The 57,671-nt window shown below is 38.0% G+C and carries 48 protein-coding genes and 1 pseudogene (1 of these 49 running past the window's edge); 25 read left to right on the top strand and 24 right to left on the bottom strand.

Translation table 11 applies throughout. The features are described 5' to 3' along the window. Positions 1–405 carry the 5' end (the start) of an EAL domain-containing protein gene (locus CXF85_RS12935; protein WP_157829101.1) on the bottom strand. Its footprint begins 4,176 nt before the window's first position, so only the first 405 of its 4,581 coding nucleotides appear in the window; its start codon is at positions 403–405; its stop codon lies beyond the left edge, outside the window. 364 nt (positions 406–769) lie between these two features. On the opposite strand from CXF85_RS12935, the gene CXF85_RS12930 reads away from it, so the two are divergent. The 10 genes from CXF85_RS12930 to CXF85_RS12885 all read left to right on the top strand — a co-directional run bounded on the left by CXF85_RS12930 (position 770) and on the right by CXF85_RS12885 (position 13,826). After that, positions 770–2,026: an efflux RND transporter periplasmic adaptor subunit gene (locus CXF85_RS12930; RefSeq protein ID WP_101229075.1), complete on the top strand. Its 1,257-nt coding sequence runs from the start codon at positions 770–772 to the stop codon at positions 2,024–2,026. 102 nt (positions 2,027–2,128) lie between these two features. Beyond that, positions 2,129–2,860 (top strand): ABC transporter ATP-binding protein, encoded by a 732-nt coding sequence (locus tag CXF85_RS12925; protein WP_101229074.1) that lies wholly within the window; start codon positions 2,129–2,131, stop codon positions 2,858–2,860. 17 nt (positions 2,861–2,877) lie between these two features. Next, on the top strand, positions 2,878–5,301 hold the full coding sequence (locus tag CXF85_RS12920) for an FtsX-like permease family protein (protein ID WP_101229073.1): 2,424 nt from the start codon (positions 2,878–2,880) through the stop codon (positions 5,299–5,301). Positions 5,302–5,473: 172 nt separating this feature from the next. Next, the gene (locus tag CXF85_RS12915; RefSeq protein WP_101229072.1) at positions 5,474–6,853 is read left to right on the top strand and encodes a sigma-54-dependent transcriptional regulator; all 1,380 of its coding nucleotides are present in this window, start codon (positions 5,474–5,476) and stop codon (positions 6,851–6,853) included. Further along, on the top strand, positions 6,840–8,249 hold the full coding sequence (locus tag CXF85_RS12910) for a sensor histidine kinase (RefSeq protein ID WP_101229071.1): 1,410 nt from the start codon (positions 6,840–6,842) through the stop codon (positions 8,247–8,249). The genes CXF85_RS12915 and CXF85_RS12910 overlap by 14 nt, the downstream gene beginning before the upstream one ends. Before the next feature lie 319 nt (positions 8,250–8,568). Further along, complete coding sequence (locus CXF85_RS23325; RefSeq protein WP_101229070.1) at positions 8,569–9,780, top strand: collagenase; 1,212 nt, start codon at positions 8,569–8,571, stop codon at positions 9,778–9,780. A gap of 79 nt (positions 9,781–9,859) precedes the next feature. Beyond that, positions 9,860–10,687: a DUF3827 domain-containing protein gene (locus tag CXF85_RS12900; protein WP_101229069.1), complete on the top strand. Its 828-nt coding sequence runs from the start codon at positions 9,860–9,862 to the stop codon at positions 10,685–10,687. A gap of 478 nt (positions 10,688–11,165) precedes the next feature. Continuing rightward, a complete protein-coding gene (locus CXF85_RS12895; RefSeq protein WP_101229068.1) occupies positions 11,166–12,035 on the top strand; it encodes a PD40 domain-containing protein in 870 nt (289 codons plus the stop codon). 364 nt (positions 12,036–12,399) lie between these two features. Further along, the gene (locus tag CXF85_RS12890; RefSeq protein WP_101229067.1) at positions 12,400–13,077 is read left to right on the top strand and encodes a hypothetical protein; all 678 of its coding nucleotides are present in this window, start codon (positions 12,400–12,402) and stop codon (positions 13,075–13,077) included. A 137-nt stretch (positions 13,078–13,214) separates the two neighbouring features. Further along, the gene (locus tag CXF85_RS12885) at positions 13,215–13,826 is read left to right on the top strand and encodes a 3'-5' exonuclease (protein WP_101229066.1); all 612 of its coding nucleotides are present in this window, start codon (positions 13,215–13,217) and stop codon (positions 13,824–13,826) included. A gap of 104 nt (positions 13,827–13,930) precedes the next feature. Here CXF85_RS12885 and CXF85_RS23320 read toward each other — a convergent pair whose 3' ends face one another. After that, on the bottom strand, positions 13,931–16,303 hold the full coding sequence (locus tag CXF85_RS23320; RefSeq protein WP_101229065.1) for a S8 family serine peptidase: 2,373 nt from the start codon (positions 16,301–16,303) through the stop codon (positions 13,931–13,933). Between the two features lie 438 nt (positions 16,304–16,741). Between CXF85_RS23320 and CXF85_RS12875 the strand changes: the two genes are divergently transcribed. Beyond that, positions 16,742–17,092, top strand: coding sequence for a S41 family peptidase (locus CXF85_RS12875; protein ID WP_101229064.1), 351 nt, complete (start codon positions 16,742–16,744; stop codon positions 17,090–17,092). A gap of 173 nt (positions 17,093–17,265) precedes the next feature. Here CXF85_RS12875 and CXF85_RS12870 read toward each other — a convergent pair whose 3' ends face one another. Further along, positions 17,266–17,811: a TrmH family RNA methyltransferase gene (locus CXF85_RS12870; protein ID WP_101229063.1), complete on the bottom strand. Its 546-nt coding sequence runs from the start codon at positions 17,809–17,811 to the stop codon at positions 17,266–17,268. A 190-nt stretch (positions 17,812–18,001) separates the two neighbouring features. Further along, positions 18,002–18,913, bottom strand: coding sequence for a LysR family transcriptional regulator (locus CXF85_RS12865; RefSeq protein ID WP_101229062.1), 912 nt, complete (start codon positions 18,911–18,913; stop codon positions 18,002–18,004). A gap of 182 nt (positions 18,914–19,095) precedes the next feature. On the opposite strand from CXF85_RS12865, the gene CXF85_RS12860 reads away from it, so the two are divergent. The 3 genes from CXF85_RS12860 to CXF85_RS12850 all read left to right on the top strand — a co-directional run bounded on the left by CXF85_RS12860 (position 19,096) and on the right by CXF85_RS12850 (position 22,247). Beyond that, entirely contained in the window at positions 19,096–19,782 is a 687-nt protein-coding gene (locus CXF85_RS12860; RefSeq protein WP_101229061.1) for a type 1 glutamine amidotransferase domain-containing protein, read from the top strand. 96 nt (positions 19,783–19,878) lie between these two features. Beyond that, the gene (locus CXF85_RS12855; protein WP_101229060.1) at positions 19,879–21,060 is read left to right on the top strand and encodes an iron-containing alcohol dehydrogenase; all 1,182 of its coding nucleotides are present in this window, start codon (positions 19,879–19,881) and stop codon (positions 21,058–21,060) included. Between the two features lie 152 nt (positions 21,061–21,212). Further along, positions 21,213–22,247: an NADP-dependent oxidoreductase gene (locus CXF85_RS12850; RefSeq protein WP_101229059.1), complete on the top strand. Its 1,035-nt coding sequence runs from the start codon at positions 21,213–21,215 to the stop codon at positions 22,245–22,247. Between the two features lie 112 nt (positions 22,248–22,359). Here the strand turns inward: CXF85_RS12850 and CXF85_RS12845 are convergent, their stop codons facing one another. Further along, positions 22,360–23,796: an aminotransferase-like domain-containing protein gene (locus CXF85_RS12845; protein ID WP_101229058.1), complete on the bottom strand. Its 1,437-nt coding sequence runs from the start codon at positions 23,794–23,796 to the stop codon at positions 22,360–22,362. 198 nt (positions 23,797–23,994) lie between these two features. Here CXF85_RS12845 and CXF85_RS12840 point away from each other — a divergent pair, with 198 nt between their 5' ends. Further along, complete coding sequence (locus tag CXF85_RS12840) at positions 23,995–24,912, top strand: EamA family transporter (protein ID WP_101229057.1); 918 nt, start codon at positions 23,995–23,997, stop codon at positions 24,910–24,912. A gap of 86 nt (positions 24,913–24,998) precedes the next feature. Beyond that, the gene (locus CXF85_RS12835) at positions 24,999–26,102 is read left to right on the top strand and encodes a metalloprotease (RefSeq protein WP_101229056.1); all 1,104 of its coding nucleotides are present in this window, start codon (positions 24,999–25,001) and stop codon (positions 26,100–26,102) included. Between the two features lie 212 nt (positions 26,103–26,314). Here the strand turns inward: CXF85_RS12835 and CXF85_RS12830 are convergent, their stop codons facing one another. The 8 genes from CXF85_RS12830 to CXF85_RS12795 form a co-directional block, all read right to left on the bottom strand. Beyond that, positions 26,315–27,121: a substrate-binding periplasmic protein gene (locus CXF85_RS12830; protein ID WP_101229055.1), complete on the bottom strand. Its 807-nt coding sequence runs from the start codon at positions 27,119–27,121 to the stop codon at positions 26,315–26,317. A 342-nt stretch (positions 27,122–27,463) separates the two neighbouring features. Then, complete coding sequence (locus CXF85_RS12825) at positions 27,464–27,952, bottom strand: LysR substrate-binding domain-containing protein (RefSeq protein WP_269801179.1); 489 nt, start codon at positions 27,950–27,952, stop codon at positions 27,464–27,466. A 71-nt stretch (positions 27,953–28,023) separates the two neighbouring features. Beyond that, a complete protein-coding gene (locus tag CXF85_RS12820) occupies positions 28,024–28,488 on the bottom strand; it encodes a DoxX family protein (protein WP_101229054.1) in 465 nt (154 codons plus the stop codon). Positions 28,489–28,605: 117 nt separating this feature from the next. After that, positions 28,606–29,448, bottom strand: coding sequence for an HvfC/BufC N-terminal domain-containing protein (locus tag CXF85_RS12815; RefSeq protein WP_101229053.1), 843 nt, complete (start codon positions 29,446–29,448; stop codon positions 28,606–28,608). Then, positions 29,441–30,406 (bottom strand): DUF692 domain-containing protein, encoded by a 966-nt coding sequence (locus CXF85_RS12810; RefSeq protein WP_101229052.1) that lies wholly within the window; start codon positions 30,404–30,406, stop codon positions 29,441–29,443. The genes CXF85_RS12815 and CXF85_RS12810 overlap by 8 nt, the downstream gene beginning before the upstream one ends. Positions 30,407–30,464: 58 nt before the next feature. After that, complete coding sequence (locus CXF85_RS12805) at positions 30,465–30,749, bottom strand: BufA1 family periplasmic bufferin-type metallophore (protein ID WP_101229051.1); 285 nt, start codon at positions 30,747–30,749, stop codon at positions 30,465–30,467. 24 nt (positions 30,750–30,773) lie between these two features. Then, entirely contained in the window at positions 30,774–31,103 is a 330-nt protein-coding gene (locus CXF85_RS12800) for a thioredoxin family protein (RefSeq protein WP_157829100.1), read from the bottom strand. 37 nt (positions 31,104–31,140) lie between these two features. After that, a complete protein-coding gene (locus tag CXF85_RS12795) occupies positions 31,141–31,620 on the bottom strand; it encodes a YHS domain-containing (seleno)protein (protein ID WP_101229049.1) in 480 nt (159 codons plus the stop codon). A 185-nt stretch (positions 31,621–31,805) separates the two neighbouring features. Here CXF85_RS12795 and CXF85_RS12790 point away from each other — a divergent pair, with 185 nt between their 5' ends. Continuing rightward, on the top strand, positions 31,806–32,633 hold the full coding sequence (locus tag CXF85_RS12790) for an AraC family transcriptional regulator (protein WP_101229048.1): 828 nt from the start codon (positions 31,806–31,808) through the stop codon (positions 32,631–32,633). Positions 32,634–32,767: 134 nt separating this feature from the next. On the opposite strand, the gene CXF85_RS12785 is transcribed toward CXF85_RS12790, so the two are convergent. Together CXF85_RS12785 and CXF85_RS12780 are read right to left on the bottom strand one after the other, a co-directional pair. Continuing rightward, positions 32,768–33,775: an FAD-binding oxidoreductase gene (locus CXF85_RS12785; RefSeq protein ID WP_101229047.1), complete on the bottom strand. Its 1,008-nt coding sequence runs from the start codon at positions 33,773–33,775 to the stop codon at positions 32,768–32,770. 51 nt (positions 33,776–33,826) lie between these two features. After that, entirely contained in the window at positions 33,827–34,195 is a 369-nt protein-coding gene (locus tag CXF85_RS12780; protein ID WP_101229046.1) for a group I truncated hemoglobin, read from the bottom strand. 375 nt (positions 34,196–34,570) lie between these two features. Here CXF85_RS12780 and CXF85_RS23130 point away from each other — a divergent pair. Next, a pseudogene (locus CXF85_RS23130) lies at positions 34,571–34,697 on the top strand (carboxymuconolactone decarboxylase family protein); the annotation flags it as partial. A gap of 99 nt (positions 34,698–34,796) precedes the next feature. Here CXF85_RS23130 and CXF85_RS12770 read toward each other — a convergent pair. Together CXF85_RS12770 and CXF85_RS12765 are read right to left on the bottom strand one after the other, a co-directional pair. Then, the gene (locus CXF85_RS12770; RefSeq protein WP_101229045.1) at positions 34,797–35,441 is read right to left on the bottom strand and encodes a cupin domain-containing protein; all 645 of its coding nucleotides are present in this window, start codon (positions 35,439–35,441) and stop codon (positions 34,797–34,799) included. A gap of 205 nt (positions 35,442–35,646) precedes the next feature. Further along, entirely contained in the window at positions 35,647–36,330 is a 684-nt protein-coding gene (locus CXF85_RS12765; RefSeq protein WP_101229044.1) for a hypothetical protein, read from the bottom strand. A 335-nt stretch (positions 36,331–36,665) separates the two neighbouring features. On the opposite strand from CXF85_RS12765, the gene CXF85_RS12760 reads away from it, so the two are divergent. Together CXF85_RS12760 and CXF85_RS12755 are read left to right on the top strand one after the other, a co-directional pair. After that, positions 36,666–37,010, top strand: coding sequence for a winged helix-turn-helix transcriptional regulator (locus CXF85_RS12760; protein ID WP_101229043.1), 345 nt, complete (start codon positions 36,666–36,668; stop codon positions 37,008–37,010). A gap of 199 nt (positions 37,011–37,209) precedes the next feature. Beyond that, complete coding sequence (locus tag CXF85_RS12755) at positions 37,210–37,977, top strand: SDR family NAD(P)-dependent oxidoreductase (protein ID WP_101229042.1); 768 nt, start codon at positions 37,210–37,212, stop codon at positions 37,975–37,977. A 31-nt stretch (positions 37,978–38,008) separates the two neighbouring features. On the opposite strand, the gene CXF85_RS12750 is transcribed toward CXF85_RS12755, so the two are convergent. The 5 genes from CXF85_RS12750 to CXF85_RS12730 form a co-directional block, all read right to left on the bottom strand. Continuing rightward, positions 38,009–38,926 carry a sensor domain-containing diguanylate cyclase gene (locus CXF85_RS12750; RefSeq protein WP_101229041.1) on the bottom strand — a complete coding sequence of 306 codons (918 nt, stop codon included), beginning with the start codon at positions 38,924–38,926 and terminating at the stop codon, positions 38,009–38,011. A gap of 19 nt (positions 38,927–38,945) precedes the next feature. Continuing rightward, positions 38,946–40,076: a helix-turn-helix domain-containing protein gene (locus CXF85_RS12745; protein WP_101229040.1), complete on the bottom strand. Its 1,131-nt coding sequence runs from the start codon at positions 40,074–40,076 to the stop codon at positions 38,946–38,948. A 328-nt stretch (positions 40,077–40,404) separates the two neighbouring features. Beyond that, positions 40,405–40,704, bottom strand: coding sequence for a glutaredoxin family protein (locus CXF85_RS12740; protein ID WP_101229039.1), 300 nt, complete (start codon positions 40,702–40,704; stop codon positions 40,405–40,407). Positions 40,705–40,985: 281 nt separating this feature from the next. Then, the gene (locus CXF85_RS12735; protein ID WP_101229038.1) at positions 40,986–41,924 is read right to left on the bottom strand and encodes an alpha/beta fold hydrolase; all 939 of its coding nucleotides are present in this window, start codon (positions 41,922–41,924) and stop codon (positions 40,986–40,988) included. A gap of 32 nt (positions 41,925–41,956) precedes the next feature. Further along, on the bottom strand, positions 41,957–42,211 hold the full coding sequence (locus tag CXF85_RS12730; protein WP_101229037.1) for a glutaredoxin family protein: 255 nt from the start codon (positions 42,209–42,211) through the stop codon (positions 41,957–41,959). A gap of 210 nt (positions 42,212–42,421) precedes the next feature. On the opposite strand from CXF85_RS12730, the gene CXF85_RS12725 reads away from it, so the two are divergent. Further along, positions 42,422–43,312: a LysR family transcriptional regulator gene (locus tag CXF85_RS12725; protein WP_101229036.1), complete on the top strand. Its 891-nt coding sequence runs from the start codon at positions 42,422–42,424 to the stop codon at positions 43,310–43,312. Positions 43,313–43,409: 97 nt separating this feature from the next. On the opposite strand, the gene CXF85_RS12720 is transcribed toward CXF85_RS12725, so the two are convergent. Beyond that, positions 43,410–44,441, bottom strand: a complete 1,032-nt coding sequence (locus CXF85_RS12720) for a lipid A deacylase LpxR family protein (RefSeq protein WP_232771184.1) — start codon at positions 44,439–44,441, stop codon at positions 43,410–43,412. 365 nt (positions 44,442–44,806) lie between these two features. On the opposite strand from CXF85_RS12720, the gene CXF85_RS12715 reads away from it, so the two are divergent. From CXF85_RS12715 to CXF85_RS12705, 3 genes are all read left to right on the top strand, one after another. Then, positions 44,807–45,424: an HdeD family acid-resistance protein gene (locus tag CXF85_RS12715; protein ID WP_101229034.1), complete on the top strand. Its 618-nt coding sequence runs from the start codon at positions 44,807–44,809 to the stop codon at positions 45,422–45,424. 366 nt (positions 45,425–45,790) lie between these two features. Beyond that, complete coding sequence (locus CXF85_RS12710; protein ID WP_101229033.1) at positions 45,791–46,843, top strand: hypothetical protein; 1,053 nt, start codon at positions 45,791–45,793, stop codon at positions 46,841–46,843. 80 nt (positions 46,844–46,923) lie between these two features. Continuing rightward, complete coding sequence (locus tag CXF85_RS12705) at positions 46,924–47,985, top strand: hypothetical protein (RefSeq protein ID WP_101229032.1); 1,062 nt, start codon at positions 46,924–46,926, stop codon at positions 47,983–47,985. Between the two features lie 181 nt (positions 47,986–48,166). On the opposite strand, the gene CXF85_RS12700 is transcribed toward CXF85_RS12705, so the two are convergent. Continuing rightward, entirely contained in the window at positions 48,167–50,503 is a 2,337-nt protein-coding gene (locus CXF85_RS12700; protein WP_101229031.1) for an aminotransferase class V-fold PLP-dependent enzyme, read from the bottom strand. A gap of 983 nt (positions 50,504–51,486) precedes the next feature. Here CXF85_RS12700 and CXF85_RS12695 point away from each other — a divergent pair. Next, on the top strand, positions 51,487–57,671 hold a 6,185-nt coding region (locus CXF85_RS12695), incomplete at its 3' end, for a beta strand repeat-containing protein (protein ID WP_157829099.1).

Here is a 57,671-nt window from a genome sequence, read left to right as displayed (position 1 = left end):
ATCAGGCTCTAATTTGCTATTACTTAATTTTAAATCAAATTGATTAGTCTTTTTATCAAAGGTATAGAGCCCTTTACCGAAAAGCTGAATCCAAATTAGTCCATCATTGGATTGGTAGACCTTTCCTGCATCGTATTGTGAAAAGTCTTTGTCAGGTCCTGCTATTTTAATGAAGCTATAGCCGTCATATATTTCCAGACCAGATTCTGTTGATATCCAAATAAAGCCATCATCATCCTGACTAATGTTATTAATCGATACCTGCGATAACCCGTCTTTAACCGTAATTTGATCGAGTACTATGTTGTTAAATTTTGCGTAAGTAAATAGAGGGATTAATAAAATAAGGGCAACAAAAAACTTGGTTAAAGGGCGATGACTTTTTGTAAGCTGTACAGATTTCAAATTAATACCACGACTTATTAAATCAGGTGAATGTAACAACCCAGTAATACTCTCAAAAGCAAGTAATATTGATTATAGTACATTTAATTCTTGTGTAACTGATGGTTATTTGTGCATGACATTACACTGTGTTTTTAGCACTTCGTTTGTTATTTTAAATACACAGCTTTTCAATCGTACTATTGCTTGTATCACAATTGCGACTCTCGGCAATAAACACTGTGTCGTAATTGATACACTCCCTCATATAGTTAAAAGTTAGTCGTTTATAAAGTGCTATATAATCAACGGTTTATTTTTTAATTCTACTTTGGCACAAGACTTGTAATAACTAATCATCGCATTAACGAAAATAAGATGACTCATGGATATACAAAGACAAGCTGTGCAAAAACCACTTTGGAAAAAACACTGGTATGTTTTACCTGCTGTTATTCTACTTATGGGTACTTATTCATTAAGAAATGTTTTAGGTAATGCCTCTTACTTTATTGAAAGAAACGCTGTTGTTACAGCCAAAGTTGAGCAGGGTGATTTTCGAGTGAATGTACGGGCAACGGGTGTATTAAAACCGCTAAATATTCGTTGGGTATCATCACAAGTCTCAGGTAGGGCAGAACAAGTTTTCGTTAAAGCTGGCGCGAGAGTAAATAAAGGTGATGTGCTTGTACACTTATCTAATCCTGAATTACATCGTAATTTAGAAAAGGCACGTTGGGAGCTCGAAGCTAAAAAAGCTGAAAGTCATGTCGCCTTTGTAATGCTAGAGTCTCAGATGGTTGATTTAGAAAATTCAGTTCTGTCCGCAGATTATAGCTATCAATCAGCGAAACTAAAATTGGATGCTGAGACCGCATTATTAGCGCAAGGTAATGCGACAGTTTCTGCACTTGAGTATCAAAGAAGCCAATTGACGGTAAAGCAACAAATGCAATATTGGCGCGCTCAACAACAAAAAACTGAAAAAATGAAAGCGAATATGACAGCAACAAAAATTGCTCAGCAAGCCCGTATTGGCTTAGTTGAAAATAATTATCAACGTGTGCAAGAGCAAGTTGCTGCGCTGCAGGTGAGGTCATCAATATCAGGTGTTGTTCAACAAGTATCACTACAGCTGGGTGAACGTGCTCAAGTGGGCGATAGCGTGGCTTTAGTGGCCGATCAAAACACTTTGTTTGCCGAATTACAGGTACAAGAAGTGCGAGTAAGGGATATTTCCTTAGGCCAATTAGTCACTATTGATACGCGTACCAGTGAAATTATTGGTGAAGTGATACGCATCGACCCAGCAGTAAAAGCAGGCATGGTGTTAGTTGATATAAAATTAACCAGTGACTTGCCCGCTGAAGCTCGCCCTGAATTGACGGTTGATGGATTAATTGCCATTAGTAATATTGAAAATACTTTGTATGTAAAACGTCCAGTATATGCCCCAAGACATACAAAAACAGCTCTGTTTAAATTGAGCCAAGATCAGCAATTTGCTAGTAAGCATTTAGTGGCTTTAGGTCAAAGTTCAGTTAATAAAATTCAAATTATAGATGGCTTGGTGGCTGGCGATGAAATTATCATTTCAGACACTTCAAGCTGGCAAGAGCATCAAGAAATAAAGATTAATTAACATTATTTATTAAATAGTTACACAACAAATTGTTACTGCTACCCACATTCAATAAATTAAAGTCAGCAAAAATTTACTTGCTGATACGATAAGGAAATAATTATGACAGCACTCATCACCTTAAAAGATATTAGTAAAACATTCTTAACTGAAGATATAGAAACACGCGCGTTAAACAGTATTAACCTAGTTATTAATAAAGGAGAATACCTTTCTTTAAGTGGTCAGTCAGGTTGTGGTAAATCAACCTTGTTATCCTTATTAGGGTTATTAGATGCGCCGAGTGTTGGTCATTATCATTTAGCCGATAGCAATGTTTCTGCGTTAACAAGGGATCAACGAGCAAAAATACGTAGTGAACAAATAGGATTTGTCTTTCAATCGTTTAACTTAATTTCAGACCTTACCGTATTTGAAAATGTTATGTTGCCGTTGACCTATCAAACAGGTAAATCGAAAAAATTCATTGAAGATAAAGTGAATGAAGTCTTAGCAAAAGTAGAAATGGGGCATAGAAAAAATCATTACCCGTCACAGTTATCGGGAGGACAACAACAGCGAGTTGCGGTTGCTAGAGCCTTAGTTAATGATCCCGCCATTATTCTTGCCGATGAACCGACCGGTAACTTAGATTCAAAAAATGCCGAAGCGGTTTTACAGTTATTTGATCAACTTCATCATGACGGCGCAACTATCTGCATGGTAACCCATGATCCTTCCTCTGCGAAAAGAGCCAGTCGTTGCTTAGAAATGTTTGATGGACAATTGATTAAAGACAATATTAATCATGAACGTAAAACGACCTTTAAACCGGTTGAATTGGCTGCAGGATAGACCTTAGGAGAAGTACCATGTCGATGTTAATAGATATTAAATACGCTTTTCGTTTGTTATTTAAAGCGCCTAAATTTACCGCGATGACCTTAGGTGTATTAATTGGTGGGCTATCGATTAGTTTATTCACCTTTTCGTTTTTATATACCATGGTTTACAAACCATTACCGATACCTGAAGCAGAGACTGCAAAAGCGATTAACGTTGAATTTGATGGAAACTATAATTTAATCACAGGTTACGAATATATTAATGTTAAAGATAATGTAACAAGTTTTATTGAATTTGGTGTTTATGATAATCGTAATATTCGTTTGTCTGTTGACCAGTCGGGTAAAGATATTTCAGGTAGCTTTGTACAAAGTGGTTTTTTTGAATTTAGCCGTACCAAGCCCATTTTAGGTAGAACGATTCAAGCACAAGATACCAAAGTAGGTGCAATTCCTGTGGCACTAATTAGCTATAAAACCTGGCAATCAGAGCTTAATGGCGATGAAAATGTTTTATCAAAAACCATGATATTAAATGGTGTTATCACTGATGTTATCGGAGTTATGCCACAAGGGTATTTATTCCCTAATACCTCGCAACTTTGGTTGCCACTTTCTGACGATGTCTTTAACGCAACGGCACAGCAAAGTGAATACTATAATGCCTATGGCCGAGTTAAAGCTGATATATCAATTGAGCAAGCTGAGTTGGAATTGGGGCAAGCCATTAACCAAGTTTATCAACAGAATATTGAATTATATAAAATGCCCGCGTTTGAAAAAGGCGCGAAGATTATGTCATTTCAAGCAGCGCAAACCGGTGGACAAGGCAGTATCGTTTTTGTTTTTTTAAATGGTATTTCATGGCTAATTTTATTACTTGCTTGTATCAATGTAGGAAATTTATTACTGGCACGTACGATTGAACGTCAAAAAGAAACCGCTATTCGTGCTGCTTTGGGGGCAACAACTTCTCGCTTAGTTAGCCAGTTAATGTGGGAAGGCGTTATTATTTCAACGGTTGGTGGCATCTTATCATTATTACTAGTAGGTGCCGCTTTAGATTATACCGAAATTGCTTTTCACTCATGGCTTCCAACGGGTGGTTCATTTTGGTGGCATTGGGGCATGGATCTACGGACGTTGTTAATGGGTATCGCATTTACTCTTATAACTATTCTATTATCAGCATTTTTACCTGCATGGCGCTCAGCTAGACAAGATATTAATACCACTTTAAGAGACGGTACTCGTGGTGCGCAAAGTAAAAAAGCAGGAAAAATATCGAGAATATTAGTCACCAGTCAAGTGTTTTTGGTCGCAACATTAATGTTAATTGGTTCTGTTTCTGCTTACATCTCACATAAGTTTATTAACCTAGAATTGGGCGATGATTATAGCGAAGTGATGACAGTAAGAATGTCTATTCCTGAAAATAAATACCCTGAGCCAGCACAACAAATAGCATTATTTCAATCATTAACAGAACGCATTAAACAACATCCACAGGTTGTTAACGTTGTTTCACTTAATTGGTTAGGCGCATCAGCGGTGACTTTAGAAGGAGTAGATTATGCTTCCCAAGAAAGCAAACCTAAAATTGATGCCATTACTCTTATTGGTGATACCGCAACGGTGGGTGTTAACTTAGTGGCAGGTCGACAATTTACTCATCTCGATAAGGTCGGGCGCCGTAAAACAGTGCTTATAAGCCAATCTATGGCTAAGCGTTATTGGCCTGGTGAGTCTGCTTTAGAAAAGAGTTTTCAAATAGACGTTGATGATAAAAGCGAAAAAGTGTTTGTAGTTGGTGTTATTACCGATCGTATGAATCCCTCTACACTTTTTAGCCGATTAGACAGCGCGGATGAAATTTATTTATCTGGGCTACAATTTTTCAACAGTTTTCAACTCGTTTATTATCGTATTTTACCGGCAACACAAAACCCAGAAGAAATTTTCTATCAAGCAATGTTTGATACTGACCGCTCTATTGAAATGACTAACCCTGTTCAGTTAGCCAGTAAAAACAGAAATATGATGCGGGAGTCAATGGGCTTAATGTCAAATGTAACCTTTGGTACTGGCTTTTTCGCCTTATTATTAGCCATGGTTGGTATTTATGGCTTAACGGCAAATTCAGTGGCTCAGCGTACGCATGAAGTAGGCATTAGGCGTGCTGTTGGTGCTAGTGATAAAAATATCACCCAAATGTTTTTAAAGCAGGGGGCTCGTCAGTTGGTTATTGGTTTAGGCTTGGCGGTAGTGCTTTTTGCATTAATCTCGTTTGGCTTTCATAAATTTACTGAAGAAATCTTTCCGGTATATCTCTACTTCGGCATTGCTATTACTGTGGTTACTGGATTATCAATTATTGTGATGCTGGCAATATTTGCACCAACCAAACGTGCCGTTAAAATGGAGCCGAGTATAGCGTTACGCTACGAATAAACGAATACAGGCTGAGGTAACAGATAGGTAACGTATTATCTATCTGTTACCTTTTACTCATACCTTATTAAGATAATGACGCTGCTAACTATCTAATTCTTGCTCATTTCTTTACTATTATTGAACGTGTAGGAATAACCTCGATAACTTAACTACTTATGAATAGGCGCTTGTGAATAAAAAAATCCTTATTGCCGATGATGATATTAATATCATTGCCAGTTTAAAATTTGTGTTAGCCGATGAAGGCTTTGATATTTTAGCGGTCACTACGCCACAGGCGGCTTTAGATAATTTAAAAACTCAAAGTGTTGATTTAATTCTACTTGATATGAATTTTCAGCAAGATACAACTTCAGGTGCTGAAGGTGTTCAACTCGTTGAAGCAATCACTGCACTTGAACTTAATATTCCTATTATCGTGATGACTGGCTGGGCGACTATTGATATCGCGGTTGAAGCTATGCAAGCGGGCGCTAAAGACTTTATTCAAAAGCCTTGGAAAAATGAACGCATGCTCAGCGCAATTGACAATCAATTAGCCTTAGCAAAATCAGATAAAAAAGCCCAACGACTTAGTCAGCAAAATCAGCTGCTCACTTCGCAAGCTCACCCAGGTAGTCGTTCAGGCATCATTGCTCAATCACAATCAATGCAAACACTCTTATCAACCCTTGATGATTTAGCAAAAAGCGATATGAGCATTTTATTAACCGGTGATAATGGTACCGGTAAAAGCATGCTTGCTGCGTATGTGCATAGTGTTTCTACCCGAAAAAGTCATTCATTTGTACCTGTTAATATGGGGGCAATACCTGAATCATTGTTTGAAAGCGAAATGTTTGGTCATGTAAAAGGCGCGTTTACTGACGCGAAAGAAAGTCGTATCGGACGCTTTGAAATGGCAGAGCAAGGCACCTTGTTTTTAGATGAACTTGCCAATATTCCTTTTGCTCAACAAGCTAAATTATTGCATGTGCTGGAGGCGCAACAATTTGAGGCGGTGGGTAGTAGTAAATCATTACATGCAGATGTACGTATTATTTCGGCAACGAACAGCGATTTATTGGCAGATATTAAAAACAATAGCTTTAGGCAAGATCTGTATTACCGCTTAAATACTATTGAGTTAAGAGTGCCATCGTTAAGTGAACGCGTTGAAGATATTCCCGCGCTAGCTGAACACTTTCTACAATCTTTCAGTGTTAAATATCACCGGGCTTGTCCTAAACTCTCTGAGCAAGCCATCATGGCAATGCAACAATATAACTGGCCAGGTAATATTCGTGAACTGAGCCATATGATGGAACGGGTGCTTTTTACCTGTAAAAAAGACAGTATTGATACCGCTGAGTTGATGTTAACAGGCGATAATAACGTAGATAATACTGAGTCTTTGGAAGATCCCACCTTAAGCCTCGATGAAATAGAAAGAAAGGCGTTAATAAAACGACTGAAATTTCATCGTGGTAATGCCACCGAAACAGCTAAGTCTTTAGGTTTAAGCCGAAGCGGTTATTATCGACGTTTGAGTAAATATGAACTGGATTAAAGAGCTTTGGCAATTACTCTGGGGTAAGTCAAAAATTAAACACGGCGATAACCAACATAAATTATTACTGTTGGTGTGTATACCGTGTTTTCTCATCACAGCCATCTCGCTTTTCTTAACAGCAATGTCAGGCTATTTAATTGCCTTTATCCTTATTGTTTTATTACTCCTGTGTAGTTTTGTTATGGTGGCGAGCAGACAAAATTCACAGTATCAAATCCGTACTCTATCTAACTTAATCGAGTCGATGATTGATGGTGATTACACGTTAAGAGGGCGATTACAAACCAATCAAGCGTTTCAAGAGCTACTCAATTCAGTCAATGTTTTAGCGGGTACTTTGTCGAAACATAAAATAGAAGCCAAAGAATCACGTTTGTTATTAGAGCGCATCATGGAGCAAATGGATGCCATGGTATTAGCAACGGATGAGCAAGGTTATATCGTTATGGCAAACGCCTCGGCGAATAAACTTGTTTTGGGAGACGTCGATAATGTGAGCAATGTTCAAATAGACAAGATTCAATTAGCGTCTTTACCTATTGGCAATGACATTATCAACGGCAATGCCGGCATTATCGAGTTTAAAGAAGGGCCTATTTCCGGAGAACACTTTTTATCTAAAGAGTCCTTTTTAAGTGATGGCAAAAGGCATCAACTTTATACGCTAACAAATGCGGAACGTTTATTGATGGAGAAAGAGCGTAAAGCGTGGCAAAGCCTGCTGCGCGTATTAAGCCATGAAATGAATAATTCACTAACGCCTATTGTTGCTATCAGTCAATCAATGCAGAAAAAATTAAAAAGGGCTGATAGTGAAATGGTTAAAGCGTCGTTACTTGAGGGCGTTAACATTATTAATGAACGGGCCGATTCTTTAAGCCAGTTTATTGCCAGTTACAGTCAACTATCTCAGCTACCCCAACCCAATAAATCAGCATTTAAATTAGCGTTAATGGTTGAAAAATTGGCAATACTTTATCCTTTGTGCAAAATACATTGTCGACTAGACCCCGAGTTGTTAATTGAAGCGGATAAAAGTCAGCTTGAACAAGTTCTGATAAATTTATTTAAAAACTCGGTTGAGGCAATGGCTAATGTTGAAGAAAAAATCATTGAGATTGATAGTATGCAAGAAGGTAATTGGCAACATATTACCATTCGGGATTTCGGTACGGGCATTGCGAATTTAAGTAATGTCTTTGTGCCATTTTACACCACAAAACCTCAAGGCAGTGGTATTGGATTAGCCCTGTGTCGACAAATTTTATTTAATCATAACGGCTCGATTAAAATAGATAATTACCAAGAGAATCATCCAAATACACATCAGGGTGTTCTTCAGGTTAAGCAAGGTGTTGAGGTGGTTTTATCGCTACCCTATGTTGCTCAATAATGTTGCTAAGAGCATCACCCTACAGAGAGTAATTTAATTTTATTCCCACAAATTGAAAATAAAAGACCAGCACTAAGCTGGTTTTTTTGTCTCTGATATTCTTGTGTTTTATTATTGAATGTTGACATTATTTTACCCTGTTATTTAACAATGTCTCGTTAACATTAGTAGGTATTATTTAACAATTAAACACGATGAGTCGGGTATATTGCATACATTATCCGTTTTGTGGTGTATAAAATGAACAGGCAAGGATATGCAAACAACTAAAAATAAACACATAACAAGGATGTGATAATAAAAATAAATCGGAGAAAACATGACTACTAAACTAAAAAATCTCTTACCATCATTATTAGCAACGTCTATCATATTAATCGCTAATTCGGCGACTGCAGGAAAGCTCTCTGAAGACAGTTTGTTACCCTTAACACATACTTGTAGTGGTACATTAAAGTTTCGTGCTCAAGATATGACTACAAATCAGTTTACTGATTCTTGTGATCAGGTTGGCGTTGAAGAAGGCTATTTTCATTCTAGATTAGAGACTAATGAACTCCCTATTTCTAATGACTTGAATGAAGACTTATTGATGATCATCTTTGACGATTATACCCAATATAATCGCTATGCTGGCCGACTTTACGGCATTAATACCAATAATGGTGGCATGTATATCGAAGGTAATGCGACTGATGCAAATAACCAAGCTGCTTTTTATGCCCACGAAGCCGATTGGTTACGTCCAGAGTTCCAAATCTGGAATTTAAAGCATGAATATGTCCATTATTTAGATGGTCGTTTTAATTTAAAAGGCAACTTTTCTGATTATCCAACCACAACTGTTTGGTGGTCTGAAGGTTTAGGCGAATATATCTCATTAGAAAACTCAAACGATGACGCTATCGCATTGATTAATGCTAATGGTGGCAATCGTAGTTTAAGTGACGTTTTTAATACCAGTTATAGTAATACCTCGGACGAAATATACCGTTGGGGATATTTAGGCGTGCGTTTCATGTTTGAAAATTACATGGATGATATTCGTAGCATCAGAGCGTCAACAAGAAGTGGTGACTGGACTAATTATCAAGCTACCTTAAATGCAGCCGCTGCAACATATGAGCAAGAATGGCAAAATTGGTTAATAGATTTAGCTGGCGGCACCACAACTGAGCCACCAATTGATCCACCAACAGAGCCGCCAACGGAACCACCTACAGAGCCAACAACTGATGTTTTATTAGAACAATCTGTTAACGGTGATAGAAGAAGTTGGACTTACTTTGAAGTGTCGCCACAATCAGCAGGCTCTTTAGTTGTGAGTATGTCTGGCGGGACTGGTGATGCTGATTTATTTGTTCGAGTGGGAAGTAATCCAACTAAAGGTTCATTCGATTGTCGTCCAAATCAATCAGGCAATGATGAAACTTGCCAACTTGATGTAACTGGATCAGATACCATTTATATCGGTGTATATGGCTATAGAGCTTATGCGGATATTAATCTGAGCGCGAAAGCCTCTTATTAGTTAACTCGGAATATAATTGATTAACCATTATTCATCTTGTATTGGATAATGGTTATTTTCACACGTTAAGGAGGCTTAAATGATTTATCGTTTATCGCTGTTCGTTATTTTTATGATTAGCCCAACCTTGGTTAGCGCTAACTCTCTAGAACAGATTAAAAAATATAATCAAGAATACAGCAGGCAACTTAAGCAATATTTAAATACTGAAAGTGCAGATAATACCTTGATTGAAAATGTTGAACATCAATATTTACATGGCCAGGGTATTGTTTTTTCGATTGAAAGTAATCTATCACAACTAACAAAACAGTTACCTGGACAGGATGATAAAGCATTAAGTAATGAGCTAGATGCGCAAGTGGAAAGTAAGCCGAAAAGTAACAGCCATCTTGAACTGAATGAATTACGCATGCAGGCGAAAAATTCTGCTCATTATGAGTTTTCATTAAGTAAAAAGATAAAGTCACTGAAAAATAAGAGTAAACAGGCGAGCTCAGAAGATCAGCAAGATAATATTGATAAAATATTGCGCGAGACTCAAGATGAAATGAAGCAGGTTGTTGAGCAAAGAAAAACCCTGGCAGTGCTAATGAACAATAAAAACATGGAAGCTGCCATGCATACTGAAAATTCAGTATCTACGCCTGACATATCAAACGCTGCCAGCGATGTTAATCAGTTAAAGCAGTTATTACTTAAGAGTGTGACGCTGTTATGTGAAAATAATAATTTTGTTGAAGCATTAACGAGCAGAGAAAATATTAACATTGTATTAAAAGGTAATAATGAGGCGAATCAATTTGAGCTGATTACTGTTATTTCTCGAGATACATTAGCACAGTGTTATCAACAACAAATAGACGTGAATGAGCTTATTAAAAGCAGTACTCAATATCAGTATTAATAGTGATCTTTTCAGATATCTCTATGGCCAATAAGTACTGATTTTATTTATGACTTAAAAAGATAAGACAAGATAAAGTGTGGATATTCACATCTTATGAGAATTCTTGAATCGTATTTTATGGGCCGTAGCTAGATTGATAAAAAGAATTAAAGTTCTTGCATCAAAGTAGTGAGAAAATTATAAAAAATTTCACAAATCGCAAGAAAATAATGGCAACTAAATGCGCGTTGCTGGCCTTAGCTTTTAAATTTTTTCCATATGTTTTCTAATTAATTACTCGAGTCATGTTACTGAGGCGTCTCCATAAAAAGCGTTATATGCATCTAATAAGTTGATTATTGTCGTCAGAAAAAAATCAGCTGAAATTCATAAAGACGTCAGGTATTTTAGAATCGACTTGTTTAAACTGATGTTTTGTTCAATCACATTTAAGCGAAGTTAAATAATTCGTTGATTTCAAAATAAGGTATAAATTATGAAGCGTGTTAGCACTGCAATTGTTCTACTGTTTTCTGTTCTAGTGATGAGCAACACTAGTTATAGCCATGATGATATTTCCATCCCTGATGGTCCCTATCTCGGTCAAACGCCACCCGGCTCAACACCTGAGATTTTTGCGCCCGGTATTGTTAATACAGAGGGATTTATTGAAATTGAGGGCATGTTCGGGGCGGATATGAATACCTTTTATTTCGTCAGGCGTGATGAAAAAGAAGTTTATTCCTTGAATGTCATTGAATATAAAAATAATCAATGGCAGAAGTCTATTGTCGTGACGGCTGTGAGCGAACCATCCATCTCACCCGATGGTAACACCATCTATTTAAAAAATGCTTATGTAGAACGCACAAGCGATGGTTGGTCAGAGGTAAAAGGCCTCGGCGAGCTCTTCGAAAATATAGACATTATGAGGCTATCGGCGTCTTCAAACGGCACGTATTACTTTGATACCTATAGTCAAAAGATGGATATTCCTTTGCGTTATTCCCGCTTGGTAGACGGCAAACATGAAGAGCCTAAATCATTGGGTCCTCAGTTTGGCATCGGCAGATACAATGCCCACCCTTATATTGCGCCGGATGAAAGCTTTATTATCTTTGATAGCGTCAGAGAAGATGGACAGGGCAGATCTGACATTTATATCAGTTATCGCGCGGCTGATGGCTCATGGGGCCCTGCCATTAATATGGGCGACAAGATAAATACCGCTCATTCTGAAAAAAATCCAAGTTTGTCACCCGATGGACAATTTCTATTCTTTGATAAGCGGACAAAACGCGGAAACGAAGAGGTAAATATCTACTGGGTGGATGCACAAATTATTGAAACGCTCCGCCCCAAATAGCAAACCATATAACAAGCTACTTCTGCGGAGCAATACTCGTTACGCTCCCATTGCCCGCGGAGTAGAGCATTATCGATACAAAATCTAATCCGAAACCTAACTTTGATCATACGAGAGGTTTATTTCCAATATTAGGAACAATCACAAAACGTAACTAATATGTTAAATTTTCTCATGACGTGATTCGTTTCTCATTATTTGTGAATATCCACAAAAGTTCGAAGTAATTTAATAGAAAAATAAATTAAATATCTTACATAGATACCATTTTTTTGCTTGATAAAAACAACTATAATATCAAAATCGAATTTGATTTTTTGGTTGCTGATAATATCTTCAACCTAAATGTAGTGAGGATTTTTCTATGAAAAAAGTGTTATTTGGACTTTTGTTTTTATTAAGTCAAGTGAGTTTTGCTGAGGATGAAGTTAAACCATTACCGCCATTAGACCCTAGCTATATGGGCGTTCATGGTATGGTTTTAGTCACTCAGGGCTCTAGTATTTATGCGTCTCATTTGCCGCTTTATAAAAAACCTCATAATGTACAACTACTCTATAAATTAGATAATAATAATTTAGCGGTATTACAAACGATCAGAGACAGCCAACTCATTACTATTAAGCCTAAGCCATTTAATTTACAACGTTTAATGCGTGGAGAGAAAATGGTTATTCAGGCCGATTTATATGCAGGGCATTTTGAGCGTGATGGTATGCTAGTTTATGAAAACATTTCATTGTCTTTTGATAAGAAACTGTATGTTAGGACTTTTGATGACATCAAGCCTTCAAGTAGAAAGCAAGAGTATGATGTTGTTTCATTAAGAAAAAATTATAAAATCTATATTCATAGAATTCAGCAGGCACCTAGCTTTGATCACATACTGGGGGTTGATTTAGAAGCCAGTTGTTTAGGGCGCTTTACTACATCATCGCCAGTACCAAAAGAAACTGAACTTCAATATAAGTTTCTAAACTGTGGCACGATGAAACCTTTATATTTTGAAACTGAAGATTTTCAGGGTGTAAAATCTCATTAAATAACTTGGCCGCACGGAACAGAATGTTAAAGTGAATATTATCATTCTGTTATTCTGTTGAGTTTCCTATCGTTAATAACGGCCATTAATTGTTAACTAATCTATCACTGATCTAAAACTAAGCTGTCACTACTTTTATGAACGCAAATTCTCTAATAATTCTCGATTTTGAAACAACAGGTCTTTCACCTAATAATGGCGATAGAGCTATTGAAATAGGTGCGGTAAAACTTGAAAATGGTGTGGTCACTGAACGCTTTCAAGAGCTGATGTATCCTGGACGACCGGTAAGTCATTTTATTGCCGATTACACAGGCATCACCAATGAAATGTTAAATAAAGCAGCGCCATGTGATGAAGTTATGGAACGTTTTGCTGATTTTATTCAAGGGCAAAACCTTGTCGCTCATAATGCCTCGTTTGATAAACGTTTTTTAGACAGTGAGTTAAAGCGTATCTCGTCAGATTACGATGGTCAGTTCGCTTGTTCGTTATTGCTATCTCGTCGATTATATCAAAGTGCACCGAATCATAAGTTAGGCACATTGATTAATTATAAAGGCATTGCCTCAAACGGCAGTTTCCATAGAGCGTTATACGATTCTGAAATGACGGCAAAACTTTGGTTAGCCATGTTAGATGATATTCAACACGAAGCGGGTATTGATGAAGTACCATTTTCATTAATCCAGAAGTTAACTAAAGCGACTAAAGCGAATGTTGGTAAGCTGTTAGCCAGTTGCAAATAGTCTACTAATATTTAATGCTGTTTTAGCGACATCAATATAAATAAAACCCGATACAAGTTGCCTTGTATCGGGTTTTTAGTTTTACCGTTTAGGCAATAATTTTATTATGGATTATAAGTTACGTCTAAGCTAATACCGCTTGCTGCAGAGTAACCGTAAACACCTATATGCCATGTATCAGCGACTGGATTGGTAAATGCACAAGCTTCAGTGTTTCCACTTTTGTAAGGACGACAATCATAAGTTGAAGAGGTCGGTTGAGTACCACGTCTAATATACATATCCGCATCACCCGTACCACCGCTCATAGCAAAATCTAATGTAGCCATGCCAGCAGGAACATCAATTGTATAGTATGTCCAAGCTCTTCGAGCAACACTAATATCTGTTACTGAAGCACTACCACCAGTAGCGCCGCCACCCGTAGTCGGCTCAATGAAACTAGCTGTTAAGTTAACACCAGTAAATGCTGAGTAAGCAATCAATTTCACATGGTAAGTACCTGCTTGAGCGCTAGCTATTGGACAGCTTTCAGTGTTACCGCCTTTATATGGACGACAATCATAGCTACTCGTAGTTGGTGCTGAACCAAATTTAACATAAAGATCAGCATCACCCGTACCACCAGCCATAGCAAAGTTTAACTCAGTGGCACCAGCAGGAACTTCCATAGTAAAGCTAAGCTCTGTGCTTGATCCAAGGTTAGTTTTAGCTACACCATTAGTAAGGGTATTGCCTGTTGGTGGTGGAGGAGGAGTTGTACCGCCGCCACAACTCGCTGCTAACGCATCAGACGCTGCTTTTGCTTGTACTAAGCCAAAACCTGTTTTGTCATCACGACCTGCTGCACCTAAATCAACCGCAGTGTTTTTTAATGCACTACGTACATCATCGGCAGTACAGTTCGGGTTGTTGCTCCATACTAATGCAGCAACACCAGTTACATGAGGCGTAGCCATAGAAGTACCATTGTAATAGGCATAATCTTGTGAGCCATTAACGGTTAAACTAGCGTTAGTGCCTAATTGAGTCATTAGTTGTTGACCTAATGCACGGCTAACAGAAACGGTTGGTACCGTTACGTCAGTATTTGCATCAACTAGGAAAGGATTTTGTAAGCCAGGACGAGTACTGTCACTATAAACGATAACAGCAGAGGCGCCGGCATTAGCACACGCTTTAGCTGGGTTTATCTCAGGGTAATTACTACCTTTTTGGTTGTCATTACGCTCAGCTAAACAAATGTTACCATTCACGTTTGAACAGCTGTAGCTGCTACCTGAAATGGTACAGCTTGATAATACGCCATTGGCAGCACCATCAACATTGCTAACAACGAAGTTACCAGCACTTTGAATGTAATGCGTTTGAGGAACGACACTGTCATTACCATAAGTTGTTGAACCGACAGTAATGAAACCTAAACGACCATCACCAGCAACCGTAGATAAAATAGCTTCACCAGGTGCAGATACTTCAACTTGACTGGTATATTGAGAGAATTCAGCATGTTGGTTATTGCTGTCTAAAGCGCCAACAGCCATTACCACGTCGTAAGAAGCTGGATATGACAGAGTCGCGTCACCATCATTACCAGAAGCGGCGATTAATAATACGCCAGTATCAGCAGCAGCTTGTAATGCATTTTTTTCAGTAACACTTGAACCTGCACCACCTAAACTCATATTAACAACTTTAGCGCCGTTGCTTACACACGTATCAACTGCGTCAGATAAGTCACCAGAGTAACCCCAACCTGCTTCGTTAAATACTTTTACAATATGAAGGTTAACGTTAGTGCTTGGTAAAATACCGACAACACCTTCGCTGTTATTTACGCCAGCAATAGTACCAGCTACGTGTGTTCCGTGAGAACCACCGTTTTGATACCAGTTACCTGTACCAGAGTTATTCGTACCCGACGCATTATTTGCATTTAAATCAGGGTTAGATTGTTCGTAACCTGAGTCAATAATACACACTGTCATGTTCGATGCATCAGTGTCTGTTAATTGATCGGATTGGGTCTTTGAGATGCCCCAAGGTTGGTTTTGCGCCATTAAAAAACGTTGGTAATCTGGTTCAATCGATACAACAGAAGGGTGTCTGCGTAGTTTTTCAATGAATTTTTCAACATCTTTTACTGCATGCATTTCATCAAGAGCGATTACGTGGCTATTATTTTTTAATATTTTAACGTGCTTTAAATTTAAACCAATTTTTTTAGCTAGACCAGGAGGAACCGTCTTACCTTGCTTCTTATCTTTAAAGGTAATAATTAATCTGTCGGTGTAATCAGTACGTGCAAGTTTTTGCTCTGCTCGCCACTGTGCAAAACTAAGCGTTGAAGATTGCGCCGTAGCCATTTTATTTGCTTTATTAAGTTGCGCCTGAGGTGCTGCATTACTTGCGGCACTAGTCACGGCTAAAACGGATAAGGCTATAGTACTCAGTACAAGCTTGTTATTATTTTTCATCTGATATTGACTCCATCATTTGTGTTTAACGTTTATTACAGCAGCCCTATGACTACTGTTTTACGTATTATTTTTATGAGGTAGTTTAAGACTTAAGCAAAAACCAACGTTTATCAGATTGAATCTTTATCGGTAATGTAACTAGTAAATTACCGACAGGTTTTAACAAAAAACCGACGTTTTTTTATTAGGAACTACTGAAAACAGTAGGCTACCGGTATTGTTGTCGTTTTTATGTGAAAAAATGTCATAATTTTATGAAGGACGTTTATTACTATCTCATCGATTATCTCAAAGGCCACCAAATCATAAGTTAGGTGCATTGATTAACTATAAAATGCATGGCCTTAAACGGCAGCAAAGCTTTGGACCGCGAGGTGGTCATTTTCACCACAATGGTCTTTCCCAAGACAAAACTACCGTGAATGGCTTTATAGAATTGCAGAGCCCCAAGCGCAGCAATATCACTATACCAAGCCTGTCATCGTGTTAACTAATGCTGGCTCAGCAAGTGCTTCTGATGGTTTTGCTAATGCCTTTAAATTATTGCCACAAACAACATTAATGGGCGAGGCCACCGCTGGCATGAGTGGCTCTAATCGTCCTGTTACGCTAGGTTACTCTAAATTAACGCTGAACTTATCATCAATGATTTCTTTTAGGCCTAACGGTCAATTGTTTGAAGGAAATGGTGTTGAGGTTGATATAGAGCAGGTACCGACAGTGAATGATTATATTTATCATGAAGATTCGGTATTAAAAAGTGCACATAATATTTTAACTAAATAGTTACCCATAAAGTAAAAGCATAGATTTATTTGTTGATTGATTATGTAGTGGCCTAATTCTTAAGCCACTACAGTTCTGTTCGCCCGAGCAATATAAACATTTATTACGGAAATACTTGAGATCACTACCGCAGGTAACTTTCTTAAGTAATTTATTGGGGCATTTCTTTGGTATTACGGTAGCTGTTTTCTAATTTGATTAGCACATTCGGCTAAAACAATGGCACCAGCGGTGGAAACATTCAACGAGTTACCCATACCAAACATTGGAATGTGTATTTGTTGATGACTTAATTTTAATGCTTCTTCACTGACACCTTTACGTTCATTACCCAATACTAATACTGATTTAGCAGGGTAAGTTATTGAAGCGTAATCAACCGACTCTTGGCATAGCTCAACACTGTAAAGCTGAAAGCCATCATCTAATAAGCTTTGTAATGTGGTGGTAGTACTATCGCTATATTCAACACACACCCATTTAGCTTCATTTCGTGAGGCTTTTTTCATTTTTTTATCTGAAATGGTTAATGCGCCACAAACGATGACTTTTTCGATAGCAAAAGCATCAGCTAAGCGAATAAATGCACCAATATTGTAGCTATTAGTGACATTATCTAATACCACGATTAAAGGCAGCTTTGGCTTATCTAAATATTCATTTCTCGTGGGTTTGTTTTCTCTAAGCTCTTCTTTACTCATTTGTATTTTTGAATGCATGATTTTACTCTAATTACTTACTACTGTTTTTATTTGATGATATTTCAGTAGGGAGCTGATTTATTAGCTTCCTTACGACCGACATTCTCTGTGCTGATAGCGGCTTGGAGATAAGCCGAGGATTGTGCGACTTTATCCAATGAAGATCAAATGAATGTTTAAGAGATCAGCTAAAATTGTCTAAAGTTAGCTAGGGCGTTTTTATACTTATTTGGCTGGTAAAGTACTCTTTCAAAAAGTTAAGCAATAACCTAAGCTTTTTAGAATTGGCAGTGCCCGGCGGGAAAACACCATACACATTTATATCGTTAAAGGTATAGTCATCAAGCACTGTTTCTAACGTACCCGCTTGTATTTTTGGCCAAGCATCATAAGTAGGGATACGGGCTAAGCCATGACCAGCTTCAACAAATGCGGTACGAGCCGCGGCATTATTAGTACTAATGCTTCCTTGGGTAGCAATACTAAATGATCGGCTGCCTTTCTTTAAGGTTAATACCCCTGAAGTCAATTTGTAGATAACCCATTGATGCTCAGCTAAATCAGCAGGTTTAGTGGGGTGTCCATATTGAAGAAAGTAGTCAGGCGCACCACAAAGACATGTTGTAAGTGTGGCTAATTTACTCGCTTGCAAACCTGAGTCAGGTAATGGCGCTCCGCGAATGGCCAAATCGATTCCTTCTTTCATAATATTAACCACTTCATCAGTTAACATGACATCCAGTTCAATTTTAGGATAGATCTTTTTAAACTCATTAAGGGCAGGCACAACCGTTTGCAAACCAACATTTACCGGACAGGTAATTTTAAGTAATCCTACAGGCTCACTTTTATAATTTTCAATTTGTTGATTAGCAGCACTGGCTTGCTCGGCAATAACACGACAGCGTTCATAGTAGGCTTGGCCTGCTTCAGTGAGGTTAATAGAGCGGGTAGAGCGGTTAAGCAATTTCACATCGAGTTGTGCTTCAAGCTTTTTCAGGTGATAACTAACTACCGCTCGAGAGAGTCCTAAATGTTTTGCTGCCGCGCTTAAACTGCCTTGTTCGATAACTTGCGCAAAAACGACCATACTCTTTAGTCGTTCAAATGAAACATTCATAACACTACCTAGCCATCTGTAATATATGTGTGAGAATACATTGTATCAATTATTGATACAATGTTGTCAGTTTTATCTGCATTGTTCACCTAAGGGCTTAGGCATATACTAGCGCTATAGAAAATGATAATGAAAACGAACATACACTTACTCCCAACAGTTAAATAAATGGATGAATGATAATGACTAAAAAAATATTGATGGTACTGACTTCACATGACGAACTTGGCAACACTGGCAAAAAAACAGGCTTTTGGGTTGAAGAGTTTGCAGCCCCTTATTACGCATTTATTGATGCAGGTGTTGAAGTAACTTTGGCAACACCAAAAGGCGGACAAGCGCCAATTGACCCTACAAGCACATTAGCTGATTTCCAAACTGCGGCCACTGACCGTTATGACGCTGATGCTACCGCACAAGCTAAAATCGCTAGTACAGTACTGTTATCTTCAGTTAATGAAAGTGATTTTGATGGCGTTTTCTATCCGGGTGGTCATGGTCCATTATGGGATCTTACGGATAATACCGACTCAATCGCTTTGATTGAAAGCTTTCTTAATGCAGGTAAAGCCGTTGCCACTGTTTGTCATGCTAGTGCCGCTTTATTAAATGTAAAACAAGCCTCTGGCGACTTTGCTGTTAAAGGTAAAGCAGTAACTGGTTTTACTAACAGCGAAGAAGATGCAGTGCAATTAACAGAAATAGTGCCATTTTTAGTTGAAGATGAATTAATTAAACGTGGTGGCGAATATCAAAAAGCTGAAGATTGGCATGCCTTTGCAATACAAGACGGTCTTATTATTACTGGTCAAAACCCAGCAAGTTCAGCATTAGCGGCTGAAAAATTATTGGCTCATCTTTCAGCTTAGTTTCGAGAGCTGTTAATCAGAATAGTAAACTAGTGTAGCTAACTCGCTTACCTACACTAGCCGCCTCATTTGTTATAGAAAAGTACAGGATTCAATATGTTAAATTTTAACTTTCAAAACCCTACCAAGATTAATTTTGGTGAGGGACAAATTAAAGTCATCTCAAAAGAAATCCCTTTAGACGCAAGAGTATTATTGGTTTATGGCGGCGGTTCAATTAAAGGTAACGGCGTTTATAAACAAGTGATTGATGCCCTTAGTGAACATACTCTGTTTGAATTTTCAGGTATCGAGCCAAATCCAACTTACGATACCTTGATGAAAGCTCAAGAGATTATCAAAGCAGAAAACATTGATTACTTGCTTGCCGTTGGTGGTGGATCTGTTGTTGATGGCGCTAAATTTATTGCCGCAGCCGCACTTTACGAAGGTAATAGTGAAGATAGTGATGTAGTAAGTGACCCTTGGGATATTCTCGCTAAACAGCAAGCAGTAACAAAAGCATTACCGATTGGCGCGGTATTAACCTTGCCAGCGACAGGATCTGAAAGTAATGGTAACTCTGTCGTGACACGCGATGGTAATAAACTACCTTTCGCTAGTCCTTTAGTTCGTCCATTATTTGCCGTGTTAGACCCGACTGTGACCTTGTCATTATCGGATCGTCAAATCAGTAATGGTGTCGTTGATGCCTTTATTCATACCATCGAGCAATATTTAACTTACAGCGTTAATGGCAAAGTGCAAGACCGTTTCAGTGAAGGTTTATTACAAACGTTGATTGAAGAAGGACCTAAAGCGTTAGCCCCCGACACTAAAGAAAACCTAGAAGTTAGAGCTAATATCATGTGGTCAGCAACCATGGCGTTAAATGGTCTTATCGGTGCAGGCGTGCCACAAGATTGGTCAACGCATATGATAGGCCATGAACTAACGGGCGCTTTTGGTATTGATCACGCACGTACCTTATCTATTGTATTACCTGCGGTAATGAAAGTTCGTAAAGAGCAAAAACGTGAAAAGTTATTACAATACGCGACACGCGTTTGGCAGATAACTGAAGGTGATGATAATACGCGTATTGACCAAGCGATCCGTTTAACTGAAGAGTTCTTCGAAACAATGCAAGTACCAACACGTTTATCCCACGTGGATCTAGCTAGCAAAGATATCGACTTACTGATTGAACGATTAGAGCAACATGGTATGACGGCATTGGGCGAACATGACGATATTACTTTAGACATAAGCCGTGAGATCTTAACTCAAGCATTGTAATGATTAATCATAATTAAGACCGGCATAAGTGGCGTGTGCATTATTTTCGAATGCATTATTTTAAAAGGTTCACACGCAGACTTTTTAATATCTCTTAATACTATCGTTTTGCACTACCTTTTTACATTAGCTCTTTCTTAATAGGAATGAACATGACTCAAACAACTGATATAAACCGCCAAATGGTTTTGGCTTCAAGACCTTTTGGCGCGCCAACGGCTGAAAACTTTAACCTGGTTAATAGCGAAAAACCAACACCTAAAGCCGGTGAAGTATTACTTCGCACTGTTTTTCTTTCACTTGACCCTTATATGCGCGGGCGGATGAATGATGCTAAATCTTATGCTGACCCTGTTGGATTAAACGAAGTCATGGTTGGTGGTAGTGTTTGTCGAGTAGAAGAGTCAAACCATAGCGATTATAACAAAGGTGATTGGGTTGTTGCTTTTGGTGGCTGGCAAGATTACAGCGTTATCAATGGCAGTGAATTATTGAAACTTGATAACAATATGGCTAATCCATCACATGCGTTAGGTGTATTAGGTATGCCAGGATTAACAGCATACATGGGCTTGCTTGATATTGGTCAGCCAAAAGCGGGCGAAACGGTAGTGGTTGCTGCGGCAACTGGCGCTGTCGGTAGCTTAGTTGGCCAAATCGCGAAATTAAAAGGCTGTAAAGTGATAGGCATTGCCGGTGGCGATACCAAATGTGACTATGCGGTTGAAACCTTAGGTTTTGATTATTGTTTAGATCATAAAAGTGAAAATTTAGCCGAGCAATTAGCGGCGGTTTGTCCATCAGGCATCGATGTTTATTTTGAAAATGTTGGTGGTAAAGTGTTTGACGCTGTTATGCCATTATTAAATAGCTGTGCGCGTGTGCCGCTATGCGGACTAATTTCTCAGTACAATGCTACTGAATTACCAAGCGGTCCTGACAGACTATCGTTATTAATGGGTACATTATTGGTTAAGCGCATTAAAATGCAGGGCTTTATTGTCTTTGATGATTATGGTCATCGTTATAACGAATTTAGCGAGCAAATGGTGCAGTGGTTAATGGCTGGCGAGATAAAGTATAAAGAGCATCTTGTTGAAGGACTTGAAAATACGGTAAGTGCTTTTATCGGCTTATTGAAAGGCGAAAACTTCGGTAAGTTAGTTGTGCGTGTTGGACCAGACTAACTTATATAAATAGCTTTCAACGTATTAATAGCAGCCATCATATTGATGACTGCTATTAACTGTTACGTGTCTATTAGCTCTGTTATTTTCGGACTAAAATAAAGGCCTATTTTTAGCTGGCTACTTTTATTAACTCCATCAACTTGTTAAGTTGTTTATCTACTTCGTCTTGATTGTCATTATTCTTATCATTAGCTTCCGTGATGGTAAAACCGGTATTTAACCTAAAGTAGTCTTGGTACAAGTCACGGGTACTAAATTGCTCACCAATACGTATATCAATATTTTCTTTATTTGCTTGCTCAAGTAGTTTACGGCCATTTAAATTTGGCACCTGGATCCACAGAACAAAACCACCTGAAGGTGAGCTGATTTTACTGGTAACAGGTAAGTTTTTTGTTAAGTAACGTTGATAACTTAAAGTATGTTGCTGTATTGCGATACGCAATTTTTTTAGGTGTTTAGCATAATCACCATTACTAATAAAATCAGCGAGGGCGAGTTGCACCGGCGAAGATACGCCTTGATTACAGTACTTACGCTTTTGTAAATATTGCGAAGCAAAGCGACCTGGCCAGCACCAACCTAATCGATAACCCGCGGCGATTGTTTTTGAAACAGAGCCACACCATAAAATATAACCCTGTGTATCCCAATGTTTTGCCGGTAATGGCATCACTTTACTGTGTGCTAATTCAATATAAACATCATCTTCTATGATCGGAATTTTATACGTTTCAGCAAGTTTAACTAAGTGCTGCTTTTGTAATGCGGTCATAGAAATGCCTTGGGGATTCATATGAGAAGTGCAAAACAAGCCAGCTTTAATCTGATTACTCTTCATATGTTGTTCAAGCTGAACAAGATCAATGCCTTGCTCTGTTGACGGAATTTCGACAACTTTACGGCCAAGTGCCGCCAACATGTCTAATAAACCATTAAAGCAAGGTGAGCTTATGGCGATAGCATCACCAATGTCAGTGCATATTTCTATCGCGGTTCGAATGGCATCCATACAACCATTAGTGATTAACAATTCATCGCTGGGGATATGAAAGTCATAACTTTTAAAGTGAGTACTGAGTGTATCCCTCAGTATTTTTTCTCCCTGCACATCAGGATAAAAACTAATATTGTTGCCTTGTCGTTTAAGTGCCCGACGAAAACTGTGCTGTAATTTATCGAGTGGGATAAAGTCTGCAGAGATACGTGCAACTCCTAGAGGACCTACAATCGCGTTATTAACCGAATTATTCTGTTGAGCGAAAGTATCTGCAGAAGGTAACTTTGGCGCTGTCATGATGCTTTCAAAAGCAATAAGCTCGGGTTTCTCATTAGCTGTTCGTTGCCCGCAAACGAAATAGCCCGATTGTGGTTTAGCAAGTATCCAGCCTAAGGATTCAAGATGTTGGTAACAGTTAAGTGCCGTAGTCATACTAATTAAGTGCTGTTGCCTAAATTTTCTTAATGAGGGCATACGGCTATGTTGCAACAGTTTTCCACTGCTGATGTCTGCGATATACATTTGAGCGAGGTCAATATATCTCATACTTTGTTTCACCTTCTAAATTTGAACTAAAGCTACCGTTGTTACTTCAGTTTGCCACTTTATTACGTTGTGACAATTATAGAAATATAAATTGTACTCTTTTTTATTTCTATAATTGTATCTGTTCTCTTTCTGACTTTCATTAATAATAGTTGCTATTGAACCAACGTTTATAAAAACGAATTATAAGGACGAATAATGAACAATAGAGATCTACTACTGGGTATTTTTGTGATGATAATTTGGGGACTGAATTTTTCAGTGATCAAACTTGGCGTCAGCGAAATTGATCCTCTGTTACTCACAGCATTACGTTTCACTTTAGCTGTCATTCCTGCTGTATTTTTTGTTAAACGACCACAGGTGAAGTGGCGGTATTTAATGGGGTATGGATTGATTTTCGCCATTGGTGTTTGGGGCATGGGTAGTTGGTCAATTCAGGCAGGGCTTTCTGCTGGTATGGCTTCGGTATTGTTGCAGATGAATGTTGTCATTAGTTTGTTAGTGGGGTATTTTTTACTTAAAGAAAGCGTTGCTGCCATGAAAGTGGTTGGCAGTATTATTGCCATTCTGGGTTTGGTTTTAAGTGTATCGGTAACCGATGGCTCAGTGACAACGTTAGGCTTAATACTTATTTTGATAGCCTCTTTGTCTTGGAGTATTACCAGTATTATTGTCAAAAAAGCAGGCACCCAAGAAATTTTTGCGTTTAGTATTTGGGGTATGTTGTTTGCGCCGTTACCTCTATTTACGCTGGTTTTTTTACAAAGTGATCCTGAGCAATTAATAACATTGAATTCACTCTTTAATCGCTCTGTTATTTTCTCTGTGTTATTTCAAGCCTATCCAGTTACCTTATTTGGTTACTGGGTCTGGAATCGCTTATTGGTGAAATATCCATTAAGTACCGTTGCTCCGTTAACCTTATTGGTACCTATTTTTGGTTTATTGGGTAGTGCTATTTTTTACCAAGAGCAAATAGGTTGGGTGAAAGCGATAGCCTGTATATTGGTAATTGCTGGGCTAATGATTGGTTTGATCAAAACAGCACAGCTGAAAGCGTACTTACAGCAATATAAGGCAGCGACAAAAAGATTAATAACCAAGTTAAGTTAATTTTTATCGATAAACCTTGCTGCATTAGTAAATATAGCGATAATCGGGCAAGGTTTATTATTGTTGAATTAGGTTAAGTTAATTAAGTGCAATTATTAGAAATAGAATGTTTAGGCAAAACGCTACGGTTAGAAGGTTCAATGGCTGGATGGCAGCAACTCTTTTGGGATGATCAATGTGTCTCGCAAATTAGTGCTAATGCTAATGCAGATGGTGAATCATTTTTACATCAATTTACCCTAAGAACTGAGGGTGAAGGACAAACTGAGCAGGTCGAGTTACACGTCGAGCTGAGTGGTTCATTGCAATGGCAGCCTTTTGATTTGCAATTTAAACTGTTAGTTAATAATGAGCTATTGCATGAAAATAGCCTTAATGAAAAAGATATCGAACAACGTCAAGTCATGCCAGGTGAAAAGCAGCCGATGAAGTTTAGCTTCGTTGGTATGGCAGGACTTGGCTTAAAATTATTGAAAAGCGCCAAGGTGATTAAAGTATTATTTGCTGCCGGTAGTTTGGCGGCTTATAGCTGGTTATTTTCAATTGAATTTGCCATCGCACTTATCCTTTGTTTAGTTTTTCATGAATATGGTCATATCAAGGCGATGAAATACTTTGGTTTGAAAACTAAAGGTATCTATCTCATCCCCTTTGTTGGTGGTTTAGCCCTTAGCGATGACAAAATTAATACTCGCTGGCAAGATATTGTAATTTCCATCATGGGGCCATTTTTTGGCTTGATATTATCTCTCGCTTGTTTAGTGGGATATTGGCTTACCGATATAGAAATACTGGCGGGACTCGCGGTATTTAATGCGCTACTCAATTTATTTAATATGTTACCGGTATTACCTTTAGATGGTGGCCATGTACTTAAAAGTATCGCCTTTTCAATCAACTCTAAAGTGGGTCTAGTCGCTTGTGTATTAGGCGCTGTATTAGGTGTCTATATTAGTTATCACTTTGGTTTAGCGCTATTAGGATTTTTACTGGCTATCGGTAGCATTGAGATATTCTTTGAATACAAACGTCGACATTTAAGTGATTTATTACCGCTTAATCGATATGCGCAAATCGTATCAGCCTTGTGGTATGTACTTACTGTAGGTGGCTTAAGTGCAATTATTTGGTTTGTTGGCCAAACGGGCAATGGTGCGTTGTCACTGCCACTTAAAATATTGGCTAGTTAGTCTAGTAGTCATCGTTTGCATAGAATATAAGCTTTGTTGATAAGCATTAATTAAAACCAGCTATAAAGCTGGTTTTTTGTGCCTACAAAAGAATGAGAAATATGGTCTGGAAAGTGCGCATTGCTGACTTTAGAGATAGGTTTTTTGCGATATATTTTCTAATATATCGATACTGTTGCATAGTTTGTATGCTGCTAAACATAACTGTGTACTCACGGTGATATGTCTTTATATTTATTTTTCATCTCAACTTTCTCTAATTGACTTCTACAGATATCCCTTAATTCTTTATTTTTAAACATCAGTCCATTTGGGCTTTTACCAAAAAGCGCGAATGATGAAACATCTAGTCTGCTGTCAATCTCATTTGCCTTTATTAATTTTGTTTTGTGATAACGGAACATCTGATAATCAAGTTGGATAAAATCGACTCGCTTTCTAAATAACATCCTCACCTGATTATTTTGACGGCTAGTTTCAGTATATCTTGGATTTCCTTTAGCCATATCGGCGTACTCGCCACCAAGGTGATTAATCGCACCTTGCCATGCAAGCAAACTATATTGCTCTAAATTTTTGATTTCTTTTACTGAAAAGTTGTTTTCAGATAGGGAAAAAGCGAAATTTTCATAAGCATATAGATTGCCAGTGAAAAATCCAACCAACTGTTCGTTGGCAATGACCTTAGTATTGATATTTATAACTGCATCAACATCATTTTTTTTATATGCAACAAGCCGTCGGGCATATGGGTAGGCGATAAATTCTAGCTCATAATTGGTAGAGTTCAAGCAGTCTCTAACCAAATCAATTAAAATACCTGACTGCCCATTGCCAAGTATCCAAGGAGGCAAGTCGTCGCCAATGGCTATTTTAATTTTTACTTCTTGAGAAAAAGAAGAAAAAGCTATCATCAATGTTAAAAGGAAAAGTAACAACATATTAAGGGGGGATTTTCTTAGCATATTAGGAGTAAATAAATTAGGCATCTTAATTTTATTAGCTCCATTAATAATCATATAAGTCCTACTTGCAGTGGTGATGTCTTGTTAATAATAGCTTGTTAGAAGGGCATTACAAGGTATTCACTGCTTGATACTAGAATTGATTGGTTTAACTTTGGAGAACACCATATTTATATTTTAAATATCAATCCAGACAAACCGCTTGAGTCTTTTCTTCCAAGTAATCACTTATATTTTTCCCCGTTATGTTGGCAATATTAGATAATCAGGATCTCTTTTTGAGGTGTTATCGATACAAAATCTAATCCAAATTACAATCTAACATTTTTTGCTAATGTCTTCTTTGTGGTAAAAGGGAATGTTAAACTTATTTCTGAATGAGGTATAACCCCTTTTTTAATAAAAATTGTCACTTAATTCAGTGGCAATAAAATCAAATACCCGACGAACTCTAAGGCTGGTCCGCAACTCTTGATGACACACCAACCAAACAGGCAGCGTCATTACTGGACCCAAATGTTCATACGCACGAACTAAGGTAGGCTCTATATCGCCCATCTGTTCAGGATAGAAAATAACACCTTGCCCTTCTTTACATAGTGCGAGCTGTAATAATTGGAATGATGTAATCAGTGAAAAGTTTTGTTTTGATAATTGCCAACCTTGTTTATTCAGCACATCAGTTAGTGAACTACTGTCAAAACCAATGATTTGTATATCTTTAAGTTCCGAGAAGTTGGTTATTATCGGTAGCTGATCTAAGTATTCCTGCGTACCGTAAAGCCAAATAACTTCTTCACCTATTTTTTTAGCGATTAAATCATTTTGCGTTGGGTGAAAACTTCGAATGGCAATATCAGCTTCGCGCCGCTTGAGATAAAAAATCGTTAGATCAATAGCTCTTTTATCTCACAGGGGAATCTGGCGTTATTATCGCTACTTAAACAAAATTTTTTCTAACTTATTTTATCTTTCAATAATGCTATTTTAAATACGTTATCTAATGATAATTTCCCTGCGCTAAATAGCACTATCTGTAATAAGAGTAAGCCCCATATAACGTGTGAGTAAAGTGCCGCTGGCGCAATCTCTGATAAACTAATTACTGCAACAATATTAACAACGGTTAAGCCCAAGGCACTAAAGCGACTGGCTATGCCTAGTACCAATAGCACAGGTAATATTAACTCTCCGGCAGTACCTAAATAAGCAGCCAGTTCAAAGGGAATAAACGGCACGCTGTATTCTTCTTCAAATAAAAATAAAGTGGAATCCCAGTCTCTTAGTTTGGTGAGTCCAGCTGCAAAAAATACCCAAGCTACGTAAAGCCTTGCGCCAAGTAATGCAATGGGCTGTAAATAATTAAGCAGTTGGCTAGTTTGGCTGTAAGGTTGAATAAATCGTTGAGTAATTGTTGTCATGATAGTTTTCCTTGGCTAGTAAATTTGTTGTGTTGTTTGCTGGTTAAATTATTGTGGTTAGTGCTTTCTTCTTCGAGTGAGAGTTTTGTTCTTCGAGCTAGTGCTTTACTCAGGAGGTTAAACTTTCAAGCGACTAATAAGGTTTTGTTCAAGCGCTTGACCAATCCACTGGGCGAAGTCAAAGTCATTTTCAAGCTTGTTATTTTTGCTCATTATGTCTAACGCCTTACCTATGCTTACCCCCTGGTTTATCAGTGTTAGCCAATGATATTCACTTATCGATAATTCGCGTATTTCAGCGTTAAAGTGAGGTCGATATATCAGTACTTGCTGTGAAAAATCACTTTGTGCTAACTTTTCTACCGCGGTATTAAGGTATTGCTGTCTGTTATTCTCGGTAGCGTCTGATTCATCAGCTGGTTGATTTGACGACCAAAATTCGATCACTGGATAACGAGAGTCCATACAAGATTGACTCGGCGATAGTTCTATATAAAGTTCATCTATATCGTGTGTAGCCAATAGTTGTAGACTTGTTTGTTCAATAACCGTGTCTTTGGCGCGCATACTTTGTTGCCTAAACCAGTCTATTTGCGCAATATCAGCAACAAAAGAGTAGTCAGATAATTGTGCTACACCAGAGAGTATTGTCGGATAACTCTCCCCCCAAAGTGCCCAATCACCGTGTTTAGGCGGTGAGGTGATTAATAATTCACGACAAGCATAATTAAATAAATCTTTACCGATTAACGTTAAAACAGTCGGGAAATTTATCGCCAGTGCTTGTTGAGCGGTCGCTAATAAATTATTGCGATATATTGCTATGCCACGAGGGTCGAAATCACCAATCACGGCATCATCTGCAGGTGGAAATATGGTTGCTATCAGCGCTTGCTGTTGTTGTGCGACTTGCTCAAAATCACTTTGCAGCGAGTTGTCTTTTGAGTCGTTGTTATTCATGGGCAAGTTCACGCTTAATCTCAGTGTTAAATGTATTGTTAAGTGCCCCGTTAAGTTCTCTCGCTTTTGTTGAATTACTGTCGCCAAAAACTTGCTCGGCAATAACTCTCGCTTTGTCTGCTTCTGCGATTAATTTTTGCCAGCTAGGCAAGTTATTATCCCATTCAACTAAGGTGGGGACTTTACCGAAACGCTCTAATGCGTTGCGATATAGGTGCCATCCTTGGCTTGAGACGGCTTGGCTATGGTCATCAATAACCAATGCACCTTCATTAACGGGAGTAAAACCAGCCAGATGAATTTCGCCGACCATAGTCGTTGGAATATCGGCTAACCATTGTTGAGCATACGCTAAGGGATTTTCAGCATTAATGTTGTTTGCAGTAACTATAATATTGTTTAAATCGACTAATAATTTACAGCCAGTTAACTCTGACAGCGTTACTAAAAATTCAGTCTCAGACATATATGCTTGAGGAAACTGAATGTAAGCGGATAAGTTTTCCACTAACAATGAGCGACCTAAATATTGCTGAACACGGTCAATGTTATGCGCTAGCACCCTAAGGGTTTGCACGTTGTAGGCTAAAGGCAATAAATCACCCGCATGCACTTGTTGGCCCTTTAATTGACTCCAACTAAAGCAAGCATGGTCTGACATTAATATTGGTTTGCAAGTACTCGCTAACTGTTTTAACTTTTGCAAATAGTGGCTTGGCACTCCTTGTGCGGAGCCCAAGCCGATAGCCGTTGAATGTAAACTAATAGCATATTTTTCACTGGCTTGAGCTAATACACTTTGTGTAGCGCCGCCTTGTGCAAAAAAATTCTCTGAGTGTACTTCAACAAAATCAATATTTGATGGCGTTGTTAATGCATCAGCAAAGTGTTGATGTCTTAATCCAACGCCAATAAGTACGGCTGACTTTGAATTTTTATCTCGTCTTGGTGATGACATCTGTTCAACTCCAGTAATATTGATTTCCACAACGGCTAATAACTAATCACAAGTGTTATTAGTTTGATTTTTTATTTTCAAATCGTTTCTTGGCTGCTGCTTTTAATAAGCCGCCAATGTCTTCGCAAGTACCTTTAGCAACAAGTTTCCATTCACCGGCATCATTATCCAATGTTGATTGGCCTGCACATGAATGCGTTCCTGCTAAGTTGCCACAATCATTTTGGCCAGCTAAAGCTACGCCATAACATTTCTCTTTACTCGCCGCTTGAGCTGGCGCAGTAACGACGGTCGAAAGGGCTACAGCAAGCGCTGCACTAGCAAGTAGTTGTTTATTATTCATAATGAAACCTCAATATAGTTGTATTTAAAAACTCGGTTGATTAAGTTGTTCATCTAACCAGCGGTTAATGCTCTTAGTATTTACGCCGCCTATTAATCGAGATTTATGCCCCGATTGGTTTAATAACACCAGTGTTGGTACGCCTGTCACTTCCAGTTGCTTCGCTAATTGTATTTGCTCATCAACATCAATTTTTACCACTTTTAGATGCTCTGAATAATGGTCCGATATCGCATCCATAAGTGGCGCCATAGTTTTACAGGGCGCACACCATGAGGTACTGAAATAAAACAGTACCCATGTTTTTTCATGTTCGCACCAGTTAAGACTTTGTAGGTTGAGATCTTCTTTCACCGAGGCTGTCTTAACTGAGGTAAACTTTTTAAGTACATTACTCAGCATTTAACTGCGCAACGGATACACCTTGAATACCAGACCAAACTCTATCGGCGGTAGTGATGTAACCAGGAATGTCAGTAGACCATTTCTTCTGTACCGCTTTATTTAGGTTTAAATAAAGTTTACCGTCGACGATTTTCCATGCCGTAGGATCAGTATCTAATTTTTTATTTAACGCGACACCCATAGCGCAATATCCGCCAAATTGAGGGGCAAATTTCTCTGGGTTTTTCTTGAAGTCATTACGGTTTTCTTCACTGCTAAATTGATAAATAGCGCTTTTATAAGTAGCGGTGTATTTTTGATTACCTTTGGTTGCTTTACTGTCAGTAAAGTATGAAACGGCATCATAACCATGAATAGCTAAATCATTCGCATTGGTACTTACATCAATGTCGGCAGCAAAACTTACACTGCTGATAGCTAAAGTTGCGGCGATGGCGACAGATTTAATTAGGGTTGTTATATTCATTAAAAGATCCTTTGATGTTTATGTGGTAAAAAGAGTGCAACGTTTTGTTGTACGTAAATTATTGTGTAGACTGAGAGGGCGTAATATTCACTGCTCTTCGTCATGGGGTTACTTTAACAACTATGAAAAAGGCGCATGCCGCTATGAGTCTTTAACTTGAAACCAATCGTCTAACAGAGTTATTTATGGATCAATTAAGCCAGATTTTAGAAAACCTTTCTTTTAATGCCGATGTCTTTTTCAGCGGTAATTTATGTGGCATACAAAGCCTAGGTGGTGCTGACAGTAAAAAAGGTCATTTGCATTTATTAAAGTCAGGGGTGCTAACGATTGTTTGTGAAGAAGGGCATAAAGTGACCCTAGATAAACCATCGGTTATTTTTATGCCGGGTCCCACTAAACATCAAGTGATTGCCAGTGAATCAGATGAAGCTGAATTAGTGTGTGTCGATGTTGATTTTCATTCGGGCAGTGGCTCTGCATTGGTCAATGCGTTACCAAAGTTTATTTGTTTGAACATTGAAGATCATGATCCCGTAGGAAAAACGGCACACTGGTTGTTTGAAGAGGCGTTTAACGAACAAGCGGGTCAACAAATGATCGTGAATAAGCTAGGTGACATTTTCTTGATACAAATACTGCGACATGTCATTAAAGAGGGCATCGTTATTCAGGGCATGTTAGCTGGCATGGCGCATCCGCAATTATCAACATTAATGTCAGCGTTGCACCAGCGACCAGAAGAGCCGTGGACGATTGAAGTGATGGCTGAAACTGCGTTAATGTCACGGGCAAAGTTTGCTGCTTTATTTAAAGACACTATTGGTCAAGCGCCTAGCGATTACTTAACCGATTTACGTATTGCTATCGCACAGGGTTTGTTGAAAAAAGATAAACCGGTTAGCTTAGTCGCTAATGCGGTAGGTTATGAACATGGCTCAGCATTGGCTAGAGTATTTAGGAAAAAGACAGGGTTATCACCAAAAGAATGGTTAATGAAATTTAGGAAGTAGTCATAACATTTACTATCGTTATTTATATGCTGACTAACGCTTGAATAATAATGCCGATTTAATCAATATTGCTGATGAGAGAAATCGTCAGTAAAAAGAAAAACCTGAGTATTGGTGTTATAAAATATTAACATTCACCTGTCATTTTTTCTTAAATCTTTGTATTCAAAAGCATCAATATAGATATTCTTAGATGCAATACCGGCTAAAAAAGCTTTTTTCCGTGTTTTATTAACCATGTCTGGATTACCGCATAAATAGAGTGTTGTTTCTGATGTCGGTTGAATTTCTTTTATCGCAATTTCGTTACAACGACCAAACTCAATTTTTATGGGTGAATCATTTTCCGTTAGGTTTGATATCGAATCCTCGTCACGGGAAATACTAGGACGATAGGTGAAATTTGAATGTTCTTTATCTAACTTAGACAATATATCGTGTAAATACAGACCGGAAAAATTCCTCGCGCCATGGTAGAACAAGATTGAACCTTGGTGGCCAGATTTTATTGCATCTCTTACAATACCAATAAGTGGCGCTGCACCTGTTCCTGTGCCGATTAATATCATGGGGTTGTTCTTATTTTCTGACGTATAAAAACATTCGCCAATTGGACCCTGAAAATCAATCTTATCACCAATAGTAAATTCTTTGAAAAGCCAATTGCTCATCACACCGTTGGCTTGTTTATAAACATGAAGTTCAATAAATTGTTGTTTACTTGGAATACTTGCGATTGAATAACTTCTGACGATACCTTGAGCGTTTTTGAGGTTAATAAACTGACCGGCATGATAATAGAGCGGGCTAACAGGTTCGATAATTAATTGACAAATATTATCGGAAAATAATTTTTTATCAACGAGCCTTGCGTGACTAAAAATAAGTTCTTGATCGATCAGTTCGACTGCTTGAATAGTTTCAGCTTTCTGCTGGCAGGCTAGGAAAAATGCTTGTTCAATAGCCGTTGATTTTAATCCTTTTTGTGCTTCTTTATCTATCTCGCCTTGTGTTGACTTAAGCATGCAAGATTGGCAATTTCCAGTCTTGCATGAGTAATCAACTGGAACGTCATATCGAAGTAGACATTCCAATACACTTTCGTTACTCGTCGGTTGATAGTTTTTATTATTAAAAATCAAAACATATTATCTTTTAATTGATAGTTAATTAAGTAATGTTGTACCTTGAAATTACAGGCCTAATACATCATCATGAGTGCTACCTGCAATAACCATCACTTCACCTATTAATTCTTCAGGCACGCCTAATTCTGCTAACGTTGCTTGAAGGTGACCCGCCACGGCACCAAAGTGAGCCTCATTTAGACCTTTTTCAACTAATGGCGCATGCGCTTTTCTCATATCAGTGCCGCTATATTCATTCGGACCACCAAAAGCCATGGTTAAAAAACTCTTTTGCTTGGCAATTTGATCGTCCATATCGGTTTCTTCAAAAAATTGGGAAATTGAATCATCAGTCAATACTTTACGATAAAAAATATCGACAGCTGCATTGACTGCCCCTTCACCACCAACTCTTTCAAATAATGAATCACTCATTTAACTTTCCTTTATGGTTTTGAATTAATTAATTAATTTATATTTGTGTGTTTATTGTAGTAAAGATATTTAAATGATCCAATTGAGGTTAGAAGTTAATTAAATTAACGATAACGGAGCATCATACAATTATTGGTCGTAATGTAATGTAGATAATGGCGGATATAAAAGTGCTGAACAGTTACACGATATTCTAAATCGTGTATTAAAAGCGAGTAGGTATACTCATTCATAACTCATTAAAATAATTACACACTAATTGATGGAAGCGAGTTAAGTGAATTGGTTTTTCTCTTTGGTAGGCATGCACGGCATATAAAGGCTATATTGGGCCAGTAAGTTTTGGCATGATATGTACCAATTCACCTGATTTTATTAGCGGGTTATGAAAACCGCCAATTGTTAGCAAATAGCATTAGGGATTTCTCAAAAAGTGATGAGTAACTACATTAATCATTTAGCTGATACGCCAGTTGATAAAGCGTTTGAAGCGTTCATTTGATCAAAATAATTAATCTTAGGTGAGCATTGAAATATCTTACTGTTTGGACCTTTATAGAGATAATTATTTGCGTAAAGGTCCGCATAGTAAACTAGGTTTTTAGAGGTGTCCTACCTTAACCAATATGATTGTTTCCTGCTCTACATAGGGGAAGTGTTCGCTTAAATGGGGACTACGAAGCCAAGAACCCTCAGGGTAGCGACCATGCTCATCAATGAACTCGCCACTGATAACAAATATTTCTTCGCCGCCGAAGTGTTTGTGGGGTTGAAACCGTTCTCCTTTAGGCCATTTAACTAGCGCCGTGGATTCACCCTGGTAGCTGTGCAATGGCATAACCATTAAGTTACCCATGCCCGGTGACCAATTTCTACTTTTGGTATCAATGACAACATGTTCATTATCACCCGCTTTAAATTGATGAAGTTTTACTAACAATATGCAGCCGTCTTTACTAAAAGGCGCATGACGAAACCCTTCAGGATTTCTAAAGTAACTACCTGCATGATAATCACCGGTATGATCAGAAAAGGTGCCTGATAATACCAGGATCTCCTCGCCTAGCGGATGATCATGTTCACTAAAGCTAGCACCGGGTTCGAATTTTACTAAGCTTGTTGCATGGCCTCTCTCTGCGTCTTCTCTGGCTAAAGGTTTACGCCATACACCCGATTTTGGACTAGCTACCCAAGGTTGTTCATGGGTATTAATGAAGACTTGTTCATTGAAGTTCATATTGAGCATTGATTTTCCTTTAATACCATTTGGTAAAACACTTGAATTCTTGTTAAGAAGATTTCATAACAGTAACTATCTTTGGCGGTATAATATCGCTTATTAACTACGACACCAAGTAGGCACAAATTGGTTTGGTAAGTACTTAAAGGTACATCTTCATGAATAATAAGGGATTAATTTTCATATAGTTATTGACCTGAAGTTCGTTAAGCTACTTTATCAACTTAGGAACGGTAATACCTTTTCGTTCAGGAACCATCAAAAGTAGGGCATGTTTTTTTAATTTCAATACTAATGCCGTTGCTTTAATTTTTTTCCTTCGACCATTGTCATTATATATATCGAGTTCTAGAATACAGCTATCTTGTTGCCAACTAGTTGCTAAGCAGGCGGAGGCGTTCGCATTATCCTTAGCACTACCTTCTTTATTATCCATGACATAAAGTTGTGAAAATTTATTTAAAACTTGGTGATTTAGCTCTTCAAGGTGATAGTGAATTTCACTTTCATAAATAAATTCACTATATAAATTGTTCTTTAAAAAGCTTTCAACATTTGAAGCTTTACTGGACGACTGGGAAACTATTTCACCATCGAATGTTGAAACAGCTACTTCTAAGGCGTGTTGAAAATTACTTGTTAATTCAAACAAACTTAACGAGTAATTTTTATTAAATGTTGTGAAAGCAGCGAGTCCATCTATGTAACCTTGAAAAATAAGAAGTTGGTAATCAATATCACCCATAGATAAACGTTCAATCTTATCGTTTAATATAACATTAGCTTCAGATAATTCCCGTGCTTTCCTGACGTTTTTTAAATGGTAGTAAAATGCAATTAAGGTCAATAACAGTACAGCAATACCAAACCATAAATTAAATAATACTATGCCCATACCGTCGCCATTCTTCCTAGTGGGTTATTGTGATTGTTATAGCTAAAAAGTTACACTATCTGAAAATAGCTTAGTGGGCAATGTAATCATTCATTGGATTTAAATATAATTATCATATGAGAGTTATCATATTAACTTGTTGAATTAACTTCGTAATAATTGATGGGGCCTCATTAGTCGCATTGATTTTCTTTTAATACCATTAGGTAAAACACTTGAATTATTGTTAAGAAGACTTCATAACAGTAACTATCTTTGGCGGAATAATATCGCTTATTAAATACTACACCAAGTACGCACAAAATGGTTTGGTAAGCACTTTAAGGTACATCTTTATGAATAATAAGGACATTAAATTTTCAAGAAAATCAGCTCCTGAAAAGTCTGCTCGCATGGTTGAAACGATTGTCGGTTGCAAATGGTCACTCACCGTTTATAGCTTACTAAATAATGATATTAATCGACCCGGCGAAATGGTGAGAAGTGTTGAAGGATTAACCACCAAAGTATTAAATACCTGCTTAAAGCGCAATATAGAGTTTGGTATTCTTGAACGGGAAACGTTTAATGAAGTTCCGCCTCGTGTTGAGTATAAGGTAACAAGGTTTGGCGATAAATTTATTAACATATTGACCGAATTAGAAAAACTTCAAGCAGACATCGATGACAGTACTTTATAACCTTAACGGTAAAACTATAAACTTATAGGTTTACCTTTGATGATACATTTAATTTAAAATAACTTTTCTTTATTATTCAGTAAACTATACCAATAAGTACTTAGCTTACTAAATAGTACCTACTTTTCTTAGTCATTATATCTCCTTATCATTTACTGGTATTTATTTAACTTTATAAATGATTAATAGGAGAAAAATGATGAATTTTATTTATCAAGGAAAAGCACTTGTTATTGGTGGCTCAAGTGGTATGGGTTTAGCAACGGCGACATTATTAGTTAAGAATAATGTCGAAGTTATTATTGTTGGTCGTAATGCCGAAAAGCTAGAGCTAGCATTAACGCAGCTAAATGAGATAGGAAAAGCGTCGGCTATTCAGGCTGATCTTTATCAAAGCGCCGATTTAAAAAAATTACTATCGTATATTAATCAAGAGGATGTTCGGTTAAGTTATTTGGTCAATGCCGCGGGATATTTTAGCCCTAAGGCTTTTTTAGCGCATGATGTTGATGACTATAATACCTATATGGATTTGAACAAAGCAACATTCTTTATTGCTCAAGCTGCTGCGGAAAATATGAAAGGGCAGGGCGGTGGTAGCATTGTTAATATTGGTTCAATGTGGGCTAAACAAGCAATTAAAGCGACACCCTCTTCGGCTTATTCTATGGCAAAGGCTGGCTTACATGCCTTAACTCAACACATGGCAATGGAACTAGCCGAACATAACATTCGTGTTAATGCCGTATCACCAGCCGTTGTGAAAACGCCTATTTATCATTCTTTTATTGAACCAACAGAGTTAGATGAAGCACTGGCTGGCTTTAATGCATTCCATCCTATTGGACGAATAGGAACCGTTGAAGATATCGCAAATACCATCGGTTTTTTATTATCGTCAGATACATCTTGGGTAACAGGGGCTATTTGGGATATTGATGGTGGTGTGATGGCGGGGCGAAATTAAATCGATAAGATATTCATTAGGTGGTTGTTATTTATTGTTTTTTTTGCTCATACATCATTTTATCTGCGAAACCAATTAAATCATCTAATGTTTCACCGTGTGTTTTCCAAACCGCGAGGCCATAAGAGATTGAGCTAGGTGTTTTTTGGCCTACGTTATATTCAGTGACACCCATTGCCAGTCGTTGCGACAATTTTGTTACATGATTTACAGAGAATATATTAGTGAGTACTATGATAAATTCATCTCCACCCCATCGCGCCAAAATATCTTCTGTTCTCAATCCTTTTAAAAGACCTTGCGCGGTATTTTGTATTATAAGGTCACCATATTGATGACCTTTAAGATCGTTGAGTACTTTTAATTTATCTATATCGACAATCATCACAGCGTAAAGAAATTGGTGATTGATACTTTGATGGGTAACTCGGTTGAATGCTTCGTAAAAGCCGAAACGATTCAATGTATGGGTGAGTTGATCTAATTGAGCCTGCTCTTTATACAGCGCTATATTTTCAATTTCATGATCTTTGTCCTCAAAAAACATAATCACGCCATGACTTTTATTATTACAATAAATATTGGCGAAAGAAGTTTTACACGTTTTGTGCTGGCTTATTTTAGTTCGAATGACTATTTCTTTGATGTAGTGACTTTCTTTATTCGTCATGACATCTGATAAAATTATTTCCAGCTCATCAGACATTAATTCATTAATTATATTTAATGTATGTTCGAGGCTTTCAAGCCCAAATGAATTAAGGATAAACCATTGAGAAAAAACCATATTGACATGAAGTAATTTACAGTCCACATCAAATATTGCCACAGGGATAGGCATGACATCTAAAATACTTCTAGACAAGGATATTGGCTTATTAACGCGATGACTTAAATTAAACAAGGGAGTACCAACATTGATAATAAAGTTAACATCATGATCCTTCACCCTTCACCAAGTTATTTTCTTATTGATAATCCGACGGCGAAACACCAGTCCACTTCTTAAACGCCCTAGAAAAACTCGATGGGGAGTTAAAGCCTAATTTATAAGTAATTTGCGTTAATGTTAATTTGTCTTCTCTTAACAACGTTTGTGCATGTTTAATTTTGTTGGTTTTTAATAAAGTACTGAAGTCGGTATTAAAGCGCTTTAATTGGCGTTGTAATGTTTTTACGCTGACATACATTTTGTCAGCTACAAAAACGATATTTAGGTTGTTCGAAGCAATATTTTCTACAATTAAACGCTCAATATCAGAAAATACTTTAAACTCTGATTTTGAGAATTTGTTATCTATAAAGGGTTCTAAACTAATGGAGTGAGTTGAGAATACATTTGTTGTAGCTAATGCTTTGTTGTTAAAAACAATAGTATATTCAGCTCTGTCATTATAAATAACAGGACAATCAAATACATTTTCGAAACATTTCCTTTTACTTTTTAAGTCTATAATTACATTTGAAATAATATTCGAATTAAAAGGAAACATTTGATTTATCATTTTATGCACTAAACAAATGCCAATTTCTAATGTTGTTCTATGTAAGTTATATAATTCCATTCGCGATGAAATAACTAATGAAGTGTGGTCTGCCTTAACTGTGGTTACTACTTTAATCAGTTCGTGCATTTGTTGACTAGCAAAGATAATTTTTTCTAGTAAATCATTAACAGATTTAGCATCAGCTATTATCACACCGGTATAACGTAAAAAGTGAAGTTGAAAAACCTCATAGATTGAAATAGGTAAGGCATCTAAGCCGTTATACATGTCAATGCTATCGTAAAGCTTTAGTACTATCTCTCGATGAGTAAAATTTAATTCATGTAAAGTAGAGACTTCAAGGCCTACCGACGCTAATAGATTATCTGCGGGTAAATCTTGTTGTTTCAAAGCAATATAAATAAGTCTAATCCAACTGCCATCTACGCGTTGTTTAGTCGCATAACTATATTTTTCAGGGTGAGTGATTTCAGAACTTAGATTCTTAGCCGATTCCATAGACTTCCAATGTAGGTTTATCTCATATAATTCACAATTAGTATTCGATAAACTAATAACTGCGGTAGCGCTTTCAATCTCTACCTTAATCATAGACTTTTCTGGAGTGTTAACATTAACCAGCGACGACTTTTTCTAACCAATTAAGGTCATACTCACTTAATCTACGTACGATCTTATACAAATTAAACGCTAGGGTATTTTTATTGAACTGTTTTTCTGATTAAGAACACTACTCAAAGAGCATTTTTAAATGGTCTAAATATTCAATAACGGCGTAGGTTGCAATCCTAATAGTCTGCTATTACTCAATACATATTTAAGCTAAAGAGCACAAACCCGTTCAGTTTTCACATCTTGTGTTAAGTACGTATTCCAACGATACCAATAATGGCAACGTCGGCATTGATTCTTATATTAGTTATGCGGTCAATGCTAAATTAAATAGCTCATTTTGTTGTTTTGCTAAAAAGTTAATAATGTCATCAGATTCATATAACCACTGAGTATCACCTTTGGCTTGTTCAATACGTAAACAAGGTACTTGTGTTTTATGACCACCGTGTTGTAAATCAATTCGATGCTGATGGTTTGTTTGAATGTTTTTCAGTTCTATTTCCAAACCAAGTTTATCAATAGCCCGTCGTGTTTTTGCGCAAAAAGGACAACTGTCATAATGATAAAGTGCCAGGTTTTTAGGTTGTGTTAGTGATAAAGTCATGCGTTTTTCCTTAATATTATTTTTCAATAAAAGTACGTTTAATCAGAGTTAAGAAAATATAAATTTCAGTCAATCTTATGATCTTATGATCTAATGAATGAAGTTATAATGTAAGTAATAACAAGGTAATAAAGGCAACTAGACGTCTATAAAGTGAAACCATACGTCTAATCACCTTTATTTATCCGCTTTACTTATTAGGTAAGTAATAAAAAAACGCTGCAAATAAAATGGGGTTCTGCAGCGCAAAGGAAAGTGATCTGCTTATCAGTTGTAAGGTCCTAGTTATTCTTTTTCATAAACTTAAGGATGTGATTAGCAATAACATCACCGTCTTCTTCTAAGGCAAAGTGGCCTGTGTCTAAGATATTAAAGTCCACGTTTTTCAAATCACGTTTGTATGGATGTGCTCCTTCTTCAGGGAAGATATAGTCGCCTTTACCCCACATTAACAATGTTGCTGGCTGATGCTTTCTAAAATAGGCCTGCCATTGTGGGTAAAGTGCTGGATTAGTACCATAAGAGTAAAATAGTTCTAACTGAATCTCTTTGTTACCTGGACGGTCTAGTTTAGCTTGGTCAACAATCCAGTTATCAGGGCTAATCGCTGCTTTATTTCGAGTACCATTAGTATATTGCCATTCGGTTGCACCAATAGTTAACAGATTATCTTTAAGCACTTTGGCATTTGCTGGCGTTTTATCTTTCCAATAGGCTTTAATCGGGTCCCAAAAGTCACGTAAACCTTCATCATATGCATTACCGTTTTGTATGATCAGTCCTTGAACTCGCTCTGGGTGTGCTGCTGCAATTCTAAAACCGATAGGTGCGCCGTAATCCATAACATACATGGTGTATTCTTCAGCACCCACTTTTGCTAGAAAGGCATCAGTAATCTTGGCTAAGTTATCAAAACTGTATTCAAATTCACTAAGGGCTGGCATAGAGCTGTTACCAAATCCAGGATAATCCGGGGCAATAACATGATACTCTTCTGCTAATTTAGGAATTAAGTCACGATACATGTGTGACGACGTTGGGAAACCATGTAGTAATACAATTGTTTTTTTGTGTTCGCTACCTGCTTCACGATAAAAAATATCTTGGTTTTGTACTTTAATGGTTTTATGTAAAGTTTGTGCTGCTTCTACGTGATTAATTGAGCTAAAACCTAGTAGTAATACGCCAGCGGTTGCTATTAATGTAGTTAACTTATTCATGGTGCTTTCCTATTTTATGTAAGTTGTAAGTGCTATTTTTGTAAATTTGTGGCTAATAAGCCGAACTGTTCTTTTTCTAGTAACTCAGTAAATCCACCCACTGAAATGTCTTCTATAAATATCTGTGGGTATGTCCTGCCTGTTGTTCTTGTTTGTAACTGTTTTATGTATTTTGGGTTTTCATAAACATCGTATTCAACATAATCCAATCCTTTGTTGGTCAATAACCGTTTAGCGTGGGTACAGTAACCACAGCCTGGTCGGGTATATATTTCTATCTTTGCCATTTACCTCTCCGCTTGAGTTTTTCTATAACCTGTTTTGTTGTTGATGAAGCTATTATGTATCTCAACACTGTATTGATAAATAGGGTTGATGTTGAATGATTATCAACGTAGTGTTGACAATTATTTTGGACTTAATCAGTTATTGGACAGCAGTAAGACAGTAGTAAGGCTGTTATTAGACTGTTGTTAGATATGTAAAGGGCGAGATTTATGGATACGTTAGATGGATTAAAAACGGTTGTGGCAGTGGTTGAAACAAACTCATTTACTGCGGCAAGTGACAGGCTTGGTATATCAAAAGCATTAGTCAGTAAGTACGTGGGAGAGGTAGAGAAGCAGCTAGGTATCAGGCTCTTTAACCGAACTACACGTCAGTTAGCATTAACTGAATCGGGTCGACGATATTATGAGCAAGCTATTACCCTGTTAGAGCAATTTTCTGCCATGGTAGATAACGTTACTGGCGAGCAAACAACACCACGCGGTTTATTAAGAGTTAGTGCACCGGTAACCTTTGGTGAAATGAAATTAGCGCCACTATTGCCCAAGCTTATCGCTTTATATCCAGAGTTAACGGTTGAATTAATTCTTACCAATGGCGCGATTGACATGTTGGAAGAGGGCATTGATGTACGTTTACGTATTGGCGGTGTTGATGATTCCAATATGATAGCAAGGCACTTAACTAATTTTCCTTTAGTCTTGTCAGCATCACCGGCATATATTGATAAATATGGGTTACCTAAAACACCTGAACAGCTTGAAAAACACCAGTGTATTATTGATAGTAACTTTAGAATTGGTAAACAATGGCCGTTTATTTCTCCCAAAGGGCAAGCAGAAACTATTAATGTGCACTCTGCGCTGGCGGTAAATAGCCCACAGGCGGTAAGAGAAATAGCCATTGCTGATGGTGGTATTGCGATGACACCGAATTTTATTGTAGAAGATGCATTGTCCGACGGCAGGCTGTTAAGCGTATTACCAGAATATACTACGTTAGAGTTTGGTCTGTTTGCTATTTACCCACACCGTAAATATGTGGCTAAAAAAGTACGCTGTTTCATCGACTTTGTACTAGAGGAGTTCTCTAAAAAATAGCTATGCAATAATTCCTTAATATAGGGGCATTGCCCTTTTGATAATCTTTATAGATACAGTTATGGATATCTATAAAGATTGAAGCTTACATTTGTTGTTAAATACGCCAGAACATTTCAATTGACGCAGTAGCATTGTAATTACGCAGATCTTCTTCGTAGTCTGGTGAGCTAGTGATAATGCTTAAGGCTAGACCCCATGACTCTTGATAATAAACAGCACCAGTAGATATTGTTGCTTGCCAATGCTCAGTATGCACATCAAATAGGTGCTTAGGGCGTGCGCCATCAATGGTAATATCTTGAAATCTATAGCGTGCCTCTACTGAAAGATAATAAAATTGCCCCGACCGGCTTTTTGATAATACGCTTGGGTCAATGTAATTACCCGGCATAACCCCGACACTTGCAAAGCTTTCCTCTAAATTTTCACCCCATCTAATGGTACTGCCTAGTGCAACTTCACTTTGGTAGTTACCTACATTAATCCTACCCGACAATCCCGTATCATAATCTTTATCAAACCAGCCTGCTGATCGGGTTAGTAGTCGCTGGCCTTCATAAGAAAAGTTAAAGACGGTTTGATTTTCAATTTGTCTGCCCCAGCCCATAGGTTTTGGGGATCCAATTAAACTGTGAACAGATTTTTGTGAATTCTCGCCAAAAGCATCAGGACCAACAGCACCTAACATTAAGCTGTACTTATTGGCTGACTCGGCTGAAAATTCAAATACATTGGCCTCAATAAATAAAAAACCTGTGTAGGGTCTATCGTTTTCCCCTTCAAAGGGAGACGTTAGATCGGTTGGTGTCCAAATTTGTTGACCAACAGTGATTCCCCAGCCTTTATTGCTTTGCTGCTGTAATGGCAACAAACTACCGATAGTTTTAAGAATAAAGGGAGATTTCTCTTTTATATCTACCGTGCTATTAGAGTTATATTTGAGAAATAGGCCATTGGTATAACCTCTATCAGAGCCAAGTAAACCATCATTATCAAGACTTAAGCTGATACTGTCGGTGTTATATTCTTGTGCGACAACAGAAAATGCCATTATTATTGCCAAGCATATGACGATGACATTGATGAAAGTGCCTGCTGAATGGAAATCAAAGTGTATTTTTTTCATAACGACTAATCCAAAATTATTTACAAAATATATGAAATTTAAAATTCAATAATTTAGGATGTTTGTTGAAATACACTTGGCTAAGCCATGGTTATTCATGTTGAACGCGATTAAATAAACTCAATATTCAAGAAGCGAATAGACTTCAACTCATTCATCCTGAGACAAATGTTATCAAGGACCAACTCAGTCGATGCTTCCATTACGCTTAACTTTGAAACCGATCGTCTCAAGAAGGTGCAGGAATAGGGAATAGCAGTAAAATGACGATTAATATCTTTTAAATAATAAATACAGTTTATTATCCGCTTCTGTTACTTTAGTTTTAACAAAAAGTAATGTGTCAATTTAAGGATAAACCTCCCATGACAGATAGCGCACCTAGTTCAGAAAAAACACCTGAAGAAAAATTCGAAACTGCAGCTGAAATAACGCGAGAAACACCAGCACAGCAGCTAAAATTCGCTTTTATAAAAAATACGAAAGTGATTGGTATGGTGATGATTACCATTGGTGTTCTAAGTATTTTGCTGCCCAATTTTATTGGCATGGCCTTTAATACTTTTGTCGGCGGAATTTTTTTATTAGCCTCTTTAGCACTTGCTTTGAATGCTTGGCATAATAAAAAACAACACATGTCTTTATGGTTTAAGCCTTTTGTTTTGGCGGCATTAGCGCTTATTATTTTTATGCATCCAGCCATCATTCTTGGGGTACTAGGTTTATTAATTGCTATTTATTTTTTAATTAGTGGTTTTAGTTCCATGGTACTTTCTTTTGAGTTGCAATCATCGGCTAAAGTTTTTAGTTTATTAAATGGTTTTATTACGCTTGTGCTAGGTGTTGTTGTGCTGACAAATTGGCCGTTTTCCAGTGCATGGATTATTGGTCTTATTATTGGCGTTACCTTTATTTTTGATGGCATAGCGTTATTAAGTATTGCTAACCAAATAAATAAAACCCAAGAGAAGTTGATTAACTAACAATTACTACTGTTAGGCATTAAATATAAAGCCAGCAATTATGCTGGCTTTTTTATTGGCTTAATTTTCTGGGATACTATTAATCTGCTCAGTCTTATTTGATGTAAAAAATAAAGCTGAAACCGAACACATTCACATATCATTTTTTGTCTATAAAACCCCTATAACCTCCTATTTATATATACCTATCGGACCACTATGCCCCCTGTTTATTTTCATTATTTCCATTATAAATAATTAGTTAATGGATAAAAAACGACCACTAATCTATTGTGATTTTTGACTGGTCTAACGTCAGACCAGTTGATTGGCAATAATAAAAATATGACGAAATAAAAATAATTATAAAAAATGATTGGGGAAAATATGAATATAATCAAGATCTCAGCTGCTATTGTAGCTCTCGGCTTAGCGTTCTGTTCAACTGACGCATACAGCAAAGAATATAAAATAGTGCTTATCCATGGCTTACAGCCACAACAATTAATATCCGACGGTAATGTCACAGAAAGTGGTCAAAACTATTGGAAAGGTTATTGGAATGACCTCAGCGATGCCCGTATAGATTGGCCCTCCTATGAACGAATCGAAGGTAAAATTGCAACAGATTATCTTTGGCCAAAGTTAAAATCTTTTTCTGAAAGTAACTTCTGTGATCCGGGCTGTATATTTGTCACTCATTCTACCGGTGATTTAGTGGCGCGTTATATTATTGAGAACCAAGAAACGTGGTTAGATAATGCGGGCTTAGCACCACTTAATATCGTTGCTACTTTTGATATTGCCGGTGCTGGCGGTGGTAGTGAACTTGCCGACTTAGCGGTAAGTGTTGCGCAAAATACAGAAAGCTGGACCTTTATTATCGAAGCGGCTTTAGAGGCTTGGTTAGGTGGCGATCTTAGCGATGAAATGGGCGTGCTGCATGATTTAAAAGTTAATAATGCGAGACAACTTGCACCATTACCTGATGCTAGAATTCCTCGTTTACGCTTTGTTGGTGATTCAAGTGAATACTTAGGCGTTACTAGCCCATTTATTCAAGGTCATGACGACGGTGTTGTTGGCAGCCATTCCTCATGTGGCGGTAATCGCCAAGGACATTTTGGCAGTTGTAGTTCGCAAGTAGCCTTTAACGGTAAAATTACTAATCAAAACAATGCTGTTTCAGGTTTTATGCCATATCACTATCCGATGCTTATGGGTGAAGACTATAGCCATGGCTCATTACTTGAACCACAGCAGGAAGGTAAAGTGACCGCAGCAAGTAATCAGAAAAACTTGTTATCCGGCGAGAGTATTCATTTTGATACCTACACCCAAACTTCTGGTTGGTGGCTTTGGAAAAGCAATTATCTATACGTAGAAAATTCAAATAATGACAGTATGTCAACGCTAATTTATGACGCGATTCCTAACTAATACAAATATTAATGGCTGTTATTATTTCGAGGTAAATCATGAGATTTCAACAGCCCATTAAACAGGAAAGTGAATGAATTATGAAAAACACCAAATTTTTAAAACGTATGGTGACAATGAGTATTGTTGTTGTCACTGTTTGGCTTTTTTGGCCTTCAATGCAGCAGCAGCAGCAACAGCAAGAAACTGCTAATGAAACTCTTATAAAAATGCCACAGTTAGAAGACAAAAAACTGCCAGCTAATGCTGTTAAAGTTAAGACTTTACTTACAGCAACGGCAGAACAGATCACTTCGAATGACTCTGCTACATTAGTCGCTAAAGCGTATGCCGCAGAATTAAACTTTCCAGCGTACTCTCAACCGCTAAGCGACAATGACTTTGATCGTTTGCAGCCAAACCACTTCAATCCTCAATCTATTCCTGTCGACGATAATGGCACTCAAGTCACTGCTGCACTATCAAAGTATCGTTATACCTATCCAGAACAAGTGTTAGCTACGCTTACAGGAGAAAATATTGATAATGCTGAACTTCAACTTATCGACCTTACTACCAAAAAGGTGTTATTAACCAGTAAATTTGAACAGGATGAAAATGGTTGGTATGCACAATTGGACGGTAAACAAGATTTCCCAGCGCAACTGCAAGCGACAATAAAAGCGGCGGTGAATGGTAAGAATATTACTATTGCGCTAGCGCTAAAATATGTTGATTCAGTCGCTACCCTAGAAGGGTTCAATTCAGCATTTAATCAAGATGCAGATATGGTGCTACAAGCTAATTTAACCACAAGAAAGAAAGGCCTTTATCGAGTTAGGGCAAACTTATTTGATGTGAACAACCAACCCATCGCACATTTAGTAAGTAAAGAAAAACTCAATAAAGGTAATGCACATATAAATTTAAAAGCGCATCAATCAGTATTGCAAAAGAAACAAGGGCCCTTTTATTTATCGACCTTTTCAATTGAGTTAATGTCGCCAGCACCCGGTAAGCCAAAAAAATATGGTGATAGCGCTATTAAAAAATATGTAATCAAAGATTTTGAGGTGTCTAGTTTAAGTGATACCGACTATCAACCTTCTGAACAGGAGCAACAACGATTACGACTATTACAAAATATGGCTGAAGGAGGATGAATAAATAGCATGTGTGATAGCGATAAAAAATATGTTTTCTATCGCTATCAACAGACCTGTATTTAGGTAGTTAACACACCCTAATATAATGGAATTAGTACGTAACGTTTTTCGCCAAGTCTTAAATCACTTGAGTAGTATCTCGCACCGTCACCTTGAATATGTATATTCGAATGAGTGATTAGTACTGATGTAAAGCGTAACCACCTTTCAAGTGTCCTACATTTTCAAAACCTAACCGACCTAGGGCTTGAGCAGCTAATTGAGAACGACTACCACTGCGACAGACCAATACTAATTCTTGTTTTTTATCTTGTTGATGCTCTTGTACAAATTGAACTAGTCGAGTCAACGGCACATTATTTGTGAATTTTTCATCGTGTTGTAGTGCGTATTCATGTGGTTCACGAATATCAATCAAGGTCATTTTATTTGATTGTTTTACTGCCTCAGTTAAACTGACGCTGTTATATTCACGTACTACAACTTTCTGGCAAGCACCGCCTAAAGTACTGCTGAGCGCGCCACACATAATTTCACTGCCTGACTCATCAATAATTTTTTTATCCATTTTTACTTTTTCAATAGAGAACTCTTCAGTATTTATTTCACATTTCATTACTTGGTTGAGTAGCGAGTTACGTGCCATCTCTGTGGCAATACTGGTAGTGAATTCGTTGTGATAATCATGACTAGGGCAAATAAGACTTTCCTCGCCAATAAGTTTATTCACTAATTGTAAGCTTGAATACATATCTGCAGCACTGCTGGTTGAAAAGTTTGTTCGACCAAGGCTGTCCATTAAAATTAAGTCACCACAAAAAGCATAATGTACATGTAATTTTTCTATTGAATCACTGACTGGTTCGCACAATAATAAGCTAATGCTGTCATCAGTATGTCCAGGTGTTACGACTTTAACTAACCACTTATCACCGATAGTGATGTATTGGTATTCTTGATTATCAATGGTTGCTGTTTTCGCCTCAGTTGGCCAGCCAAGTGCGTCAGATTGTTGCTTGGCTAAGCACTCTTTTGCGATGCTTGTACGACAAGAGTCATGATCTGCATGGCCATGGGTATCAATAACCGCGATTAAATCAAGTCCTCGACAAGTCAGTAATGTTTGTAGGCGTTCAGTCACTTCAGCTAACGGGTCAATAAACAGTGCTGTTTGAGTTGTCTTGTCGACATATAACCAGCTACAACTGCCGCCCACTTTAAATTGCACAAGACCATCTAGCTCAATTTTATCGGTGATGTTATTCGTGTCCATAATATGTGTATCAAGAGTCAAACAACTTTGTCCTAATGCTTGAGCAGCTGAAACTATTCGGCTACAAGCTATGTCAATTTCCTCTTGAGTCATTGCGGGACCAAAAGACATTCTAATAGCTGATTCACTTTGCCACGCAGGCAGTCCCATGGCATCTAAAACGAAACTACGTGTTACTTTAGAGCTACAAGCTGAGCCTGAGCTAACGCGAACATTTGCCGCGTCGAATAAATCCATAATCTCTTTAGAGCTAAAACCAGGAATCGCAAAATTAATGGTGGTTGCTACTGAGTTTTCAAAACTATGATTAAAAACAATGTCAGGGAAAGCTTGTGTTAATGCCGACACTATTTGTTGGCGAAATAAATGTAAGGTTTCTACTGGAGCAAAGCTAGATTCACTTTCACCTAACAACATACTAAATATTACGCTTAACGCAGCTAAACCCGGTAAGTTTTCGGTGCCAGAACGTAGACCGCTTTCTTGACCGCCACCGGCAATAATAGCGGTAAAGGGGGCGTTTTCTTTAACGTACATAAAACCAATACCTTTAGGGGCATAAAGTTTGTGGCCACTAAAAGGGGCATAGTCAATACTGGTTTGTGCTAAGTCTACGTTTGTTTTACCTAACGCTTGCACGCAATCTACCATCCACGCTGTACTTGGGTTATTGGACCGTATGGTTTCGTCTAATAGACTTATATCTTGGTAAACGCCAGTTTCATTGTTAACGGCCATGGTACAAATCATCAAGGCATTTGGTACCTCTTTAGCGATGAAGTCCATATCAAGTTGTCCCATTGCATCGACGGGAATCGCTTTTACTTCGGCATTGATTTCAAGAATTTCATTCCAGTGCTTAAGAGACTCTGGCACCGCTTTATGCTCGGTTGCACCATATAGAAGGCAATAATCTTTAGTATTGTTAGCGGTAATACTAAGTGTTTTTTTAGCATGCAGTAATGCGGACAAAATAGCGGTTTGAATACCTTCAGTTGCGCCACTGGTAAATATAATTTTACCTGCTCCAGCACCGACAATATTTTTAGCTTGTTGCCTGGTTTTATCCATTATTTGTTTTGCTTGAAGGCCGGTAATATGGCTACTGCTTGGGTTGCCAAAAAGTGTTTCCATGGTCGATAAAGCGGCTGCTGCCGCTTGCGGTAAAACTTGAGTGGTGGCATTAGCATCTAGGTAAATCAAACTAAGAGGTTGTGTTGTATTTTTAGTTAATAGGGTCATGAAATTCTCTCAAGTTATGTTGTTAATATTTACTGAGAAAGGTCAGTCATTAACAATGTTGTACATAAGTTAATTATTTCATGGTGTTGTCGGTTTTTTTTTGCGTATTGCCTTATAAAAACACAATGTAAAGGTATAGTATTCTAATAAACAACCATAAATTAAAATTAAAATTTAAATTTTATCGATATAAGAGAAAAATATCAGCGTTAACGTAACCTCTACTGTGAAGACGAATATGAATTTATCGTAAAAATTAATATTCTCAGCAGGGAAGTATGTTCTGTAGAGCAACCGCTAATTTATATATACCCGTTACCAATCAAAGTGCAGGATTTCAGTGGGAATTAAAATCACTTTAGGCAAGGCAAATAATCTAAACATAGTCACTCTATGGTTTGGTTATTTAACGCGGTATAAAGTCATTTTAAACCCATCGAAGAAGCGCTTGAGCAACATCACTACATCGTTGCACCTTTTTGTAAGGGAGTAACCATTACTACAAAGGTGCGTCTTGTATTGAAATTGCTCAAGCACTCTGAAACCTGCATCTTGAATGGTAACGGGTATATAGCTGAGTTTGAGGGCAGTATCACTCTATGCTTACATTGCGGAAATTTTTATGGGGATAAACCGCAAACCAATACTACGAGCGAAGTGATCTTACACCATTTGCGTAATTAGGCTATTAGCCTTTGTTATCTAACTACTCATCATTCACGATTGATTTTATTAGCATAGTTTATTGTGTCTGAATGTGTCTAAGTGTGTGCTTTAGTAATTGTATGTTGGTGCAAGATGTGGGTATAATCAAAAATCATACTTTTTTAAAAAAGTATCCATATAATCATTGAGTTATATTTTCATGTATGGACAGTGTTGTAGTTAATGGATTAAGCCTCTCTTCTAATACTCACCTCTGAACTACCTGTTTTATTTTAAATATTAGTCAAATTTATTCTTTGAACACTAAGGATCTATCAGTGCCAATTCAGAAACAAAAATCGACCATATTAAATATTAGTCTCTTTTTTATGGTGTTTTTATTGTCGTTTGTTAGTAATGCGGAACCATACCCTCCTCTTTGGAATAATGGCACGGGTTCGGCAATTCATTTTGAGCCCGTTGCATGGCCAAGTGAGCCTAATGATGCAATCAATTGTGCTGAAAACTGTGGTGAGTGGAAACCTTACACTCGATTTCAAAATCAGTTAGCCGATCCAAGAACAAAAGATCCTTCTAATGGTGGTACATCACCACAAAGTTATGTCAATGTTGCTTCGTCGTGTATTGATAAGTCGTTACCCAGTATCTACTATTCAATGCGTCAAGGTACCACTGAGGCCGATGATGTTTTAATGTTTCGCTGGCGTGTTGAGGCAGCAGCTCACACTTATGCCACCGGTAAAAATTCCGGCTCTGCGGGTGCTACCGCGCCTTGGTCATCCGCATTATGGACAGTTTTTTTCGATTTAGGTGGTTCTGGTTATCGCTCTTTAGCCGCACATTTAAATGGTTCTAGTGGTAGCCCTGCGAAAGCAATCGATTTAATTTCAGGCATTTGGGGAGACACCTCAAGCCATTCGTTAGATTATGTTAATGATCCTAATATCCATTTACTTGGCCATAACCCAACGGCTTTTATTGGTGATAATGATAAAATACTCAACTTTGCTGATAGTTTAACACCTACAGAAAATTGGCCTAATGGCGCCGCTGAAACTAGCTGGGATTATGGAACTACCCGAGCAAAAGTAGTCACTCACAATTCTTGTACTGAATATTTTATTGATTATCAAATCCCGATAAAAATGCTTGATGCTTCTGAAAAATTTGACTCATCAGGTAAAAAAGGGCCAAACATTACCCGTGATACGCCAATTTCAATGATGTTTTGTAGTGCTAACAGTTTAAATAACCCACTACAAAAAGATTGCGCAATAGGTAAAAAGTGGTTGGCTGATCCGAGTGTGGCTGCACCCTTTGGTGACTACCTGTCATTTAATCAAAGTAAACCCTATAGCCAACCCATAATTTCGAGTGTCGATGTTGTTTCTCCGAATACATGTCCGGGAACTTATGAATTAAACGCGACCGTTCAGGACACTTTAGCCCTACAAGATGGTGTTGTTATCCCATCGGTTAAAAGTGTTGATTTTTATTATTGGTATGATGCAAATGGTGATGGTCAAGCAACCGCAGCAGATACCGATAGCGAGTGGATAAAAACAAATACAACGGGTGCGCTTGATGCAGGAACATTAAATTCTTGGTCGGCGTCGTGGGATGCAACCAGCTTGCCCAAAGGTAAGTTTTTAATTGGTGTGCAAGCACTTGATGATAACAGCCAAGTTGATGATGGCATGGTTGCTTCTGGTATTGATAATAGAACGATTTCTTATTTATCAGGAGATAGTGTAAACGAAATCTATATCGCTGGCAGTTGGGTTAATGGGCAAGAGAGTTTATTTCCCCAGCATTCCCCTGTATTAGCAAATAGTAGTTCAGAAAATTGGTACGGTAATCCCGCAGTAACAGGGCAACAAATAGCGATTCTTGGCACGGCTATTAATGCCTGTGGCTTAGCGCCAACTATTTCATTAACAGCGGATGCGACCAGTGTTGCAGGTGGCGGTACCGTTGGTTATAGCGTTGTGGTAAGTAATCCTAGCAATAACAACTCTGCTATTGTGGTTTCAAATATTATTGATGTTTTACCTGATGGTTTTTCATATCAGTCATCTTCAACTGCAGGCGTTCCAGTTGAACCAAGCGAATCAGGGCAAACATTAACATGGACGTTATCTTCACCGGTATCTTTAGCTGCAGGGGAGTCATTGACGCTAAGTTTTGATGCAACGGCAAGTACGGTATCAGGTACTTATAATAATAATGCCTATTCACTGACATCATTTGGTGATCTCGAAAGTAGCCCTGTGGCAATTTCTGTTGATTCAGCCCGCATGTCACTGGCTATTATACCCAGTAGTTTCAGTGTTGCGGCTGATGGTATAGAGGAAATCACTTTCTTTATCAATTATGCTAATGACTCGGTCGTACCCGTTACTAATGCGAGTATTACATCTACTCTCCCGAGTGGCATTAACTATGTAATTTGCGCGGCTGGTCTAACATGCGACTTGTCAGGGAACGAAATTACCTGGGACTTAGGCTCATTAGCTGCAGGTATCTCTGGTAGTGTCAGTTATACCGTTACGGTTGCTAATACCTGGAGTTTAACATCGTTAACTAGTAGTGCTTTATTATCGGTCACAGCACCCGATAGTTCGATAATAGATAATAATGCATCGACAAAGGTTGCGGTAACGGGACTGAGTGTTACCAGCCCAGCTTTAATGACCTTATCTGTAGCTGCAGATGTCATTCAAGCTGATGCGGGTGGTACGATTGAATATACGTTAACTTACAAAAATGATGGTGATACGACAGCCAACAATGTCATTGTCAATAATACTATCGCTGAGGGGTTAACATACTTTTCTTGTTCTACATCTTGTAGTGAAAGTAATGGGGTTGCTAGCTGGAATCTCGCCTCTGTCGCAGCGGGTGCTAGCGGTAGTGTCACCTTAACGGTTAATGTTTCTGATCCCTTCACTGCATTAAACCCGACTACAGACCAAGCGACTATTGATTGGACCGATGGTGTTCAAGTGAATGCTGAGGTCAATGTTGGCATCAATGGCCAGACTTGTAATAGCTATTATTTTACTGATATCTGGGGCGATGTTGGTTTCGATGGTTCTGGAAGTGTTGGCAATGATAGCGTTATTCAGCGATTAGCAAAATCATCGCCTATTCCAACCGCTAGTGATACAGGCGGTTCAGTTACCATAACGGCGCCTTCTAAAAGTGGAAATGCTTTTATTGAAGCTATTCGATTTTACCAAAGTCCAATAAGTACTCAAGATGTCTCTTTCGCTGGAGGTTCTTTAACCAGTACTGTTTTTGTTGATAGAGCAAATGGTAAGGCCGTTAACCTAAGGGTTTCTGTTTATGATTACGACACTATTACAGGCGATCGAGTGGCTATTGCTGCGCCGGTAGTTGATAGTTTTGGCGGTAGTACAACAGGGGCGTTAACCACAACGATTGTTCCTACGGGGATACTAAAGAAAAATCACATATTATTATGGGTTTATGAAGCGCAATCAAATCATAATAGCCAAACGTTACAGGCACAGTTTCAATACGGAGGCACTGTTGTCAATGGCGTTTCTAACGGTTCAGTAGATGCAAGTATTGCTAGTTCAACTTTTTGTGTAACCCCTCCAGCAAATTTAGTTTTATCAACGTCAGTCGACGATACCAGCATTGCTGCAGCTAGCACGCCTACGCTTACTTATACACAAACATACGCCAATAGTGGCCAACTTCCCGCAGATAATAGTCAATTAGTCGCAAATTTACCGTCAGGGTTTACTGGTTGTCAGTATTTAACAGATAGCAGTATTTGGAATACTTGTTCTGCGACCGTAAGCCATACGTTCTCATTAGGAACTGTTTTAGCTGGTGGTTCAGGTACGGTCTATCTTAAAGGTGAGGTTGCTGCGGGTACCGCTGGAGGAGATATTTTAACGGCCAATTCCTCAATTACCAGTAATCAAACCGCTAGTGTAACGGCTTCGGCTGAAACTGCCGTTATTGGTGACAATGGAGGTGGCAGTAGTGCTGTCGCTGAGCTTGCATTGAGTTTATCTGCAGATAAGTCAAGCCTAAAACCTAGTGATACTATTATTTATACTTTAACCGTTACCAATATAGGTGGAGCAGACGCAACGGGAGTTGCTATAGCAAATACATTACCTGTCGCTGATTATTTTCAATATTCCGCCTGTAGTGATTCATGTCTGCCGTCAGGTAATGATATCAGTTGGACGCTTGGTAACTTAGCCGCAGGCGCCTCAAAAACATATACTTATTCAATGACTGTCAGTACTAGTAATTTACTTGCGGGTATCACCGTTATTAATGATGATGCGACAGCCACAGGTAGTGCTTTATCATCGGTGACTAGTAATTTAGTCGCAGTGGCCATTACCGGCAATCCGCTATTAGATATAACGGTTACTGCTTCTCCTAATACTAGTTTAAGCCCTAACGGTGAAGTGGCCTATGACATAGAGGTCGTTAACAATGGTTCAGTTAGTGCTACTAGTGTAAAAGTTGTTACACCTATTCCAGCTAATATACAGTTTGTTGGTGCTATTACCTCGTCAGTGGGGACTGGCAGTTTTGATACCATCAATAATAGCGTGGTTTACACTCTTGGCGATTTAGCATCTTCGGCTACGGCTTCATTAAGCTTTAAAGGAAAAGTGAGTAATAATTTGTCTAGCGGTAATACCACGGCCACTTTTATTTCAACAGTTAGTGCGGCTAATGCACTGAATGCCATAGGCACCGCCACTATATCTGCCGATGCAGCACCAGTATTAACCTTGTTAAAAACCCAAACAGGTACCACCGCATATCCTGCCGCTACAGTAACGGCCGATGTAAGTAATAGTACGCGGGTATATGTGAATAAAACCGATCAATTTAGTTTAAATCAATTGATAAAGGTTGATGGTATTCCAGCAGTTATCGTTAATATATCTTCCAATAGCCTCGAGTTAGATCGAGTGGTAACGGCAACGTCAGGAACCGATATTATTGGCAGTATCACCTTTTCGATGAGTTATAAAAATACGGGAAATGCTACCGCAACGAATGTAAGCTTAACTGATATATTAGCAGCAGAATTAACTTATTATGCTAGCTCACCTAACGCTAATTCGGCTCCTACTATAGGTAATTCAGGTGATGTGAGTTGGTATGTTGGTGACTTAGCCGCCGGTGAATTTACGACTAAGCGTGTTACTGTATTCCCTAATGGCAGTCAAGGTTCATTTACCAGTACCGCAACAGTCAGTGCCGATAATGCTGCCGATGCTAGTGCAAGTGTAGTTACTTCGATTGGTGGCTTGGTTATTGAAAAGTCAACATCAACTCGTTATGTTGCTACCGGTGGAGTCGCTACTTATCAAATAAAACTAACCAATTCTTTAGCTAGTGATATAAATAACATCAGTGTTACCGATATATTGGTAAATGGTTTTTCCTATCAAGTTAACTCGGCAACTGTTGGAGGCGTATCAACTGAACCTTCGTTTGATGGTGCCGATGTATCTAATTCTCAACCTATTTGGTCTAATTTAACCGTAGCCGCTAATCGCACGTTAATCATCAGCTTTAATGTTGATGTCAGTAATGATATGGGGGCGACTACTTATCAAAATGAACTTGATATTGTTCTCCCTAACAACATAGGATTGCAACCATTCCAGCCATTAACAACCACTGCGGAAGATGTCACCATACTTGGGGATGGCTATGGTGTTATTACCGGTTATGTCTTTAACCGGTTAGGTGCTAGTGGAAATAGTTATGTTGCTGGCAAGGATACAGCGTTAGCCAATGTTCAGGTTAATATTCATCAAGATGGTGATGATTGTTCTAATGTCTATAGTGCAGGTTGTTTTATTGCTTTAACTAATAACAGTGGTTATTTTGAGCAAGTAGTAAAAGTAGGTGATTGGTATTTAGAGGTTCAGCCAGGCTCAGGTGATTTAAATGCTACTTGGAGTCAAACCGTTGGAGATAATGATAATTTAGTGACGGTAGTGTCGCAAGGTTTCATCGGAGATCATAATGGTTTTGCTGACGTTACCAGTCATATAGTTAATGCAAGTGCTGAAGTTGGTGGGGCAATAGATCCAGCATCTAGAGTGGTTGTTGATGGTGAGACTACAACATTTACTATTACGCCTGATGTCAATTACAACATTAATACGGTCATTGGTTGTAATGGGACTTTATCCGGGGGGACTTATACAACTGATACCATTATTGCTAGTTGTTCTGTTAGCGCATCATTCACACCAATTACGCACACAGTAACAGCCCTTGCGGGTACTGGTGGCGGAATTTCTCCAGCAACACAAACGGTGAATCAAGGTACTACAACGGTAATTACGGTGACACCTACTAGTGGTTATTTTATTAGTGCGGTCACTGGCTGTGATGGCAGTTTATCGGGTAATACTTATACTACGGGTACCATTGCAGCGAGTTGTTCGGTTAGCGCATCGTTCACGCCTATTGCAGG

It is taken from the genome of Colwellia sp. 75C3 (genome assembly GCF_002836255.1).
Lineage (GTDB): Bacteria > Pseudomonadota > Gammaproteobacteria > Enterobacterales > Alteromonadaceae > Colwellia.
Note: the sequence above shows the minus strand (reverse complement) of the source record. Positions and strands in the feature narration are given on the sequence as shown.

What these genes read in the sequence shown, in the direction of transcription:
- CXF85_RS12930 (WP_101229075.1), top strand. Translation starts at nt 770, where the DNA reads ATGGATATACAAAGACAAGCTGTGCAAAAACCACTTTGGAAAAAACAC.
- CXF85_RS12925 (WP_101229074.1), top strand. Translation starts at nt 2,129, where the DNA reads ATGACAGCACTCATCACCTTAAAAGATATTAGTAAAACATTCTTAACT.
- CXF85_RS12920 (WP_101229073.1), top strand. Translation starts at nt 2,878, where the DNA reads ATGTCGATGTTAATAGATATTAAATACGCTTTTCGTTTGTTATTTAAA.
- CXF85_RS12910 (WP_101229071.1), top strand. Translation starts at nt 6,840, where the DNA reads ATGAACTGGATTAAAGAGCTTTGGCAATTACTCTGGGGTAAGTCAAAA.
- CXF85_RS23325 (WP_101229070.1), top strand. Translation starts at nt 8,569, where the DNA reads ATGACTACTAAACTAAAAAATCTCTTACCATCATTATTAGCAACGTCT.
- CXF85_RS12900 (WP_101229069.1), top strand. Translation starts at nt 9,860, where the DNA reads ATGATTTATCGTTTATCGCTGTTCGTTATTTTTATGATTAGCCCAACC.
- CXF85_RS12895 (WP_101229068.1), top strand. Translation starts at nt 11,166, where the DNA reads ATGAAGCGTGTTAGCACTGCAATTGTTCTACTGTTTTCTGTTCTAGTG.
- CXF85_RS12890 (WP_101229067.1), top strand. Translation starts at nt 12,400, where the DNA reads ATGAAAAAAGTGTTATTTGGACTTTTGTTTTTATTAAGTCAAGTGAGT.
- CXF85_RS12885 (WP_101229066.1), top strand. Translation starts at nt 13,215, where the DNA reads ATGAACGCAAATTCTCTAATAATTCTCGATTTTGAAACAACAGGTCTT.
- CXF85_RS23320 (WP_101229065.1), bottom strand. Translation starts at nt 16,303, where the DNA reads ATGAAAAATAATAACAAGCTTGTACTGAGTACTATAGCCTTATCCGTT.
- CXF85_RS12870 (WP_101229063.1), bottom strand. Translation starts at nt 17,811, where the DNA reads ATGCATTCAAAAATACAAATGAGTAAAGAAGAGCTTAGAGAAAACAAA.
- CXF85_RS12865 (WP_101229062.1), bottom strand. Translation starts at nt 18,913, where the DNA reads ATGAATGTTTCATTTGAACGACTAAAGAGTATGGTCGTTTTTGCGCAA.
- CXF85_RS12860 (WP_101229061.1), top strand. Translation starts at nt 19,096, where the DNA reads ATGACTAAAAAAATATTGATGGTACTGACTTCACATGACGAACTTGGC.
- CXF85_RS12855 (WP_101229060.1), top strand. Translation starts at nt 19,879, where the DNA reads ATGTTAAATTTTAACTTTCAAAACCCTACCAAGATTAATTTTGGTGAG.
- CXF85_RS12850 (WP_101229059.1), top strand. Translation starts at nt 21,213, where the DNA reads ATGACTCAAACAACTGATATAAACCGCCAAATGGTTTTGGCTTCAAGA.
- CXF85_RS12845 (WP_101229058.1), bottom strand. Translation starts at nt 23,796, where the DNA reads ATGAGATATATTGACCTCGCTCAAATGTATATCGCAGACATCAGCAGT.
- CXF85_RS12840 (WP_101229057.1), top strand. Translation starts at nt 23,995, where the DNA reads ATGAACAATAGAGATCTACTACTGGGTATTTTTGTGATGATAATTTGG.
- CXF85_RS12830 (WP_101229055.1), bottom strand. Translation starts at nt 27,121, where the DNA reads ATGATTATTAATGGAGCTAATAAAATTAAGATGCCTAATTTATTTACT.
- CXF85_RS12820 (WP_101229054.1), bottom strand. Translation starts at nt 28,488, where the DNA reads ATGACAACAATTACTCAACGATTTATTCAACCTTACAGCCAAACTAGC.
- CXF85_RS12815 (WP_101229053.1), bottom strand. Translation starts at nt 29,448, where the DNA reads ATGAATAACAACGACTCAAAAGACAACTCGCTGCAAAGTGATTTTGAG.
- CXF85_RS12810 (WP_101229052.1), bottom strand. Translation starts at nt 30,406, where the DNA reads ATGTCATCACCAAGACGAGATAAAAATTCAAAGTCAGCCGTACTTATT.
- CXF85_RS12805 (WP_101229051.1), bottom strand. Translation starts at nt 30,749, where the DNA reads ATGAATAATAAACAACTACTTGCTAGTGCAGCGCTTGCTGTAGCCCTT.
- CXF85_RS12795 (WP_101229049.1), bottom strand. Translation starts at nt 31,620, where the DNA reads ATGAATATAACAACCCTAATTAAATCTGTCGCCATCGCCGCAACTTTA.
- CXF85_RS12790 (WP_101229048.1), top strand. Translation starts at nt 31,806, where the DNA reads ATGGATCAATTAAGCCAGATTTTAGAAAACCTTTCTTTTAATGCCGAT.
- CXF85_RS12780 (WP_101229046.1), bottom strand. Translation starts at nt 34,195, where the DNA reads ATGAGTGATTCATTATTTGAAAGAGTTGGTGGTGAAGGGGCAGTCAAT.
- CXF85_RS12770 (WP_101229045.1), bottom strand. Translation starts at nt 35,441, where the DNA reads ATGCTCAATATGAACTTCAATGAACAAGTCTTCATTAATACCCATGAA.
- CXF85_RS12765 (WP_101229044.1), bottom strand. Translation starts at nt 36,330, where the DNA reads ATGGGCATAGTATTATTTAATTTATGGTTTGGTATTGCTGTACTGTTA.
- CXF85_RS12760 (WP_101229043.1), top strand. Translation starts at nt 36,666, where the DNA reads ATGAATAATAAGGACATTAAATTTTCAAGAAAATCAGCTCCTGAAAAG.
- CXF85_RS12755 (WP_101229042.1), top strand. Translation starts at nt 37,210, where the DNA reads ATGAATTTTATTTATCAAGGAAAAGCACTTGTTATTGGTGGCTCAAGT.
- CXF85_RS12745 (WP_101229040.1), bottom strand. Translation starts at nt 40,076, where the DNA reads ATGATTAAGGTAGAGATTGAAAGCGCTACCGCAGTTATTAGTTTATCG.
- CXF85_RS12740 (WP_101229039.1), bottom strand. Translation starts at nt 40,704, where the DNA reads ATGACTTTATCACTAACACAACCTAAAAACCTGGCACTTTATCATTAT.
- CXF85_RS12735 (WP_101229038.1), bottom strand. Translation starts at nt 41,924, where the DNA reads ATGAATAAGTTAACTACATTAATAGCAACCGCTGGCGTATTACTACTA.
- CXF85_RS12730 (WP_101229037.1), bottom strand. Translation starts at nt 42,211, where the DNA reads ATGGCAAAGATAGAAATATATACCCGACCAGGCTGTGGTTACTGTACC.
- CXF85_RS12725 (WP_101229036.1), top strand. Translation starts at nt 42,422, where the DNA reads ATGGATACGTTAGATGGATTAAAAACGGTTGTGGCAGTGGTTGAAACA.
- CXF85_RS12720 (WP_232771184.1), bottom strand. Translation starts at nt 44,441, where the DNA reads ATGAAAAAAATACACTTTGATTTCCATTCAGCAGGCACTTTCATCAAT.
- CXF85_RS12715 (WP_101229034.1), top strand. Translation starts at nt 44,807, where the DNA reads ATGACAGATAGCGCACCTAGTTCAGAAAAAACACCTGAAGAAAAATTC.
- CXF85_RS12710 (WP_101229033.1), top strand. Translation starts at nt 45,791, where the DNA reads ATGAATATAATCAAGATCTCAGCTGCTATTGTAGCTCTCGGCTTAGCG.
- CXF85_RS12705 (WP_101229032.1), top strand. Translation starts at nt 46,924, where the DNA reads ATGAAAAACACCAAATTTTTAAAACGTATGGTGACAATGAGTATTGTT.
- CXF85_RS12700 (WP_101229031.1), bottom strand. Translation starts at nt 50,503, where the DNA reads ATGACCCTATTAACTAAAAATACAACACAACCTCTTAGTTTGATTTAC.